Origin of the sequence: Streptococcus parasanguinis, from assembly GCF_047463195.1 — a bacterium.
Taxonomy (GTDB): Bacteria; Bacillota; Bacilli; order Lactobacillales; family Streptococcaceae; genus Streptococcus; species Streptococcus parasanguinis_R.
This window is the reverse complement of sequence record NZ_JASHEI010000001.1, coordinates 57,672-115,342: the sequence shown is the minus strand read 5'-3', so window position 1 is coordinate 115,342 and position 57,671 is coordinate 57,672. Positions and strand designations below refer to the sequence as shown.

The 57,671-nt window shown below is 42.1% G+C and carries 56 protein-coding genes, 3 pseudogenes and 1 other annotated feature (2 of these 60 cut by a window edge); of the genes and pseudogenes, 5 read left to right on the top strand and 54 right to left on the bottom strand.

Translation table 11 applies throughout. The features are described from left to right. From proB to QM870_RS00425, 22 genes are all read right to left on the bottom strand, one after another. Window positions 1-511, bottom strand: partial view of a glutamate 5-kinase gene (gene proB, locus QM870_RS00530; RefSeq protein ID WP_195529669.1) — the beginning only. 599 nt of this gene lie to the left of the window's left edge; the window shows 511 of its 1,110 coding nt (coding positions 1-511); it begins with the start codon at window positions 509-511; the stop codon falls past the left edge of the window. Window positions 512-585: 74 nt separating this feature from the next. Next, window positions 586-1,476 carry an RluA family pseudouridine synthase gene (locus QM870_RS00525; protein ID WP_023918361.1) on the bottom strand — a complete coding sequence of 297 codons (891 nt, stop codon included), beginning with the start codon at window positions 1,474-1,476 and terminating at the stop codon, window positions 586-588. Further along, window positions 1,466-1,927 (bottom strand): signal peptidase II, encoded by a 462-nt coding sequence (gene lspA, locus QM870_RS00520; protein WP_023918362.1) that lies wholly within the window; start codon window positions 1,925-1,927, stop codon window positions 1,466-1,468. The genes QM870_RS00525 and lspA overlap by 11 nt, the downstream gene beginning before the upstream one ends. A gap of 3 nt (window positions 1,928-1,930) precedes the next feature. Then, window positions 1,931-2,833, bottom strand: coding sequence for a LysR family transcriptional regulator (locus tag QM870_RS00515; protein WP_003001728.1), 903 nt, complete (start codon window positions 2,831-2,833; stop codon window positions 1,931-1,933). A 127-nt stretch (window positions 2,834-2,960) separates the two neighbouring features. Then, window positions 2,961-4,367 (bottom strand): 6-phospho-beta-galactosidase, encoded by a 1,407-nt coding sequence (gene lacG / locus QM870_RS00510; RefSeq protein WP_049474595.1) that lies wholly within the window; start codon window positions 4,365-4,367, stop codon window positions 2,961-2,963. An 87-nt stretch (window positions 4,368-4,454) separates the two neighbouring features. Continuing rightward, window positions 4,455-6,152, bottom strand: coding sequence for a lactose-specific PTS transporter subunit EIIC (locus tag QM870_RS00505; RefSeq protein WP_023918364.1), 1,698 nt, complete (start codon window positions 6,150-6,152; stop codon window positions 4,455-4,457). Next, window positions 6,152-6,469: a PTS lactose/cellobiose transporter subunit IIA gene (locus QM870_RS00500; protein WP_003007713.1), complete on the bottom strand. Its 318-nt coding sequence runs from the start codon at window positions 6,467-6,469 to the stop codon at window positions 6,152-6,154. The genes QM870_RS00505 and QM870_RS00500 overlap by 1 nt, the downstream gene beginning before the upstream one ends. A gap of 34 nt (window positions 6,470-6,503) precedes the next feature. Next, window positions 6,504-7,337, bottom strand: coding sequence for a PRD domain-containing protein (locus tag QM870_RS00495; RefSeq protein ID WP_023918365.1), 834 nt, complete (start codon window positions 7,335-7,337; stop codon window positions 6,504-6,506). Between the two features lie 450 nt (window positions 7,338-7,787). Beyond that, window positions 7,788-8,768, bottom strand: coding sequence for a tagatose-bisphosphate aldolase (gene lacD, locus QM870_RS00490; RefSeq protein ID WP_414368028.1), 981 nt, complete (start codon window positions 8,766-8,768; stop codon window positions 7,788-7,790). A 1-nt stretch (window position 8,769) separates the two neighbouring features. Continuing rightward, on the bottom strand, window positions 8,770-9,699 hold the full coding sequence (locus tag QM870_RS00485) for a tagatose-6-phosphate kinase (RefSeq protein WP_023918367.1): 930 nt from the start codon (window positions 9,697-9,699) through the stop codon (window positions 8,770-8,772). A 10-nt stretch (window positions 9,700-9,709) separates the two neighbouring features. Then, entirely contained in the window at window positions 9,710-10,225 is a 516-nt protein-coding gene (lacB, locus tag QM870_RS00480; protein WP_003002763.1) for a galactose-6-phosphate isomerase subunit LacB, read from the bottom strand. A 16-nt stretch (window positions 10,226-10,241) separates the two neighbouring features. Then, window positions 10,242-10,667: a galactose-6-phosphate isomerase subunit LacA gene (lacA, locus tag QM870_RS00475; RefSeq protein ID WP_003007724.1), complete on the bottom strand. Its 426-nt coding sequence runs from the start codon at window positions 10,665-10,667 to the stop codon at window positions 10,242-10,244. Window positions 10,668-10,868: 201 nt separating this feature from the next. Continuing rightward, a complete protein-coding gene (locus tag QM870_RS00470) occupies window positions 10,869-12,344 on the bottom strand; it encodes a PTS galactitol transporter subunit IIC (RefSeq protein ID WP_254726821.1) in 1,476 nt (491 codons plus the stop codon). Window positions 12,345-12,442: 98 nt separating this feature from the next. Beyond that, complete coding sequence (locus QM870_RS00465) at window positions 12,443-12,748, bottom strand: PTS sugar transporter subunit IIB (protein ID WP_003002828.1); 306 nt, start codon at window positions 12,746-12,748, stop codon at window positions 12,443-12,445. A 35-nt stretch (window positions 12,749-12,783) separates the two neighbouring features. Beyond that, entirely contained in the window at window positions 12,784-13,260 is a 477-nt protein-coding gene (locus QM870_RS00460; RefSeq protein WP_023918370.1) for a PTS sugar transporter subunit IIA, read from the bottom strand. A gap of 447 nt (window positions 13,261-13,707) precedes the next feature. Then, complete coding sequence (locus QM870_RS00455; protein ID WP_201037582.1) at window positions 13,708-14,454, bottom strand: DeoR/GlpR family DNA-binding transcription regulator; 747 nt, start codon at window positions 14,452-14,454, stop codon at window positions 13,708-13,710. Between the two features lie 212 nt (window positions 14,455-14,666). After that, the gene (gene rpmA / locus QM870_RS00450) at window positions 14,667-14,960 is read right to left on the bottom strand and encodes a 50S ribosomal protein L27 (protein WP_003002805.1); all 294 of its coding nucleotides are present in this window, start codon (window positions 14,958-14,960) and stop codon (window positions 14,667-14,669) included. A gap of 17 nt (window positions 14,961-14,977) precedes the next feature. Beyond that, window positions 14,978-15,322, bottom strand: coding sequence for a ribosomal-processing cysteine protease Prp (locus tag QM870_RS00445; protein WP_003002581.1), 345 nt, complete (start codon window positions 15,320-15,322; stop codon window positions 14,978-14,980). A 15-nt stretch (window positions 15,323-15,337) separates the two neighbouring features. Beyond that, window positions 15,338-15,652, bottom strand: a complete 315-nt coding sequence (gene rplU, locus QM870_RS00440) for a 50S ribosomal protein L21 (protein ID WP_003007734.1) — start codon at window positions 15,650-15,652, stop codon at window positions 15,338-15,340. A 34-nt stretch (window positions 15,653-15,686) separates the two neighbouring features. Further along, window positions 15,687-15,774: a sequence feature (ribosomal protein L21 leader region), on the bottom strand. 137 nt (window positions 15,775-15,911) lie between these two features. Then, window positions 15,912-16,454, bottom strand: coding sequence for a membrane lipoprotein lipid attachment site-containing protein (locus QM870_RS00435; RefSeq protein ID WP_024055387.1), 543 nt, complete (start codon window positions 16,452-16,454; stop codon window positions 15,912-15,914). A gap of 52 nt (window positions 16,455-16,506) precedes the next feature. Further along, window positions 16,507-17,727 (bottom strand): tRNA uracil 4-sulfurtransferase ThiI, encoded by a 1,221-nt coding sequence (thiI, locus tag QM870_RS00430; protein ID WP_414368025.1) that lies wholly within the window; start codon window positions 17,725-17,727, stop codon window positions 16,507-16,509. A gap of 18 nt (window positions 17,728-17,745) precedes the next feature. After that, entirely contained in the window at window positions 17,746-18,888 is a 1,143-nt protein-coding gene (locus QM870_RS00425; protein WP_414368024.1) for a cysteine desulfurase family protein, read from the bottom strand. A 192-nt stretch (window positions 18,889-19,080) separates the two neighbouring features. Between QM870_RS00425 and QM870_RS00420 the strand changes: the two genes are divergently transcribed. Beyond that, on the top strand, window positions 19,081-19,515 hold the full coding sequence (locus QM870_RS00420) for a DUF6556 family protein (RefSeq protein WP_049492012.1): 435 nt from the start codon (window positions 19,081-19,083) through the stop codon (window positions 19,513-19,515). 134 nt (window positions 19,516-19,649) lie between these two features. Here QM870_RS00420 and QM870_RS00415 read toward each other — a convergent pair whose 3' ends face one another. From QM870_RS00415 to QM870_RS00355, 13 genes are all read right to left on the bottom strand, one after another. Beyond that, on the bottom strand, window positions 19,650-20,093 hold the full coding sequence (locus QM870_RS00415; protein WP_049492014.1) for a hypothetical protein: 444 nt from the start codon (window positions 20,091-20,093) through the stop codon (window positions 19,650-19,652). Window positions 20,094-20,127: 34 nt separating this feature from the next. Beyond that, window positions 20,128-20,553 carry a lipoprotein BUG3 gene (locus QM870_RS00410; RefSeq protein ID WP_065426838.1) on the bottom strand — a complete coding sequence of 142 codons (426 nt, stop codon included), beginning with the start codon at window positions 20,551-20,553 and terminating at the stop codon, window positions 20,128-20,130. Window positions 20,554-20,596: 43 nt separating this feature from the next. Beyond that, window positions 20,597-21,058 (bottom strand): hypothetical protein, encoded by a 462-nt coding sequence (locus tag QM870_RS00405; protein ID WP_049492059.1) that lies wholly within the window; start codon window positions 21,056-21,058, stop codon window positions 20,597-20,599. Window positions 21,059-21,117: 59 nt separating this feature from the next. Then, complete coding sequence (locus tag QM870_RS00400; protein ID WP_049492021.1) at window positions 21,118-21,549, bottom strand: hypothetical protein; 432 nt, start codon at window positions 21,547-21,549, stop codon at window positions 21,118-21,120. A gap of 49 nt (window positions 21,550-21,598) precedes the next feature. Continuing rightward, entirely contained in the window at window positions 21,599-22,042 is a 444-nt protein-coding gene (locus QM870_RS00395; protein WP_193389742.1) for a hypothetical protein, read from the bottom strand. 423 nt (window positions 22,043-22,465) lie between these two features. Continuing rightward, a complete protein-coding gene (locus tag QM870_RS00390) occupies window positions 22,466-23,536 on the bottom strand; it encodes an ABC transporter substrate-binding protein (protein ID WP_070506233.1) in 1,071 nt (356 codons plus the stop codon). After that, on the bottom strand, window positions 23,533-24,306 hold the full coding sequence (locus QM870_RS00385) for an ABC transporter permease (RefSeq protein ID WP_003002847.1): 774 nt from the start codon (window positions 24,304-24,306) through the stop codon (window positions 23,533-23,535). The genes QM870_RS00390 and QM870_RS00385 overlap by 4 nt, the downstream gene beginning before the upstream one ends. Then, the gene (locus QM870_RS00380; RefSeq protein ID WP_003011144.1) at window positions 24,303-25,109 is read right to left on the bottom strand and encodes an ABC transporter permease; all 807 of its coding nucleotides are present in this window, start codon (window positions 25,107-25,109) and stop codon (window positions 24,303-24,305) included. Before QM870_RS00380 ends, QM870_RS00385 begins: the two co-directional genes overlap by 4 nt. Next, window positions 25,090-26,247, bottom strand: coding sequence for an ABC transporter ATP-binding protein (locus QM870_RS00375; protein WP_045759571.1), 1,158 nt, complete (start codon window positions 26,245-26,247; stop codon window positions 25,090-25,092). Before QM870_RS00375 ends, QM870_RS00380 begins: the two co-directional genes overlap by 20 nt. A gap of 208 nt (window positions 26,248-26,455) precedes the next feature. Beyond that, entirely contained in the window at window positions 26,456-27,352 is an 897-nt protein-coding gene (gene murB / locus QM870_RS00370; RefSeq protein WP_049492025.1) for a UDP-N-acetylmuramate dehydrogenase, read from the bottom strand. A 118-nt stretch (window positions 27,353-27,470) separates the two neighbouring features. Further along, window positions 27,471-28,451, bottom strand: coding sequence for a hypothetical protein (locus tag QM870_RS00365; protein WP_049492027.1), 981 nt, complete (start codon window positions 28,449-28,451; stop codon window positions 27,471-27,473). An 83-nt stretch (window positions 28,452-28,534) separates the two neighbouring features. Beyond that, complete coding sequence (gene thrB / locus QM870_RS00360) at window positions 28,535-29,401, bottom strand: homoserine kinase (RefSeq protein WP_414368018.1); 867 nt, start codon at window positions 29,399-29,401, stop codon at window positions 28,535-28,537. Window positions 29,402-29,403: 2 nt separating this feature from the next. Further along, window positions 29,404-30,690 carry a homoserine dehydrogenase gene (locus tag QM870_RS00355; RefSeq protein ID WP_414368015.1) on the bottom strand — a complete coding sequence of 429 codons (1,287 nt, stop codon included), beginning with the start codon at window positions 30,688-30,690 and terminating at the stop codon, window positions 29,404-29,406. Window positions 30,691-30,866: 176 nt separating this feature from the next. On the opposite strand from QM870_RS00355, the gene QM870_RS00350 reads away from it, so the two are divergent. Then, complete coding sequence (locus tag QM870_RS00350) at window positions 30,867-31,745, top strand: polysaccharide deacetylase family protein (protein WP_414368012.1); 879 nt, start codon at window positions 30,867-30,869, stop codon at window positions 31,743-31,745. A gap of 185 nt (window positions 31,746-31,930) precedes the next feature. Here QM870_RS00350 and QM870_RS00345 read toward each other — a convergent pair whose 3' ends face one another. Both QM870_RS00345 and QM870_RS00340 read right to left on the bottom strand, forming a co-directional pair. Beyond that, complete coding sequence (locus QM870_RS00345; RefSeq protein ID WP_414359652.1) at window positions 31,931-32,500, bottom strand: HD domain-containing protein; 570 nt, start codon at window positions 32,498-32,500, stop codon at window positions 31,931-31,933. A gap of 99 nt (window positions 32,501-32,599) precedes the next feature. Further along, entirely contained in the window at window positions 32,600-33,169 is a 570-nt protein-coding gene (locus QM870_RS00340; RefSeq protein WP_037599347.1) for a TetR/AcrR family transcriptional regulator, read from the bottom strand. 129 nt (window positions 33,170-33,298) lie between these two features. On the opposite strand from QM870_RS00340, the gene QM870_RS00335 reads away from it, so the two are divergent. Next, on the top strand, window positions 33,299-34,141 hold the full coding sequence (locus tag QM870_RS00335) for a DegV family protein (protein ID WP_023918400.1): 843 nt from the start codon (window positions 33,299-33,301) through the stop codon (window positions 34,139-34,141). Between the two features lie 193 nt (window positions 34,142-34,334). Here QM870_RS00335 and QM870_RS00330 read toward each other — a convergent pair whose 3' ends face one another. The 4 genes from QM870_RS00330 to QM870_RS00315 are packed head-to-tail and all read right to left on the bottom strand — an operon-like array spanning window position 34,335 to window position 41,519. Then, on the bottom strand, window positions 34,335-35,981 hold the full coding sequence (locus QM870_RS00330) for a hypothetical protein (protein ID WP_023918402.1): 1,647 nt from the start codon (window positions 35,979-35,981) through the stop codon (window positions 34,335-34,337). Then, entirely contained in the window at window positions 35,971-36,714 is a 744-nt protein-coding gene (locus QM870_RS00325) for an ABC transporter ATP-binding protein (RefSeq protein ID WP_014713507.1), read from the bottom strand. Before QM870_RS00325 ends, QM870_RS00330 begins: the two co-directional genes overlap by 11 nt. A gap of 39 nt (window positions 36,715-36,753) precedes the next feature. Further along, window positions 36,754-38,385, bottom strand: a complete 1,632-nt coding sequence (locus QM870_RS00320; RefSeq protein ID WP_414368010.1) for a M20/M25/M40 family metallo-hydrolase — start codon at window positions 38,383-38,385, stop codon at window positions 36,754-36,756. A 23-nt stretch (window positions 38,386-38,408) separates the two neighbouring features. Continuing rightward, window positions 38,409-41,519: a CocE/NonD family hydrolase gene (locus tag QM870_RS00315; protein ID WP_414368008.1), complete on the bottom strand. Its 3,111-nt coding sequence runs from the start codon at window positions 41,517-41,519 to the stop codon at window positions 38,409-38,411. 172 nt (window positions 41,520-41,691) lie between these two features. Here QM870_RS00315 and QM870_RS00310 point away from each other — a divergent pair, with 172 nt between their 5' ends. After that, entirely contained in the window at window positions 41,692-43,173 is a 1,482-nt protein-coding gene (locus QM870_RS00310) for an alpha-amylase (protein ID WP_414368006.1), read from the top strand. 188 nt (window positions 43,174-43,361) lie between these two features. Here the strand turns inward: QM870_RS00310 and trxA are convergent, their stop codons facing one another. The 5 genes and pseudogenes from trxA to QM870_RS00285 form a co-directional block, all read right to left on the bottom strand. Further along, window positions 43,362-43,676, bottom strand: a complete 315-nt coding sequence (gene trxA / locus QM870_RS00305) for a thioredoxin (protein WP_003002728.1) — start codon at window positions 43,674-43,676, stop codon at window positions 43,362-43,364. A 97-nt stretch (window positions 43,677-43,773) separates the two neighbouring features. Next, window positions 43,774-46,797, bottom strand: a complete 3,024-nt coding sequence (locus QM870_RS00300) for a CocE/NonD family hydrolase (protein WP_414368003.1) — start codon at window positions 46,795-46,797, stop codon at window positions 43,774-43,776. A gap of 119 nt (window positions 46,798-46,916) precedes the next feature. Beyond that, window positions 46,917-48,902, bottom strand: coding sequence for a peptide ABC transporter substrate-binding protein (locus QM870_RS00295; protein ID WP_023918412.1), 1,986 nt, complete (start codon window positions 48,900-48,902; stop codon window positions 46,917-46,919). Between the two features lie 410 nt (window positions 48,903-49,312). Continuing rightward, window positions 49,313-50,350 carry a M42 family metallopeptidase gene (locus QM870_RS00290; RefSeq protein WP_049506597.1) on the bottom strand — a complete coding sequence of 346 codons (1,038 nt, stop codon included), beginning with the start codon at window positions 50,348-50,350 and terminating at the stop codon, window positions 49,313-49,315. Between the two features lie 541 nt (window positions 50,351-50,891). After that, window positions 50,892-51,146 (bottom strand): annotated as a pseudogene (locus tag QM870_RS00285) (hypothetical protein); the annotation flags it as partial. Between the two features lie 334 nt (window positions 51,147-51,480). On the opposite strand from QM870_RS00285, the gene gshAB reads away from it, so the two are divergent. Continuing rightward, window positions 51,481-53,745, top strand: a complete 2,265-nt coding sequence (gene gshAB / locus QM870_RS00280; RefSeq protein WP_414368001.1) for a bifunctional glutamate--cysteine ligase GshA/glutathione synthetase GshB — start codon at window positions 51,481-51,483, stop codon at window positions 53,743-53,745. A gap of 120 nt (window positions 53,746-53,865) precedes the next feature. On the opposite strand, the pseudogene QM870_RS00275 reads toward gshAB, so the two are convergent. From QM870_RS00275 to QM870_RS00240, 8 genes and pseudogenes are all read right to left on the bottom strand, one after another. Beyond that, a pseudogene (locus tag QM870_RS00275) lies at window positions 53,866-54,249 on the bottom strand (transposase); the annotation flags it as partial. A 6-nt stretch (window positions 54,250-54,255) separates the two neighbouring features. Further along, window positions 54,256-54,465 (bottom strand): hypothetical protein, encoded by a 210-nt coding sequence (locus QM870_RS00270; RefSeq protein WP_031573799.1) that lies wholly within the window; start codon window positions 54,463-54,465, stop codon window positions 54,256-54,258. Then, window positions 54,462-54,635 (bottom strand): hypothetical protein, encoded by a 174-nt coding sequence (locus tag QM870_RS00265; RefSeq protein WP_158000719.1) that lies wholly within the window; start codon window positions 54,633-54,635, stop codon window positions 54,462-54,464. Before QM870_RS00265 ends, QM870_RS00270 begins: the two co-directional genes overlap by 4 nt. Window positions 54,636-54,638: 3 nt before the next feature. Further along, entirely contained in the window at window positions 54,639-54,944 is a 306-nt protein-coding gene (locus QM870_RS00260; protein WP_003007809.1) for a hypothetical protein, read from the bottom strand. 11 nt (window positions 54,945-54,955) lie between these two features. Then, on the bottom strand, window positions 54,956-55,690 hold the full coding sequence (locus tag QM870_RS00255; protein WP_070594971.1) for a hypothetical protein: 735 nt from the start codon (window positions 55,688-55,690) through the stop codon (window positions 54,956-54,958). An 87-nt stretch (window positions 55,691-55,777) separates the two neighbouring features. Next, window positions 55,778-56,125, bottom strand: a complete 348-nt coding sequence (locus QM870_RS00250) for a barstar family protein (protein WP_003007812.1) — start codon at window positions 56,123-56,125, stop codon at window positions 55,778-55,780. A gap of 302 nt (window positions 56,126-56,427) precedes the next feature. Further along, a complete protein-coding gene (locus tag QM870_RS00245; RefSeq protein ID WP_024056346.1) occupies window positions 56,428-56,661 on the bottom strand; it encodes an Imm74 family immunity protein in 234 nt (77 codons plus the stop codon). A 2-nt stretch (window positions 56,662-56,663) separates the two neighbouring features. Further along, window positions 56,664-57,671: pseudogene (locus QM870_RS00240) on the bottom strand (hypothetical protein) (its annotated part continues 249 nt past the right edge of the window); the annotation flags it as partial.

Genomic DNA, 57,671 nt, shown 5'->3' with positions numbered 1-57,671 from the left:
CGACATCCGTCAACAGCACCAAAAGATCCGCTTGGGCCATGGCCGCAACCTGCGCACTCAAGGTATCATTGTCACCAACTTTTAGCTCAGCGATAGAGACCGTATCATTTTCATTGATAATCGGAATCGCCCCACGGTTGAGTAAGACAGAAAGGGCCTGGTGGGCATTCTTATAGCGACGTTGATCCGCAAAGTCATCCTGGGTTAATAAAATCTGTGCAGAAACAATATTGCGTAAAAGAAGATTAGAGGTATATTCTTCCATCAATAAACCTTGACCAACTGCCGCAGAGGCTTGCTTGTCTGCCACCTTAATCGGCCGTTTCTTAAAACCAAGGGCACCAAACCCAGCAGCAACCGCCCCTGATGAGACCAAGATCAACTCATGGCCCGATTCGTGTAAGAGAGCCAACTGCTGGGTGATGACCTTGACCTTCTGTCTAGAGAGGCTCCCGTCTGGATTGGTCAAAGACGAGGTCCCTACTTTAAAGACGATTCGTTTTGCTTTCATCGCTGTGATTCTTTCTAATACTATTTATTTCGTAAGTAATGAAAGTGACTGAATCTCCATTCAGCCATTCTCCATTATCCTTTTCGAAGGTCTTCCAGCGTTTTCTCAAAGATCGCTGGCACTTCTGCTGTAAATTCCAAAGTCTCTCCTGTGCGAGGGTGGGTGAAACCAAGTGTCCGCGCATGAAGAAACTGTCCTTGTCCTTTGAGTGTTTTCTTAGGTCCATAAGCAGGATCTCCAGCTACTGGATGGCCAATATAGGCCATATGCACCCGAATTTGGTGGGTCCGACCAGTCTCCAGTTGCAACTCTACCAGCGTGTAATCCCCAAAGCGTTCCAAGACTTGAAAACGGGTCACTGCAGGTTTTCCTTTAGCCGTCACTGCTTGTTTTTTCCGGTCCTTTTCACTGCGACCAATTGGTGCTTCGATCATGCCCCGATCGTTAGGAAGATTGCCATGGACAATGGCCCAATACTTCCGGAGAGATTTTTTGTCTTTGAGTTCCTCTGCTAAGGCGACGTGGGCTTGGTCATTTTTTGCGACCATCAAGAGGCCTGACGTGTCTTTGTCGATCCGATGAACGATCCCTGGACGCAATTCTCCATTGATCCCTGAAAGGTCCTTGACATGGTATAACAGTGCATTGACCAAGGTCCCGCTGGTGTGGCCGGCACTCGGGTGAACAACCATGCCTTGGGGTTTATTGACGACGACGACATCCTGGTCCTCATAGACGATGTCTAAGGGCAGATCTTCTGCTTCATAGCTGACCTCTTCCACTTCTGGGACTTCATACTGGATGATGTCTCCTTCTTTGACCGTATACTTAGCTTTTTTCACAGTTCCATTGACCAGAACTTTTCCTTCTTTGATCTGCTCATTGGCTACAGCTCGTGACAAGGGAGTCAAATCCGCCAAAGCCTTATCCAGTCGCGCACCGGCTACTTCGATTTTAATTTCCATGCGTTTCCTCTTTCAACATCAGGATCAGGAGCAAGAAAACTCCAACTGTCAAATAACTATCTGCTACATTAAAAATGGCAAAATTCATAAAATCCAGGTGGAACATATCGACCACAAAGCCCTGACGCAGGCGATCGATAAAATTCCCCAAGCCACCTGCAATCACCAAGGTCAAGCCCATCACCATCCAAAGCGACCCCTTAAGGTGCTTATAAAGATAGTAAAAGGCCCCTACCATCACGACTAGAGTGATGAGGGTAAAGAACCATTGCTGATTTTCAAGAAGTGAAAAAGCTGCACCTGTGTTTTGAAGATAGGTCAGGCTGACCACATGGGGAATAAAAGACTTAACGACACCCAGTGGAATGTTCTTGACTACATACCATTTGACCAACTGATCCAGTAGGACCAATAGCACAATTGCTACTGGAACCATTATTTTTCTCTTCATTTCTTACCTCTTTTGATCAAAATACTCTACCATGACCTCGACAAACTTCTCTGCTACAGGGGAGAGATCCATCTCTTCGCGTTTGACATAGACCATTTTATTGTCCAAGTTGTCTTCTAAAGGAATCACGGTAATACCATTCACTGACTGGCTATCTAAAAAGCCTGATCCTGTCGCATAAGCATCTGTCCGCTCCAAGATCCCATTCAAGGTGGCCCGGTCGGTTACATTGAACATTTGGGAGCTCGAACTGGTATCGACAAAGTTCTCTGAATAATAGAGGTACTCATCTTTTTCTTGGGTAAAGCGAACAGTTGGCAATTGAGCTAGATCTTCCATGACCAGTTTTTTCTTCTTAGCCAGAGGGTGTCCCTTGCGAAGGTAAATATGAGTCTGAAAAGGAATCAAATCCACCACTTCAAGTCCTAATTTATCAACCCGTTGCATAATTCCCTTGGTATTTTGACGGTTGAGATAAATAATCCCCAACTCACTATGCCCTTGAGCCACTTCATCCAAAATTTGGACCGTCGTTGACTCAAAGATGCGGAAGTTTTTATTTTCCGGATAGCGGATCGAGAATTCCGTCATCAATGGTGGCAAGAAGTCATAGTGTTGACTAGAAATAGAGAATTCTTTCTTCTCTTCTTCAGGACTGGCATATTGATTTTGAAAAATATCAAACCCCTTAACCACGTCCTGCGCTTTTTCATAAAATTCCATTCCCCGACGGGTCAAAAATGTCCCCGAACTAGTTCGACGAAAAATTTTAAAGCCCAGTTCCTTTTCCAGATCGCGTACTGAAATAGACAAGCTCGGCTGACTCACATACATTTTTTCAGCAGCCTCACGAAAAGTACCACTATTGGCAATCGCCACTACATATCGTAATTGTTGTATATTCATTCTATTTTCCTTATTACAGTATCGATCTATTATACCATAAATTAGGGGCTGAAAGAAGAGATGCGTTTAAGAGACCTTCATCAAGTGAAAATAAAATAACTGGAACTAAAACAGTTCCAGTTGATACTTATTCAATCACTTGAGTTTCAGCTACTTTCTTGTACCAATGAGCCGATTTCTTCGGATAGCGCTCTTGGGTTTCAAAGTCTACATAGAAGAGACCATAGCGTTTTTCGTAACCATTAGACCAAGAGAAGACGTCCATAAGAGACCAGATGAAGTATCCTTTGACGTTTGCACCATCAGCAATCGCATCCGACAAGACTTCCAAGTGTTGTTTCACATAATCAATCCGGCCATCGTCATAAACCGTATTGTCCACAAACTCATCTTTGTATCCAAGTCCGTTTTCAGTGATGTAGATCTTCTTGTAATTTGGATAATCTTTCTTGACACGCATGATTTGATCATACAAACCTTGAGGGTAGATGATCCAGTCCCAGTCAGTACGAGGTACATAGTCAGGAGCTACACGACGTCCAACACCTTTGATTTGGTATTTAGAGCTTCCTTTTTCCCCTTTACCATTATGAATGATTTCTGTTTCGCCATCAAAGGCTTCCATCCAATCACTCATGTAGTAGTTAATTCCAAGGAAGTCGTTCAAATCTTTAGCTGCTTCAAGTGCTGCAAAGTCTTCGTCCCGAAGATCCAGACTACCACCATTAACTGAAAGAATGTGGTTTACCCCTTCCATGGTTGCATCTGAATAGTGTCCGAGGTAAGTCGCATCCAAGATAAACTTGTTGTGGATGATATCTTCCAACTCAGCAGCACGTACGTCTGCAGGATTTTTAGGATCCAATGGATACTTAGTTGGAAGTGCGTGAACAACCCCGATTTCACCTTTATAACCTTTGTCTTTGTACAATTTCACAGCACGTGCATGAGAAACCATCATATTGTGGTGAGATTGGAAGACTTTGGCAAGGTCATATTGAATACCTGGTGGGAATTTACCAACCAAGTATTGACCATCACCGATTGGGCCAATTTCATTGAAGGTTGTCCAGTAGTTGACTTCTGGGAATTCTTCAAAACAGAAAGCAGCATAATCTACAAAGTGTTCGATATTTTCACGATTCAAGAAGTCTCCATTTGAGTGAAGAGCTTCAGGAGTATCAAAGTGGTGAAGAGTTACGAATGGTTCTACATGACGTTTATGGCATTCTGCAAATAACTTATGATAGAATTCTACCCCTTTTGGATTGACTTCACCATAGCCAGTTGGGAAAATACGTGACCAAGCAATAGAAATACGAATTCCGTTTACGCCATATTCTTCCGCCAACTGTAAGTCTACTGGATATTTATGGTAGAAATCACTCGCTGGTTCAGCAGTATACCAATAGTTGTCTGCTAAATATTTATCCCATGCAACAGGTCCTTTACCGTCTGTATGAGTCGCACCTTCTGCCTGATAAGCTGCAGTTGCGCCACCAAAAATAAAATCTTTAGGAAGTGTTTTTGTCATATTTTCACCTATTTCTTGATTGGATAAAATGAAAAGCGAGGGGAGAGGAGTTAGTGAGCCATCCATCTCCATCTCACTTTTTAGTTCTTATTCTTCAAATTGAGCTTGAACAAAGGCTAGAGCACCTTTTCCATCACGGGTTAACTTGATGTACTGAGCACCTTCTGTCTTCGCCAATTTGATGCCTAGTTTATCTGTTTCAGCCTTCATATCTTCGAAGTTGGAAGCAACCTGAGGCGCCAAGATAACAAGGTCAAATTCTGGCAACATTTCACGGTGGGCTCCATAGCCACCTGCTGCAGCTTTAACTGGAACTTTATACTCTTCTGCGGCTTTATTCAAAGCATTGGCAAGAAGACCACTTGTTCCTCCACCAGCACAAAGAACGAGGACGTTTGTTTCTTCAGTAATTGTATTTTGTGCTGAATCTACTCCAGCTTTTTCAAGAATAGCATCTGCTTTTGCAGTGTTAAAGTTTGCAGCTACCTTTTCTTTTAATTCATCATTAGTTTTACCTGAACGTTCTTCTTCAAGAATTTGTTCATCATAAACCTTGAGGAATGGATAGTAGATAACAATATCTACTACAATTAACAATGCTGCAAGAGCGAATGATAAGAACTGGAAGTTTGTACCAAGAACAATACCAAGAGGTCCTGGTGTAGTCCATGGAAGGTTGGCAGTAAATGAGTTCATGCCAAGTGTTTCAATAAAGAACTTAAAGATCCATACGTTTGCAATTGGTGCAAAGATGAATGGGATAAAGAAGATTGGGTTCAAAACAAGTGGTGCACCAAACAAGATTGGTTCGTTTACACCAAAGAATGTAGGAACTACTGAAGCGCGTCCAATAGCACGATTTCGTTTCGATTTACATAACCACATAAACATGAACGGAACAACAAGAGTTGCACCAGTACCACCCATAGTGACGATGAACATTTGTGTACCAGATGTAAGGATCTTATCAGCGTGCATACCTTGTTGAAGGAGGTTCAAGTTGACTTCGGCATTTGCATAAGTGATCGCTGCAATCGCAGGCTCAACGATAGATGGGCCGTGAATACCAATAAACCAGAAGAATGCAAAGGCACCGAAAATAATCGTAATACCAACATAACCGTCTGCTGCTGAGAATAGTGGAGCAAGAAGGGTACCGATTGATTCAGCAACCGTTACATGAAGGCTTGCTTTCACAACTAATTCAAGTGCATACAAGAGTACAACTGACAATGTAAATGGAATCAGGTCTTTAAATACTTGTGAAATATTTGGTGGAACCTCGTCTGGCATGCGAATCGTCACATTATTTTTCACACAGACCTTATAAACATTAACGGTAACAAAGGCTGCAATGAAGGCTGTCAACAGACCTTTTGTACCCATGAAGGCTGTTAAGAATCCACCTTCTTTAGCAGGTTCGGCAGCCATGAGCAAGAAGCCAACCATAGAAGCCAACATTGTAGAAATGAAGTTGATTTGGTTAGTTGCTGGAAGGTCGCGGTTCATTGAATCAGTCAAAGCCTTAGCCGTTGTACCACCAACGAAGAAGGCCAAGATGCCCATAGAATAGCTATATGGAGTCATCAAGAAAGTTTCAATATCTTTAGACCAATGGAATCCCCAAGCGTTTGGTACATACGCAATTAGGATGAAGATAGATGAGAAAAGGATAACAGGCATCCCTGCAATAAAGCCATCCCGAATCGCTCGCAAATATTTGTTTCGAGAAATCTTTTCAAAGAAAGGTTTCCCTTTTTCAATCAGTTCAATCAGTTTATTCATTATTTCGCTCCTCTTTTATATAGTTCAATCAGATGGTGAATCACGTCTTTTAATAGGATTGTTGTCATGAGATGGTCTTGACCATGCATCATGGTAATGCTATAGGGGATTTCTTCTCCTGCTGCTTCATGCGCTAGCATGGTCGTTTGAGATTTGTGAGCCTCAGCGATACAAGACCCCGCTTCTTCTACTAAGGATTCTGCTTTAGCAAAATCACCATTTTCAGCAGCTTTTAAGGCTTCCACTAATTTTGATCGAGCGTCACCGGCATAAGCGACAATTTCAAAGCCAAGTAATTGGACTTCTTCTTTATTCATGTTGGTTCCTCCTTATGATACCTTTTGAAAATTTTTATAATAGACGTTGAATATGAAGGGCTAAATAGACTTTTTCATTAGGAGATATCTTGGCTCCTGTCTGTTCAGCGATGGTTTGGTAGATTTGATGACTAATCTCATAAGCCTTTGGATAACTTAGCTGAATCAGTTGTTCCATCTCGCTCAAACCTTCTGGATCTTCTCTTCCCTTATCTAGCGAATCTAGGAAATAATTGAGATGGATCATAAAGCGATCATAGAAATGACTGTTTTCTTCTTTCCGTTTCAATCCATTTTGAGCTAGTTTTTCTTCTACAGCTTTCAAAATAACTTGTCGGTCCTGAACATCTGGATCTTGCTCATGAATCATTTCCCCTTGTGCATTAATGAAATGATAAGCGATGCGATTCACTTCATCGTCAGGAAATTGATCCAAGAGCCGCTTTCGAAAGATCTCAATCGCTTCTTTTGCGATTTTATAGGGAATCGGATGCATAGCAGACACATCAGGAAGGTCACTGTATTTATATCTTCCCTGTTGAACTGCCTGGTAAGAACAAAAGATGTGATCTGTTAATGTCACATAGATATATTCTTGAACAGGATAGGCATATTTCTTAGACAAGGTATCAATCACTTCATAAGTGGTTGTAATGAAATCAAGAGGAACATTCTTTAGAAGGGCCATAAAGTTTTCTCTTGACTCATCCGTGTTTAAACGAAATACTTTTTCGACCTTATCATCAGCTACTAGATCATTTTTCTTTTTCCCAAATGCAATCCCACTCCCAATAACAATCAACTCTTGTTGTAGTTCATTTTGAACCAAAGCAACATTATTGTTCATTGGATGGATAATACGATACATGAGGCTCTCCTTTGTAAAATTTGTTAAAAGCAAATAAAAATGACCACGAAGCAACTGAAAAAACTAGCATACACTAATTGTTCAGTCTACTTGTGGTCACGCCTAATCTAACTTAGTAACGCTCACTGCTATTCAACTTATAAACTTATTCTATCATAAACTTTTTGTTTTGTAAACCCTTACAGCGAAAATTTTTAAACATTTTTTTATAAAAAATAAACAAGACCTTGAAATAATGAAGAGGCTGGGATAAAAGTCCTAGCCTCTCAATCATCTTTGGATTGTCGAGCAAGACGCAGTGGTTGAGTGGGCTCTACTACGCTGATTTCATCAGCTTTTACAGCCCTACTCAACTGTGCGGAGGTGGGACGACGAAATCGAATTCTACCGAATGACCGATTACTGTCCCACTCTCTAACTGTTGCTTTAGGAGGCAATCATCATTGAATCTTATACGCGTTCTGTCCAAGGTGTTGCTACTTTATCCAAGACTGCGTTCAATTCTTCAATATTTTGACGCCCTTCTGTACGAAGCCATTCACGAGCAGCTGCTTCTCCATCTTTGATGTAAGCTTCTACTGAACCTGCCCATGTCGCACGTCCACAAAGAACGCCGTTGAAGTTTGCACCAGATGCATGAGCAAATTCCAAGGTTTCTTGGAAGAGTTTTGCAGATACACCTGCACTGAGGTAGATGTATGGAAGGTTGGTTGCTTCTTCTTGTTCTTTGAAGAAAGCAGCTGCTTCTTCACGACTATAGACAACTTCTCCTTCTCCAAATCCTTTCACGAAGTTCACATTAACTGGAACCTCCACTTTCAAGACATCGATATTGAAACGAGGATCTGAGAAGACTTTCATAGCCTCAATCACCTTACGAGGTTTCAATTTCGCATATTCAGCAGAGGTTGCATCTGCAATTCCTTCATCATAAGCCAAGATTTCAAGGAAGAATGGAATGTCTTCTGCCACACATTCTGAACCGATGCGTTCGATATAAGCTTGTTTTTCTTGGTTGAGTTCATCTGCACTGTCTACATCATAGTAGAGCAAGAACTTCACAGCATCTGCGCCTTGTTCTTTGATGCGTTTTGCTGACCAAAGGTTCAAGCAGTCTGGCAAGCGCTTGGTGCTTGATGTATCGTAACCTGTTTTTTCATAGGCAAGTAAGAGACCAGCATCTTTGTCCAAGGCTTTTGTAGCAGGTAGACCATATTCTGGGTCCAATAACATAGATGAAGCATATTTTGTCAATTCATCAGCTACAAGGACTTTTAATTCTTCCATTTGTGCTACTGTTGGTTCTGTGTCTTGATATTTGGCCATCAAGCGTTTCAAAGCTCCACGTTGGTCGAAGGCCAAAGCTGAAATGACACCGTCTTTTGTGCTGAGACGTTCCAAATAGTTGCGTTTTTGTTCTGTTAATACCATTTTATACCTCTTTTACGATTAATTGTTGATACAAGGCATCATAGTGCCCCATGTTGACATGTCCTGTTTGTGCTTCTTGTGCATTTAACATTCCAAGAACATTTGCTTTCTTGAGCAAGTCTGCGTCACTCTCATGATGATAGAGACCAGATGCAATCCCTGCAACAGTCGAATCACCAGATCCAACTGGATTGACGACATCAATCTTAGGAATATCTACCTTATAGAAGACATCCCCATGTTTAGCGAAAGCGCCATTTGCACCAAGGGAGACAATCACCCATTCGATGCCATCAAAGAGAGAATCCTGAAGAACTTCTTTTAAGTCTTCCACATTCTTACTCACTTCTTTTCCTAACAACTGTGATAATTCTTCATTGTTTGGTTTAATGACCGTAGGCTTGACAGCTGCTTGAATGGCAGCTTCTAAAGAAGCTCCCGAGCAATCAAGTACGACTGGTTTCCCAGCTTCCCTTGCAATCTTGACAAGGATAGCATAGTAGTCCACTGGTAAACCAGCAGGAAGACTTCCAGAGATGGCAACAACCTCTACTTGTTCAACCAAGTGACGATAATGGTCGAGAAAGTCTTGGCCTTCTTTCTCAGAAATGGTTGGACCTTTTTCTAAGATTTCTGTTTGCTTGCCTTCGTGAAGGATGGCGATACAATTACGTGTATCTCCAGCAATTTCAAAGAAACGTTCCTCTATCCCTTCTCCTAAATGATCGAGAATGAATTGCCCCGTCCGACCACCAAGTAGGCCAGTCGTTGCCACTGGATCCTTTATCTCAGAAAGTACACGAGTAACGTTAAGACCTTTCCCACCAGCTGTCTTACTCACCTCAGCTACACGATTGACTGTATCCAACTGGAGTACATCCAAAGGATAAGAAATATCAATCGAAGGGTTCATCGTGACCGTTAATATCATACGTCACCTCTTAGTCGTGGTATTCACCACGGTCCCATTTTTCAAGGAATTCTGTAAAGAAATCAGCATCCGCTTGATGAGCATTATGGGTTTCCACATGTTGGATCTTAGCGATCAATTTTTTATTTTCTTCAGTTGGTTTGTATTCAGCGTGGATGAATGCTTCAATGATATCGCACATGAGCAATTCACCAGTAATTTTACCACCAAACCCGATGACATTCGCGTTCAATTCTTCTTTTGCATAAAGAGCAGTTGTCATATCGCGTACTAAGGCAGAACGGATACCAGGTACTTTGTTAACAGCATTGTTAATCCCAACACCAGTACCACAGATACAAACACCAAGATCTGCTTGGCCACTTGCTACGGCTTCACCGACTTTCTTACCAAAGATTGGATAGTGGGTACGTGTATGGTCATAAGTCCCAAAGTCGAGCACTTCGTATCCTTTTGATTTCAAAAAATCAGAAACAGCCATTTTTTCATTTGTCACAATGTGATCACAACCAATTGCAATTCTCATTTGAATTCTCCTCTCATTAGCACATCTTATTCAACATATCAACACGGATTTGGTGACGGCCGCCGTCGTATTTACCATTGACGAAGCCTTTGGCAATGTTTTTCGCCAATTCATCCCCAACAATTTCAGCTCCCATGGTAATCATTCGAGAATTGTTGTGTCCACGTGTCATATAAGCAGAACGTTCATCTGAAACTTCTGCTGCCACCATTCCTTTGATTTTAGTCGCAACCATAAATGGACCAGCTCCATAAGCATCAATCACGATTCCAAGATTTTGATCGTTTTTGTTCACTTCGCTCGCAACTGCAAGTGTCACATCTACAAAATCTTGACCTTCAGCAGTTACATCTACAACATCGAAGTTTTCCTTTACAAGAAACTCTTTCACGAGATCTTTTAATCTTAATCCTGCAGCATCTGCACCAATTACAATAGACATGTCCTGTCCTCCTTTTGTTTGTTTCAGCAAATATTCCTGTTGTTAATTTTTCACAAAGAAACATTTTCTTACTTTTGATATTATATTACACCTATTTCGAACGAAAGTCAACATTAAATTGTTTATTTTCGAACATTTTTTAAAATAAAAACACCATATCTAGAAAAGATATGGTGTCAGTTTTCAAACTACATGTGATGATTATTTAGCATTTGCTACATATTCTTCATTACGTTTGATCATTTGTTTTCTGTACCAAGCGAAGATTCCGATATAGAATGCCAAGAAGGCAACTACACCAAAGATAAATTTGATATCACCTGTTGTTGCGTTACCGATTGTCCAACCGAGCAATTTTTCAACTGGCCCTTCAAGAGTTGAGTGAGTGATTAATTGAGTAGATGCTACTCCTTTAGGGAAGGCATCAACACTCTTAGCCAATTGAGTTGCAAATGGTGCAATCAATGTACCTGAAAGAAGGAAGAGTGGCAAGAGAAGGCTTCCGAAGATGATCATACGGATCAATTTACCGCGTGTAACAACCAACAAGGCTGGAGTTACACCCATTGCGATGATACCAGCAAGTGGCAAGATACCATTTCCGACTTTAGAAAGAAGCACTGCTTCGATCAACATGATTGGTGCAAGTACGTTGGCACAAGCCCAGATTTCAGCACGACCAGCGATAAATGGCCAGTCCAAACCGATGTTGAATTTACGTCCTTGAAGACGTTTCGTAGCAACGTTTGTAATACCTTGTGACAATGGTTCTACCGCTGCGATGAACCAAGAACCGATCAATGAGAACAATTCCAAGCAGACACCGGCAGTCAAACCAAGGCTCAACCAACCTTTAATAACCAATTCCCATTTGTCAGCATCAGCAACATTAGCAACTGGATGTGGAGTACCCATGATACCGATGACGATACCAAGAAGGAAACCGATAAAGAATTTAGATCCCCAGAAACCGATCTTCTTGTTCAATTTAGCAGCATCGAAGTCGTATTTATCAAGACCTGGGAAGAATTTGTCAAAGATTTTATCCAAGACCATGATGATTGGGTTCATCATGTAGTTCATGTGAGTAGATGTCATAGGTGATGAACTTGGTGCATTCAACAAATCATCAAATGTTGGTTTCATCAAGTCTGAATTGATGATTTTCATAACCCCTACAAGGACAACGGCAAGAGTTGCAACAAAGAGGGATACCCCTGCACTAACACCATTCTTATCAGCATACCATTTGATCAAAAGACCAGTGATTGACAAGTGCCAAATATCGAAGATGTCGACATCAAGTGTGTCAGTTTTCTTAATTAGCAACATCACGATGTTGACAATCAGCATCACCAACAAGAAGTAGAGCGTCCAGGCAGAACCCCATGTGATGGTTGCAAGTGGAGCCCAACCAACGTCAGTAATAGTCAATTGGATACCTGTATTCTCAACAAATTTTGCAAGAGAAGCTGAGAAGGCTCCATTCAACATACCGATGATTGCACCGATACCAGTAAGGGCGATGGCAAGTTTAATACCACCTTCAAGGGCTTTAGAGAATTTCACTCCAAACAAGAGGGCCAAAACCGTCAAAATGATTAACATGATGATCGGACCACCCATGTCTAGGATGGGTTTGAAAAATTTATTGGCAAAATCTATAATTCCATTCATAATAAATCCTCCCGATTTATGAATTTTTTGTAATTTACAGCTTAAAGTGTTCCCAATTTTATAATTGGATAACGCTTACAATCGTGTTTAAAAAAATATTAACTTAATCCATGTTCTTTAATAGCAGCTTCGATGTTATCAAAGACTGGCGCACTCATCGCTGGAATACGGAACAAGATTGGTCCTGCTTCTACCACTGGAATACCAGGATCGAATCCCAAATCAGTTGCAGCAATTGGAGTAAAGATGTCATAACCAGAAATCAAATCTTCATTGACGTCTTTGACCATGACAGCGTCACAACGCACATCATAACCACGGTTTGACAACTCTTCTTCCAACGCATTCTTAATTTGGTGGCTAGAGTTAACGCCTGCACCACAGGCAGCTAAAATTTTAATCATTTGGATGTCCTCCATTATAAATATTTACGAATGTTTTAGGAAATAGTTTCCGTAATGTATTGATAAAGCTTATCTTCACTATCTAATTTTGATAGAGCTTCGAGATTTCCATTGGATGTAAAGAAATCCATCAGCTGGGCCAAAATATTGGTTTGGCTTGAGCTCGTATTATTGATAATGAAGAATAAGAGTGAAACTTGAACTTCCTTATCTGGAGCAATCATATTATGGAAGGTTACAGGTTGATCCAAACGAACCACAACCACATTCTCAGTGAGATTATGGACAATGTCTGTGTGCGGGATCGCCACATTTGGTAAGTCCTTACCAAGAAATTCCATGTCTAATCCAGTCGGGAAAGACTTTTCACGCTCAATCAAAGCGGAACGATAGGTTGGTGTCACAATCTGTCGCTCTTCCAATAAGCTTGCTACCTGCTCAAAGAGATCTGTTTGATCCTTGGCATGTAGGCAAAACACAAGATCTTTGTTAAAGAGTTGATTTAATCCCATTGTTGCCACCTCCTTATCTAACTATTTATTTATAGCTTCAGTATATCACTATATTGATTGATTGTCAATCATTTTTTGTCTAAATTTGTTTAATTTTGTTTGTATATTACTCTAAAGCGCTTTCTATCCGTCATTTTCCAACATCATTAAATCAGTAAAAAGAGAGTGGGACAGAAATCGGTCATTCGTTAGAATTCGATTTCGTCGTCCCACCTCCGCACAGCTTCAACAGTCTGGGAGACTGTTGAAGGTTGCAGATAAAGGAAACATAGTTTCCGTCAACATAGGGCATCTTTGAAGCTTTAAAAGCGAACAAAGACTTAGGATACTTGCTTCGCAAGTTCTATCCGCCACCTCAAAGCAGTGCTTTGAGCACTCAACCACTGCGTCTTGCTCGACAATCCAAAGACAATTGAGAGGCTAGGACTTTTGTCCCAGCCTCTGATTTTATATGATTTTCGTATACAAGCCGTATTTGTCTTTGATCTTCTTTGGAATACTATCATCAGTAATAATGGCATTCAGGTCTTCCACTCGATAGAAACTATAGAAAGAATAGCTATCAAACTTACTGTTATCGGCAACCACATATTTCTCAATTGCATTGTTAAGAATAATAGCATTACCATTTCCTTCTTCTTCATTGGCTGTGGAAACATGATGCCCATCGATGCCATTGACCCCAATGAAAGCTTTAGAAACCTTGATTTCTTTCAAGAGTTTATTGGCAAATTGACCGACAAAAGTTTGTGTCTTCACCCGGTAGCGACCACCAACTAAGATCAGGTCATAATTTGGAAAATCCTTTAGCTTTTCAAAAATGGGGAGGGAATTGGTGACAATACTGATTTCCTTTCCTTCTAAATAGTCGCCGATAAAATCTGTTGTCGTACCAGACCCAATAAAGACGGTATCCCCATTTTCGATCAACTCTGCACATTTTTTTGCAATGGTTCGTTTCTCATCAATATTGATGAGATTTTTCTCACTGTGAGAAGCCTCTAACAAACTATCTTTTACCTTTTTGTGGGCTCCACCATGGACACGAACTAAAAGACCTTGTTTTTCAAGATCGATTAGATCGCGACGAATGGTCATGTCTGTCACCCCAAAGAGTTCCTTGAGTTCTTTGACTGATACCACACTTTTTCGATCCAGTTCCTGAAGAATTTCAACATGTCTGCTATCTTTCATGGTACTACTTCCATTCCTACTATATTTGTCTCTATTATACTACATTTTTCAAAAAACACAAATTCAAACATTATATTAACAGGAGTAAACATGGTATTTTTAAATAAATAAAAGAAAAAAGCCTTCTGACAAATCAGAAAGCTTTAATTTTGCTATTTCTAGCTTCCTTACCTTTAGATCAGGCTCGGGACAAAAAGGTTTAGAAAACCTTTTTATTTTGCGATTGGGTAAACAGAAACTTGTTTTTTATCGCGACCTTTACGTTCGAAGCGTACTACGCCTTCAACTTTTGCGAACAAAGTATCGTCTCCACCACGTCCAACGTTCACACCTGGGTAGATGTGTGTACCGCGTTGACGGTAAAGGATAGATCCACCTGTTACAGTTTGTCCATCAGCTGCTTTAGCTCCAAGACGTTTTGCTTGTGAATCACGTCCGTTTGATGTAGAACCTCCACCTTTTTTGTGGGCGAAAAGTTGCAAGTTAGCAAGATTCAATTTCAACATAATTGTTTTCCTCCATGTTAGTTTTCTGTGATAACTCTTGTTTGGACGAACTCTGAAGAGTTCTCCGATAAGTTTGCCATCCCTAAGAAAAATGATTCAAAGAATAGTTGGGTCATTTCTCTTTGATGTGGTGGAATATCTGTCGGGATTGTGACCCGAAGGAAGCCACCTTCTTCTTCGTTTAATTCTAGATCCGGTTCGTAGCCTGCAAATTTCTCAACAGAGTTGACAAAGTTAATGGCTAGAGTCGAAACCGATGCACACACGACATCAAAGCCATATTCACCGCTTCCAGCGTGCCCAGTGATTTCTGCACTCCTCAGCTCGCCATCTTCGGCTCGTTCAAAGACTGCTTGTATCATGTGTTCTCCTAAAAATTAAGCGTTGATAGCGTTGATGACAACTTTAGTGTAAGGTTGACGGTGACCTTGTTTACGGTGGCTACCTTTTTTAGGTTTGTACTTGTAAGTAACAACTTTCTTTTGTTTTCCTTGTTTTTCAACAGTTCCAACAACAGTAGCTCCTGAAACAAGTGGAGTTCCGACAACAGTGTTTTCACCACCAACAAGAACAACTTCGTTAAATGTAACTTCTTGACCAGCTTCAACGTTCAATTTTTCAACGTAGACTGCTTGACCAACTTCAACTTTAACTTGTTTTCCGCCAGTTTTAATGATTGCGTATGTGCTCATTATGCACCTCCTATGTATTTTTGGGTTTCCCCGTATTTTTGTGAAGACTCGCCTAGCATCGTGGGACGAACCACTTACTCTCATGGAAATGAGCGACGATGTTCGAGCGGTTGCACAGGCATGTGCATAGTCAACTCTCTAAGTATATCACTTCTATCAGACAAAGACAAGTATTTTTGCGCTTTGAAAGCGAATTTTCTTTGAAAAATCTATTTTTTTTATCTTGTAGTTTAAGATCGCATTCAAAACCGGCTTTCATCTACTTATCCTTAAATTTAAAGTCATTAAAGCTCATTTTGGCTTTAGACGAATCGTTCATCCCCTTCATTTTTTCTTCTTGTTCCTTAGTAATTTTTATCGGAATCGCTGCAGCAGTATTGGGTTTTAACACACCCGATTCGCTCACTTCATAGTCAACTGTGACATCTTTAAAAAGTGGCTCTCCATCATATTCCAAATTCAGGACAAAGGATCCATCACGATCGATGGTTGTGGTGGTACGATTCACAATAAAGAATAAGGCGAAGCGATTTTCCTCATTTCCAAAGGTATATCCTGGAAAAAAGACAAATAATTTTCCAGCTTCTCCAAGCGTTGGATGTTCCTTGATAAATTTCTCAGACGCTTCCAAAACTTCGTTGTCCTGGTCTTTATACTGCTCGGCCCTGACAAATGTGAGGGGTTCTTTTTTTCTATTGCTTGATTGGCTAGTCTTCTCTTCTTTTTTCGGGCCAGTAAACGATACTTTGACACAGCCTGTCAACAGAAGCAAACTTGTCATTAATACGATAATTTTTTTCATCTTGTCTCCTTTAAGTTGGTTAGAAAAAGAGGCTGGATACGCCCAGTCTCTCCTATAGCAAATCCTCAATCAGGTCATCAACCTCGTCTTTTTCTACTTTTGGTGTGACCTCTGTTACGATGATGCCTGCTACAGCTCGCTCAACTAAGGCTTCCACATCCAACCGTTGCTCATACTGCTCTGCATTTTTGAGTTTCGGATTAGTCTTTGGACGATCTGGTGCAAAGATGGTACAACAGTCTTCAAACGGTTGGATAGAGATTTCAAAGGTATCAATCTCTTGGGCAATATCTATGATTTCCAACTTGTCCATGGTCACCACCGGACGGATAACTGGTGTATTGGTTACCGCATTGATGGCCTGCATACTCTCTAAGGTTTGACTAGCCACTTGTCCTAAGCTTTCACCATTGATAATCACCAAACCACCGCGAACCTCGCGAATACGATCTGTGATGCGCATCATAAAGCGGCGGGTCAAGGTCATGAGATAAGCTTCCGGTGCTTTTGCCTTGATTTCCTCTTGGATCTCTGTGAAGGGCACTTCGATAAATTGGATATTGCCCCCAAACTTGGTCAACTTCCGTGTTAAGTCATGGGCTTTTTTCAAGGCACCTGGGCTGGTATAAGGGGGGCTCGCAAAGTGAACCGCCTCGATATCCACCCCACGCTTCAAGGCTAAGTAGCCAGCTACTGGAGAGTCGATCCCACCAGATAGCATGAGCATCCCTTTCCCAGAAGTCCCAACCGGAAGACCTCCTGCTCCCTTGATGGTTTCATAAGAGATGTAGGCTGCTTCTTCTCGGATTTCGACTTGCAGATTGATATCTGGCTTTTTCATCTGAGCCTGAATCGTTGGGATGGCTTCAAAGACAGCTCCACCTAGGGTTTGATTGAGTTCACGGCTATCGAGCTCAAAGGTATGGTCACTCCGCTTACTTGAGATTTTAAAGGTCAAGCCTTCCTTGTATATCTCCTTCATAATCCCTTGCACTGCCGCTTTTAAGGCTGGTACTGATTTTTCAATCTTGTAAACAGGTGAAAAATTTTGGATTCCAAAAACTTGCTTGAGGGATTCTGCCACCGGCTCATAATCCGTCCCATGTAGATAAGCATGGGCCCGATCGCGGTCCGCTGTCACTTTGACAGCTGGATAAATAGATAAAACATCTTGGATATTATTGCGAAGTTTATTGATGAAGCGCATGCGGTTCTTTCCTTTAGTAGAAAGCTCTCCATAGCGAATCATAATTTCTGAATAGGTTAAGGTCATATTGATTTCCTTCTAAAATTAACGTACTTTTCGTGTTTGTTCGTAAATCAGTTTGAACTTGGTCAAGAATTGCTCGACTTGGCTCATGTCATTTTCAATATCGAGACTGAGGCGAACAGCTGTCTGTGCGATACTCTTATCCACTCCCATAGCAATCAAGGTTCCAGCTGGCTTACCAGCTTTGGACGAGCAAGCACTGGTTGTCGAGATGTAAATATCAAACTCTTCAAAGGCATGGACCACTACTTCTCCACGAACTCCCTTGATCCCGAAAGTCAAGATGTGAGGCGCAAAGTGATCCTCACCAGAAAAGATGGTGACATCTGGATAGTTGGCCAATTCTTTGCGGATGACTTCTTTCATCTGCTGGGTCTTGTTGGCAAAAGCTTCTTGGTTTTCCATAGCTAAGCGTAGGGCTTTTGCTGTTGCTGCGATGCCTGCCACGTTCTCGGTTGTCGAGCGCATTTCTTTTTCTTGACCACCTCCGGTTAAGAGAGGGGTGATCTTTTTGCCTTCTTTGATGTAGACAAAGCCGACTCCGCGAAGTCCATGGAATTTGTGACTAGAGAAGGTTGCGAAGTCCACGCGCTCTGGTAGATAAACTTCTGTTGCTACCTTTGCCAAAGCTTGAACCGCATCGACATGGAAACTAATAGTTGGGCGATCTTCCAGAAGAGCAGCGATGTCATGGATGGGCTGGATAGAACCAATCTCATTGTTGACGGCCATGACAGAGACCAAGGTCGTATCTGGACGGAGAAGACTAGCCAAGGCATCTACCTTGACAAAGCCACGCGCATCTACTGGAGCGTAATCCACTTCGAATCCCTGTGTTTTGAGCCAAGCAGCTGATTCCTTGATGGCGGGATGCTCGATGTCAGAGACAATGATATGCTTGCCATAAGGAGCTTTCTCAAATGCGACACCCTTGAGGACCCAGTTGTCCCCTTCTGTCCCACCAGACGTGAAGTAAATTTCCTCAGCTTTCTTGCCAATTAGCTCCGCAATTTGTTTCCGAGAAGCTTCTAAAATACGAGTAGCTTGACTACCTAGATTGTGCAAACTAGAAGGGTTGCCCCAGATCCGAGTCGCTACCTCTGTATAAGTCGCAAGGGCTTCTGGATAAGGTTTGGTCGTTGCTGAATTGTCAAAATAAATCATGTCCTACGCATCCATCACTTTCTTTTTACGTAACTTATATTTTATCATTTCTGACCGCTTGGGACAAGGATTTGATAAAGAGAGACACGGCAAAATCACTCTATAAAATTCAGTTCTTTTTAGACATTTTTCAGAAAATGACTTATAATAGGAAAGTGTTAAAAAACAATTTTTGATAGAAAGAGAATGAACATGTCACAATATTCAAGAAGTAACAAAAACCAAAAACCTGAGGAAAAAGTAGACTCAAGACCATCTCGCGGTGAGAAAGTCAAACAAGGTTTGTCCGTATTTCAAACGGTTGTAGCCACGATTGCCAGTCTCCTAGGGATTATCGTCACTTCCTTTACCATCATGAGCCTGCTCAATAAAGATAATCAAAAAACAGAAGACAAACCATCTAGTAGCACCAGCGTCGTCGTGGTTCATGATAAGGGATCTGACTCAAGCGCTACCAATACAGATACTAACACCAATACGCAAACCGATTCAAGCAATACAGAAACAAGTTCACAAAAAGAAACCGATAGCTCATCTGCTACTGAATCTAGCTCGTCTGCCGCACAAGACCAAGGTTCCACAGCAACAGACAGTGGCGCAGATACAGCATCATCTAGAACCAACTAAAAAATCAGTAAGGACAACCTTACTGATTTTTTTTTGGCTTTCGATGCCAGCTTTTTCTGATTTATATAGAAAGCATCTATCTCATTGTCGTACTCCCACTTGAGCTTTGAACGCTCTTCCTAGATTTGATCCAATTACTCAAGTAATCTCCCCCCTATATCAATGTCGGATCCTATATACATCTCATCTAGATTCAATGTATTGTCCTCATTAATTGGGATATCTACTCCCCAACCCGATTCTTCAATATGATTTATACGTCCATAAACATTCATATAATATTCGGGAGTTGTAAGCCCACCATCACTCCATTGTGTCTGATCCCAATCAATCTGAACGGATTCAACTTTTGAATTTTGTGCTTTGACTAAATCAATAACCTTCTGTTCGTGTTCTTTTAGGTAGTCCAGTTGTTCTTTTTTTATGTCTCCTTCTGGTTTTTGTACGACTTTCTTTGAAGATGGGGTCGTTATCTTCTGTTCAGGTCTTTTGGTCAGGGTCATGATTTTTCCTCCAAGAAAAACCAGTCCTAGGATCGGTAACAAAATGATCAAAAATAGTTCCATTTGTCTCTTCATAAATCCTCCTTACAGACTTTGAATCTTCCAGTTCTTACTCAATATAATCACCCTTAATACTAATATTATGGCCCATACTAAATGTCATCTTTTGATCAGAATCAAATACGACATCCACCCTCCATCCTGAATCTTCAAGTTGATTGACGGTACCAAAAATTTCTATGACCTCATCTCCACCTTGTGGGGTCCCATTTCCACCATCAATCCATTGCGTTTCGTCCCAATAAATCTGAACAGAATCAACCTTTGAACTCTTCGATTTCACAAAATTGACGATTTCTTGCTCGTGCTCTTTGAGATAAACAAGTTGTTTTTGTTTGATCACTTCTATATCTTCTTTTGTGGAGGAAGAGGTTGCAGTTTGTACTTGTTTTGTATGAGCTTTTTGTTTTACACTACAACCTCCAATGCTTGTGAAAATAAACATTAAAGCTAATAACTTAAGTGTACATTTCATTTTAATTTTCTTGTTTCCTCATAACACTTTTACTTCTATTTACTTAAGAAAAAATTTTCCAGCCACCATTTTCCTCGATATAGATATCATTAAGCATGCCCATTTTTTTGATAGTTGGTATGCTATTTTGATCTTCTAGGTAAAAATCAACGGAGAATTTTGTGTTTTTTAATTGATTAATCTGACCAGAAATAGATAAATTGTATCCACCACCCTGAGGCGTTCCGTTTCCAGACTCTTCAATTTGCATACTGTTCCAATCAATCTGAACGGATTCGACTTTTGGATTTTGAGCTTTCACAAAATCAACAATTTCTTTTTCATGTTCTTTCAAATAGGCTAGCTGCTTTTGTTTAATGGCTTCTTTATCTTCTTTTGTGGTTGAAGAGGTGACAGTCTGCGCTTGTCTGCTCTTTTCACGTTCTTTCTTCACACATCCTACTAGACATCCAAGTGTTGAAATGAAAGCAAGTGCGATTATCAAATTGTTTATTTGTTTTCTCATAATTTTATTTCGTTTAAAAGTGATTCCTCTATTGCATCTCTCATTGTCTAACGGACGGATCATTTCTTTTCTACCCGATACAAATTGTCTGAACCAATTGAATCTATTTTAGGCATTTTATTTTCGTCTAACGTAAAATTCAGGCTAAAATTTGTTAGATCACTTCCATTGGCATAACCATAAACTAATAGTATTTCGTCACCTCCCTGAGGCGTTCCATTACCTCCTACAACTGTTTTAATACTGTCCCAGTCATAAGACACCTGCGTAATGTTAGCATTATGAGCTTTAACATAGGCTGTCATCTCTTGCTCGTGTTCTTTCAGATATGTGAGCTGTTTTTGTTTAATGGTTTTTTTGTCTTCCTTGGTTGTCGAAGGGGTTGCAATGGGTGCTTGTTTTGTTTGCTCTTTTGATTTTATGGTACATCCTCCTATACTTGCAAGGAGAGCTAATGTAGTGATTAATTTAAATATCGTTCGTTTTTCCATGGGGTAACTTTCTCTAACACAGTTCATTTTCAAAACGTATTGTACTTGATTAGGAAATTGGCTTTCCGCCAATCGTAGGTTCATGGAGCATAAACATTTCTCGCATGTTAATTGACTGATCATCATTAATTGGAATATCCACTCCCCATCCTGAGTTCTCGATATTATTAATTCGCCCAAAAACATTCATATAATATTCGGGAGTTGTAAGTCCACCATCACTCTTCTGAGTTTCATCCCAATTAATCTGAACTGACTCAATTTTTGGATTTTGAGACTTTACAAAATCGACGATTTCTTGCTCATGCTCTTTGAGATATGCTTCTTGTTCTTTTTTTATTTCTTCTTCTGATTTTTGTACGACTTTCTTTGAAGAAGTGGTTGTTATCTTCTGTTCTGGTCTTTTGGTCAGATTCATGATTTTTCCGCCAAGAAAAACCAGTCCTAGGATCGGTAACAGAATAATCAAAAATAGTTCCAGTCGTCTCTTCATCTCTTCTTCTCCAATCCTTCCTTTCATGACTGAATGGGACAGTCACTTTCCTTACTATTATAGCATCTTTCATTTGAATCTCAATCTAACTCACTAGTTAGAGACTATATGCAGCAATCATAAAAGAACTTTCGGGGTTCTTCTAGAATATAGGTAATCCTTTTTTACAAATAACAACCTAAGTGATGCTAAGAATTCAAATGTTGCATTTTTGTAGAGTATCTAAATATATAATGAAACTTTCCGCTGTGAGAAAAGTGCTAGAAACACCATTGTTTCTAGCACTCGGGAGTTTTGAAACTTTAGGTTCAAAACTAAGTCATGGAACTTCGTAGAAGTTCGCTGACGTCCGTATTCACTTAAGGAAAGTTTCTAAGAGGAGTTTATCTTCAATCAAAAAGGAACCCGAAGGTTCCTTTTGTGTTATTTCCGATACATCTTGACCTGAAGGTAAAGATCGTTATAGACTCCAAGCAATTTCTTGCCTAATTGTTGATAGACTTCCAAATGGTCCAGCGTTTCATCGCTTGGATAGAAGGATTGGTCATCTTGGATTTCTTTTGGCAACATGGCTTTGGCTTTTTTATTTGGCGTTGAGTAGCCGACATAAAGAGCATTTTTCAAAGCATTTTTAGGACGAAGCATGAAGTTAATAAAGGCATATGCTGCTTCTTTATTTTTCACGGTTTTTGGAATGACAATGTTATCAAACCAAAGGTTGCTGGCTTCAGTTGGGACGACATAGCGAAGATCCTTATTGGCTTCGAGCATTTGGCTGGCTTCTCCTGAGAAGGTAACCCCAATAGCTGCATTGTTTTGGATCATATAGCCTTTCATCTCATCGGCCACCAAAGCTTTGATGTTGGGTGTCAAGGTGTAGAGTTTATCTACTGCCTCTTGCAATTTCTTTGGATCCTTTTCATTGAGGCTATAGCCCAAGGTATTGAGACCAATTCCCATGACCTCACGCGCACCATCGTACATCATGATGTCATTTCTGTACTCTTCACGCCAGAGATCTGACCAATGTTCCGGAGCATTTTTGACCATCTTGGTATTGTAGATAATCCCCAAGGTACCCCAGAAATAAGGTACTGAATATTGGTTACCCGGATCAAACGATTGGTTCAAGAGTTTTGGATCGATATTTTCCATCCCTTTGATCTTGGATTGGTCCAACTTTTCAACCAGATGTTCATCCATCATCTTGGCAATCATGTATTCACTAGGTATCGCAATATCGTAGGTAGTTCCACCTTGCTTGATCTTAGTGTACATGGCTTCGTTGGAATCAAAGGTATCATATTGCACCTGAATCCCTGTTTCTTTGGTGAATTCCTTGAGCAAGTCTGGATCGATATAATCTCCCCAGTTGTAGATGACCAGCTTGTCACTATTTTTGGTATTCATGCTCGCTTCGATCTGGTGGCTAATTCCCCAGAGGACCAGAATGACAAGGACAATCCCAGTTAGGAATGAATAAAGTTTTTTCATGCTGCTTCCTCCTTTTCACGAGTAATAAAGTAGTAACCGATGACCAAGAGCACACTAAAGAGAAAGACAAGGGCAGACAAGGCATTGATACTGAGGGAAATTCCTTGACGGGCACGTGAGTAGATCTCTACAGACAAGGTTGTAAAGCCATTTCCAGTTACAAAGAAGGTCACGGCGAAGTCATCAAGCGAATAGGTAAAGGCCATAAAGTAGCCCGCAATGATGGCTGGTGTCAGATACGGCAACATGATCTCTTTGAGCATTTGCACTTGAGTAGCTCCCAAGTCATAGGCAGCATTAACCATATCCCGGTTCATTTCCTTGAGACGTGGCAAGACCATCAAGACCACAATGGGAATCGAGAAGGCCACGTGGCTAGCCAGAACAGATAGGAAACCTAGCTGGTACTTCACCGTCGTAAAGAGAATCAAGAAGCTGGCCCCAATCATAACGTCTGGTGCTACCATGAGAATGTTATTGATGGAGAGCAAAGGTCCTTCTAACTTTTTCTTGGATTGGTAGATATAAATGGCTCCAAAGGTTCCGATCACCGTCGCAATCAAGGCTGACAAGAAGGCCAAGAGGAAGGTCTCTGATAAGATCAGCATCAGGCGACTATCTGCGAACAATTCATTGAAATGCTCAAGCGTGAAGCCTGTGAAGGCATTCATATCTCCCCCTTTATTGAAAGCATAAAAGATCAAATAGAAGATTGGAAGATAGAGGATCAGAAAGACGAAGCCTAGATAGAAATGAGATACTTTTTTCATCGTTCTCTCCTTTCTCTCGTTGCCCACATGGTAAAGAGCATAGCAAGGATCAGAACAACTCCGATGGTAGAACCCATTCCCCAGTTTTGTGTTGTTAGGAAGTGCTGTTCAATCGCAGTCCCTAAGGTAATGACGCGATTTCCACCGATCATCCGTGTCAACATGAAGAGACTCAGACTAGGAATAAAGACAGACTGCACACCTGAGCGGACTCCATTCATGGACAAGGGGAAGACCACATGACGGAAGGTATCCCAACGATTGGCTCCCAAATCATAGCTGGCATTGATCAAGTTTGGATCCAAGTCATCTAAGACATTAAAGATCGGCAAAATCATAAACGGCAACTCGATGTAGCTGGCTACAAAGATAAAGGAGAAATCGGTAAAGAGGATCTGCTGGGGAGCGACTCCGAGAAAGCTTAAAAAGCTATTGATGGAGCCGTTTTGCCCAAAGATTCCGATAAAGGCATAGGCCTTGAGCAAGAGATTGACCCAGGTTGGCAAGACGATCAACATCAACCACAACTGCCGGTGTTTGAGCAGCGTCAAAAAGTAAGCAGTCGGATAGGAGATCAAGAGCGTCACCAGGGTGACAATTCCGGCATAAAGGACCGAATTAAAACTCATCTTTAAATAGGTCAGATTTTGCGAAGTAAAGAACTCTTTGTAGTTTTCAAGTGAAAACTGCCCTTCAACGTTGAAAAACGATTGAAAGATGATCATGACTACAGGAGCCAAGACAAAGAGAAAAATCCACAAGAAATAGGGGAGGATAAATAGATTAGAGGTTGTTTTCTTCATCTCTTTCCTCCTCAATGGCATTAATCAAACCAGCTTCTTGCTCTTCCACTTCAACGTACTCTTCGATCCGCGCATCGAATTCTTCCTCGGTTTCATTGAGACGCATAACGTGGATATCTTCTGGTTCAAAGTCTAGCCCGATGACTTCTCCCACAATGGCCTTACGAGTGGAGTGAATCATCCACTCATTACCCAAATCATCATAGGCGATGATCTCGTAATGCACACCACGGAAGAGCTGGGTGTCCACCTTCACTTGGAGCTTGCCTTCTTCAGGAAGGGTGATTTGCAAGTCTTCTGGACGAATGACGACTTCAACTGGTTCATTTGGACGCATCCCTCCATCGACGGCTTCAAAGCGTTTGCCATTGAACTCAACCAAGTAGTCCTCGATCATGCGACCATCTAGGATGTTGGACTCCCCGATAAAAGTCGCTACAAAGTGGTTGATCGGTTCATCATAGATATCAACCGGTGTACCAGATTGGACGATCTCTCCTTCATTCATGACAAAGATCCAGTCACTCATGGCAAGGGCTTCTTCTTGGTCGTGGGTAACAAAGACAAAGGTAATGCCCAAGCGTTGTTGCAATTCCCGCAACTCATACTGCATGTCTGTCCGAAGTTTCAAGTCAAGTGCAGACAAAGGCTCATCTAAAAGGACTACTCGTGGTTCATTGATAATAGCCCGTGCAATAGCTACCCGCTGGCGTTGACCACCCGATAATTTTTGGATCGAGCGTTTTTCAAATCCTGCTAACTGGACCATTTTCAATACTTCTGAAACCCGACGTTCGATCTCAGCCTTGTCCAGCTTTTTCAAACGAAGGGGAAAAGCCACATTTTCAAAGACCGTCATATGCGGAAACAGGGCATAGGACTGAAAGACGGTGTGGACATCCCGCTTGTTGGTAGGGACATCATTGATCCGTTCCCCATCAAGGTAGACATCTCCAGAGCTAGCATCTAAAAGACCGGCAATGATATTAAGGATAGTTGATTTTCCTGATCCAGATGCACCGAGCAGGGTATAGAACTTCCCTTCTTCCAATTCAAAATTGATATCCTTTAGGACAACGGTTCCGCTATCTTCAAAGACCTTTGTAACATTTTTAAACTCAATAATTGGTTTTTTCAATTCACATAAATTCCTTCTTTACTACGATTACCAAACTGCTTTTCAAACGAAAACGCAGCGGCTGACAGGAAGACCTGTCAGGCCACCAATACCTCTCGGGGACTTACTAGACTGCCCCACCTATTTACGGTATCGATAGGCACTCACCCCCTTTCCGACTGATGCTATCGATGTTTACACTATCAATTATTCTTCAATACTAACGTTCTTAGGCTTGACCGATAATGCGAACTTCTGGTTCTAAACGAACGCCTGAGTGAGCCTCGACTGCTTCAATGACATGGGCGATCAGGTCTTCGTAGTCCTTAGCTGTTCCATTATCGACATTGACCATAAAGCCGGCATGTTTTTCAGACACTTCAACACCACCGATTCGATAGCCTTTCAAACCTGCTTCACTAATCAATTGACCTGCAAAATGACCGACAGGACGCTTAAAGACGGATCCACAAGAAGGGTATTCAAGGGGTTGTTTCAACTGACGAAGATGGGTCAACCGATCCATCTCCTGCTTGATTTGCTCGTGATTGCCAGGAGACAAAGCAAATTTGGCAGAGATGACGACAGCACCTGTCTCTTGAATCTTAGATTGACGGTAGCCAAAAGCTAGTTCACTCGCTGACAGAGTTTCGATCTCTCCGTCTTTGGTCAAGACCTTACAGGATACTAGGACATGCGCGATCTCTCCTCCATAGGCTCCCGCATTCATAAAGACTGCACCACCGACACTGCCTGGAATGCCACTAGCAAACTCAAAACCTTTCAAACTATGGTGCAAGGCCACATGGGTGGTGTCGATGAGTTTAGCACCTGCCTCTGCTTCGATCACATAACCATCCACACTGATGTCACGCAAGCGATCAAACATAATGACAAATCCCGGAATGCCCCCATCGCGGACAATGATATTGGATGCATTGCCCAGGACCATCCATGGAATTTGCTCTTGGTTGGCAAATTGAACGATGCGTTTTAATTCGTATTGGTTGCGGGGAAAGGCTAAAAATTCAGCATTCCCACCTACCTTTGTGAAGGTATAATGTTTTAAAGGTTCTTGAAAACGGATATCAATCCCTTCAAGAATTTGATTTATTTTTTCATTCATCTTTCTGTCTGTTCTCTCTCTATAAAAATACAAACTATTATACCAAATTTTTGACTATTTTTCGACCCTAAAAAACAAAAGAAGACCTATAATATTCAGGCCTTCCTTTTATCATTCATTATGCAATTTTACGAGCAATGGCACGATTCTTTTGTCCATCCAGAGCTGATTTGACCGAAATCCAAGCACCACCAAGAGTAAAGACAGCTAAGAGTGCTAGATTCAAGTAAAATTTATCAGGGACATCCCCTGAGAATGTCGCTTCATTGAGAAGCGTCCAGGACATATCAAATGGCAAATCCAGTTCACTCATAAGCGCCAAAGTATAATCTAATTGGTTGACCAAAAAGACGGTCAAGACCATCAAAATAGCTGAAACTACCACACCTTTTTTAGTCAATTTCTTACCAAGAATCTCATAACCTTTGATGGTACAATAACCGAGGGCAGCCCCTGCTAAAACAGATACATAGCCAAGACGCGCTACCAAGAGGGCAACTGCTCCACCGATGATTACACCGATCACAGCCCCTACAATCCCCAAAAGGAAGTTTTCTTCCCGCGCTTCATAAGCCTCAACTGTATCTTGCACTTCGGCTTGGTAGGCTCTAAAGGTTGCATCGTCGATTAAAAAGATCGCATCTCCAATTTGATACAGACCGATTGGTCCTTCCTCACCCGTTTCCGCATTCACTTGCACAAATTGGTGGTTGAGTAAGAAATCAACAATATCTTGGATAGCTGTCCATAAGGTTTCGACAGCCTTCCCTTTGATCATTCCACCTTTGACAACGATCGAGGTCAAGTAACCATCAGAAGAGATAGCATTAATGGCTTTTGATTGTTCTTTTAATTCATTCCAAAGAATTTCACTATCTTCGATCAAGTCTCCTTCGGAACCTTGTTTCACACTGAGTGAAATGGTAAATACATTCTTGGTTTGAGCGCCTTCAATGACCAACAAGAAGCCTTCACGCTCTCCATACATCACACGAGCTTCGCCATCAAATTGCAGACCAAGATCGGTAGCAATACTATATAAATATTCTGGTTTCATGTTTCCCCCTAGATTTTCAGGAAAGCTTGAGCTTTTCCCCATACTGTTCCCATTCTACCATAGGAGAAGCAAAAAGGACATATACAAAAGTATACATCCTTTTTTCAATTGTGTTACATTCAGTCTTATTTCTCAACACGAACGCCAAATGTGTCGATTTTAAGTTGGAAAATCTGACCATCTAGCCCGAGTTTTTCGAGAGCTGCAACAAAGGCTGCTGCATGCTCTGGCGCTAAGAGGTTCATGATCGTTGGGCCTGCTCCCGACAGATAGGTGGCGTAAGCCCCATGCGCATGGGCGACTTCTTTGACCTGAGGAAACTCTTTGACAAGAGATTGACGGTAGCGTTCGTGGAAATGATCAGACTCGATGGAGCGACCAGCCGTCAGCAAATCTCCCTTGAGGAGAGCTGCGATAGCGACATTGGCTACGCTACTGGCTGCAACAGCTTCCTTATAAGACCATTCTTTCGGTAGGACATTCCGACTATCACTGGTCTTCAATTGGTAGCTCGGTACAAAGGCCACAAGGTCACAGCTTGGGAAGTCAGCCGTGACATATTGGACATCTTCACCGATGTAGCTCGCAATGACCATATTCCCAAAGATAGCTGGAGCTACATTATCCGGATGACCTTCGATCTCGGTCGCGATGCGTAATTTCTCAGCGTCTGATAGCTGGAGGTTGGCTAATTGGTTGGCCAATTCAATCCCTGCGACAATGACCGAGCTAGAAGATCCAAGACCACGCGCCAAAGGCACTTCACTAGTCATCTTGATCCGATGGGGTTGCATATCAGTTGAGATAGAAAGAGCTGTTGAGAGCAAAAGGTTTTTCTCATCTGTCGGAATCCCTGCTCCAAGATCATGCTCAATAAACCAAGCATCTGCTGGTTCAAGGACTTCAATGGTCAAATAGCGAGTCACGGCAATCCCAACAGAATCAAATCCTGGCCCTACATTGGCACTGGTTGCTGGAACAATAATTTTCATGCTTATTCTCCCAAGACTTTAAAGGTATTCAAGAGTTCGAAATTCGCCTCTGAATCCAATTTTTCAACCAAGTTCTTGAATTGAGTTTGGTTAACTTGGTGAGTAATGATGACAACACTTGCATAGTGACCATCTGAGTCTTCTTGAAGGATTTGCTTGAAGGAAGCTCCTTCTGCATTAAAGATTTCCGCAAGACGCAAGATTTGACCAGTCGCATCTGGTGCCTTGATTGAGAAGTAATAATTGTTCTTCACGTCTTCTGGCTTAGCCAATTGAAGAGGGCGACTGTATTCATTGAAGGCTTTACCGATCGTTCCTTCTTTTAGACGACGGACAATGCGGACGAGGTCGGCTACGACACTTGTCGCAGTTGGTTTTTGACCAGCACCTGGTCCGTAGTACATAGACTCACCAATACCGATGGATTCCACATAGACCGCATTCATGACATCATTCACTCCTGCGAGTGGATGTTGTTTTGGAAGGAAGGTTGGTGTCACTTCTGCTGCGATCCCTGACTCTGTTTCAACGATAGATCCGACCAGCTTAATGACATATCCAAGGCTTTGAGCAACCGATACATCTTGAGGAGTGATCTGGCTGATCCCTTTGTGACCTACTTGGTCAAATTGGATGTTCATCCCAAAGGCAAATTGACTCAAGATCACCATCTTGTAGGCTGCATCAATCCCTTCGACGTCATTGGTTGGGTCACTTTCAGCGTAACCAAGGCGTTGCGCTTCTGCTAAAGCATCTTCATAAGTCCAGCCTTCTTCCACCATTTTGGTCATCATGAAGTTGGAGGTTCCATTGACTACACCGAGTACTTTGGTCACCTTGTCAGAAGCCAAAGAATTCACCAAGGTCCGAAGGATTGGGATCCCACCCGCTACAGCTGCTTCATAATAAAGAGCTACTTGGTGTTTTTGAGCAACCTCTAACAATTCACTTCCATGAACAGCTAGAAGGTCTTTGTTAGCAGAGACCACATGCTTACCCGCTTCAAGAGCACGGGTGATAAAGGTCTTCGCTGGCTCAATCCGGCCCATCAATTCAACCACGATGGCAATCTCTTTGTCTTCAATGATCTCATCGACATTGGTCACAAAGTTGTAGTCATGGCCAGCCGCTTGCAAGCTTTGCTTTTCCGCATCATCGCGAACCAAGACCTTGGCAATCTCGATTTCATCTTGAGCTGCCTGGGTAATTTTTTCATGGTTTTCTTTTAATAAAAATGGTACGCCACTGGCAACAGTACCAAATCCTAGTAAGGCAATCTTAACAGACATCCTATGGGTCTCCTTGAATTTTCTATAATAGGTCCATTATAACAAAAACTTGCGTTTTTTACAGCCAATTGCCTTAAAAAGTCTGAATCTTCATGACAATAGCAAGCTGTAGCAAGTTCTGGAAAAGAACATAGAATTTGTGGTACAATAAAGAAAATAATGAAAGCGGTGACACCATGAGTAAACGAAGACTACCTAAAAAAATCAAAATCCTACTTGGGATCAATGCCCTTCTTCTGGTTTCTATCTTTATTTGTAGCTTTCTTCTGATCAAACGGATCACTCAACCCAGTGATGGAAATACAAGTAACACTGCCATGACGCGCTCGCTAGATGAAGACAGCTCCTCTATCGAGTGGACCCGAGTGAAAAAGCCGGTCAAACTGCCCATCCTCATGTACCACTCTGTACATAATATGGCTGAGTCCGAAGCTGCCAATGCCAATCTGATAGTTGATCCAGAAACCTTTGAAAGCCAACTAAAGGCCCTGAAAAAAGCGGGTTACTACACACTGACCCCTGAGGAGGCCTATCGGATCCTCGCAAAGAACGAAGTTCCCAAAGGAAAGAAATATGTCTGGTTGACCTTTGATGATGGCGTCGAGGATTTCTATACCATCGTCTATCCGCTTCTTAAAAAATATAAGATGACGGCCACTAACAATATCATCACAGACTTTACTCAACAGGAAAAAGAAAATGTCCTGACCTTTGACCAAATCAAAGAGATGAAACATGCTGGCTTGACCTTTGAAAGCCATACGGTCAATCATCCAGACCTAGCCAATTCCAGCATTGAGACTCAAAAGAATGAGCTGGTTGCTTCTAAACGCCTGCTAGATAAGGTGCTGGATCAAAATACCAGCGTTATCGTCTACCCATCTGGTCGCTACAGCCAAATCACGATCGACCAAGCCAAGAAAGCTGACTACAAACTAGGCCTCACCACTAAAAATGGACTCGCCAGCTCCGCTGATGGCCTCTATTCCCTCAAACGAGTTCGGATCCTTCCAACCACTACAGGAGAGGACCTCCTAGCCATGATCCAAGAATAAAGAAAGAGAGTGGGACAGAAATCGGTAATTCGTTAGAATTCGATTTCGTCGTCCCACCTCCGCACAGTTGAGTAGGGCTGTAAAAGCTGATGAAATCAGCGTAGTAGAGCCCACTCAACCACTGCGTTTTGCTCGACAATACAAAAATAATTGAGAGGCTAGGACTTTTGTCCCAGCCTCTTTTGTTAGAGTTCCTTCTCTAGTTCATTTAGAAAGGTGATTAAAAATTGATGGCGACTTTCTGCCATTTGCTTGCCAGTCTCCGTGTTCATTTCATCTTTTAAGAGAAGCAATTTGTCATGGAAATGTTGGACGGTATCAGTGAGGGACCTCCCTTTGTGGCCACCATAGGAAAAAGTTCGCGCAATTCCTACAGCTCCTATCGCATCCAGGCGGTCTGCATCCTGGACAATCTTGCCTTCTAAGGTTTCTGGATGCTTACCGCGATTTTTGCTGAAAGAAACAGCATTGATTACCCGACAAATCTGCTCGATTTGGTTTTTAGGAGTACCGATCTCTTCTAGAAACTTACGAGCATTCGCATGATTCTCTGTTTGAAACAATTTATCATCATCAGCATCGTGAAGAAGAGCTGACAAGCCCACTATCTCCAGATCACATGGACCTTCTGCTTGTGCGATTCTCATAGCATTGGTATAGACGCGGAGGGTATGCTCTACATCATGGCCATCCGCTCGATCAGCAAATAAGGTTTTAACATACTGCTTAGCAACTTGGATTCGTTCTTCGATCATCGTTCTTGTCCTTTGTTTAATCTCTGCTCAGTTTTATCTATTCATTTGAACTAGTTATGGAGATGTGCAGTTTACTTTAAAACCACCTCTCGGTGGTGATTACTTCTTCTTTTGTGGGAAGAGAGGAAGGCCTAGGGTCGCGATTTTCTCAGCGGGAATCTTCATGCCATCCTTGATCCATTTGGAGATGACAGAGACAATGGCTGAGCTCCAGAAGGAATTGAGGTAGCTGCCAGCGCCATTTGATGAGCTGCCATTTCGTTTTTCTAAAAAGTCATAGACTGCCTTGGTCAAGAGCCGTTCAAAATTGTAATCAATGGCCAGGCTGATAATCTTAGCTTCTTTCTTAACTTCCTTAAAAAGATAGACCCAGACTTGGTAGAGATCTGTCTTGAGGTTGTAGCCATCTAAAGACTTGGTAATTTTTGCGATACTAGATTGAAAGATAGACTCAAGAATCTCTTCTTTTGATCCATAATTGCGGTAAAAGGCCGCGCGAGAGACCCCAGCACGCTGAACCAGCTCAGAGATGGTGATCTTTTTCAGATCTTTTTTCTCCAATAGTTGCAGGAGAGAGATTTCGATGGATTCTCGTGTAATCGCATTGTTTTCTTGGTTAAATCGTTTGAGATTTTCCAAGGATTTCTCGGATATTTTTCTTTCTGCCATAACATTTACTTTCTATCTGTCTCACCTGATGTTATCTGCTTGGATAGCATGGTACTTCATGATATAATTGTAAAAGAAGACAAACTACTTGTCAATGTACATTTTTATACAATTATGAGGTATGAACTGATGAAATGGAAAATTATTGCGGATTCAGGCTGTGACTACCGCTCTTTGGACAACCTGGCACCAGATACGGAGTTTGTCAGTGTCCCACTGACCATCCAAGTGGGAGAAACTATCTACACAGATGATGTCCAACTCAATATCGATCAGATGATGGAAGAGATGTATGCGACTACGACTGCTTCTAAGTCTGCCTGTCCGAGTCCCGATGATTATATGAAGTCCTTTGAAGGAGCTGAAAATATCGTCGTTGTGACCATCACTGGAACCCTTTCAGGTAGCTACAATAGTGCTGAGGTGGCCAAGAAGATTTATCTAGAAGAGCATCCGAATACCAATATCCACGTCATTAATAGCTTGTCAGCTGGGGGTGAGGTGGACCTGATCGTTCGCAAGCTCAATCAGTTGGTCGCTGAAGGCCTCGATTTTGATCAAGTAGTCGATGTGATCACGACCTACCAGTCTAAGACGAAGTTGCTCTTTGTTTTGGCCAAGGTTGATAATCTGGTCAAAAATGGGCGTCTCAGCAAATTGATCGGGACTGTTGTCGGACTCCTCAATATCCGTATGGTCGGGGAAGCTAGTAAGACCGGTACTCTTGAGTTGCTCCAAAAAGCTCGGGGCCAAAAGAAAGCGATCAAAGCTGCTTTTGATGAATTGATCAAGGCGGGTTATGCTGGCGGTCATATCACCATCGCCCACCGCAACAATGAAAAATTTATTGAGCAATTCTCTGCATTGGTTCGTGAAAAATTTGCCCATGCAATGATCGAAGTCCTTCCTACTTCTGGACTTTGTAGTTTCTACGCCGAAGAAGGCGGCCTCCTCATGGGGTATGAAATTTAAGTTACCACTAAAAAGAGGCTAGGACAAAAGTCCTAGCCTCTCATTTGTTTTTGGATTGTCGAGCAAGACGCAGTGGTTGAGTGGGCTCTACTACACTGATTTCATCAGCTTTACAGCCCTACTCAACTGTGCGGAGGTGGGACGACGAAATTGAATTCTAACGAATGACCGATTTCTGTCCCACTCTCTTTTTTTATTCTCCGATCTCTTGGTAGAGGGTACGGATTTTTTTGCGGTAAATGGTATAGCTGATCCCAGCTCCGATTAGCAGGATGACACTATAAAGGATCACAGCCAGCAGGGTGCTGACGGAATGATAGGTCCAAATGAAGCTGACAATGATCAGGAGAAACATCACAAAGAGAAAGACAATCAAGAGGATAGACTGAAGAACTGCATTCCCACGATGACGGGTCATCAACTCTGTGATATTGGTCCAATTGGTGCTAAAGTTCTGAAAATCTTTGACATAGTCTCGGATGCAGATCGGAATGGTCGTTACAACCCAGATCAGTAACATGGCAAGGATAGCTAAGGGATGGACGCCAAAATAGAGACAAACGCCAACTAGAAGAATGACAGGAAGGATGGATTGCACCAGATAGAGCAACCAAAACTTCATAAAGAGATAGCGTTTGAAATCAACAGGGAGGGATCTCAAGTATTCAAAGTTTTCGCGCTCTAGCGAAATACCGATACTGGTCAAGCCTCCAAAACTATTGAAAACACCGATCAAGATGGCAACAAGGGTCAGTGGTACCAGATACTGGGGTGTCAAGTAAGGACTGAGGCCTCCTATATTTTTTGATGCTCCTGCTGCTCCACTGAGGAGGAAAATATATGGCAGAATACTCATCATCAATAGGACTTGCACCATAAGGGTTCCATCGCTCAAGAGTCTGCGATGATACTGAATGACAAACTGTCTAAAGGAGTCTTTCTGGCCCACATGGATGGCTTTCACGCGCTCTTTGACGGTTTGGTTGGTCGCAACCGCAAGGGCTGCATCATAGAATTGTGGGATCACGATTTTGCGAACCAGGCCGATCAAGACCAAAAGCACCGCTATCCAGCCCAGAAGGCCAAGGATCGCTCCACCATCAAAAGGATGGAGGATAAACTGATGAAAGGCTGTAAAAGGTGGAAATAGAATGGGAATATCCGCTCCACCCGACACCTCTACCCGATGGGTTTGGACTAGATTCAGATAGAGATAAGCTCCTAGGCTCAGAAGAGAACCAATTCCGACCATGATGTTGGAGACCAGGGTCGTGTGTTTTTTGAAAAAAAGGGTCTTAGTGATCAAATGAGCTAGTAAAATCGTCGCTAAAAAGAGAACGCCTAAGAGAATCACGGCACAAAAGAGGCCTAGCAGGATCCCTAACGGATTGAAGCCGCCTGCTTGGACAGGCAGGATCAAAAAATAGCTGATCAATGGAAGGATAGCCATGAGAAGGGTCAGGATGACCGAGATACTTTTTCCAGCAATGACTTCCGCATCTGAGAAAGCATAGGGCCGGTAAAACTGGAGGTCCTTGCTTTCATAAAAGACATTGTAAAAACTCATAAAGCCTTGGGAAATGGTCATCAAGGAAAAGAGGGCCACCATATTGACAAAGAAGGCTGGCTGATGGACAAAATCATAGATACTAAAGAGCAAGCCAAATATGAGGAAATAGACCAATCCTAAAAAGAGGTAGTTGAGCACCGATCTGCGGGCAACATTGAGTTTGACGTCCGGTTTTTTAGCCTGTTTGGCGCGTAATTTTGCGATCTGGGCCGGCTGACTAGCATAGATGATATTGACATTGACCAGCTGTTGGATGATCTTAAGACGCATGATCGCCACCTTCTTCCTTCCGCCCCGCTAGGCTGAGATAGATACTTTCCAGACTTTGTTCGGGATGTTGGCCCTTCAATTCCTCGATCGTCCCATAGAAGATGAGATTACCTTTTTTGAGAATGGCGATCTTATCACAGAGTTGTTCGGCCACTTCTAATACGTGGGTAGAGAAAATAACCGTCTTGCCGCGATCCGCATGTTGGCGCATCATTTGTTTTAAATCGTAAGAAGCCTGTGGATCCAAACCGGTCATGGGTTCGTCCAAGACCCAGATATCTGGATCCGACAAGAGGGCTGCAATGACAAAGACCTTCTGGCGCATCCCATGTGAAAAGGATTCAATCACTTCATAGCGGTGGCTCTGAAAATCAAAGATCGTAAGAAGCTCTTCCAAGCGTTGATCACAGTCTTTCTGACTCATATCATAAGAGGTCGCAACCAACTCCCAGAATTCATTGGCTGTGAGGCGCAAGAAAAGATCTGGTGAATCCGCTACATAACCGATCTTCTTTTTGATCGCCAGCCGATGGCTATAGAGGTCCTGACCATCCACTTCAATGGATCCAGTAGTTGGGGTGATGACACTGACCAGGCTCTTAATCGTCGTTGACTTTCCAGCTCCGTTGTGGCCAATCAAGCCGACAATTTGTCCATCTTCGATGGTCAGATCCAAGTGGTTGAGGGCAATGTGCCCATCGTAATCTTTGGTAACTCCGTGAAATGTAATCATGTTAACTCCCTAATGGATCCTCATTGGGACCGTTTTTTCTTATTCTGTTGATAAGCGATCATCGAAATGGTAGAGCAATTCTAGCAGATAGTTTGGAATGGTCTCTAAGAAGTCTTCTTTGTAGACCCGCTCTCCTCGCTTATGCAATTCTTTGCCCCAAGGGCCTAGATTGACCGCTGGAACCTGAATTTGGGCAATTTTTTCCAGATCCAGATCATAGACCTGGGCTGGTGTGGCTAGGCTATCCAAGACGACTTGATAAGAGGCCACATCCTTTTCCAAGGCACAATAACTGGTGTCGTTAATCCCCATAAAGTATTCTTCGACTTTTAAGAGGTAACCTCTTGTGTCCAGATACTCGCGGTAATCAGTGATGAGGGACACGATATTGAGATCGGTATTGTCCAAAAAGCGGCAGTTCATGGAAGGATAATAGGGGGGCGCAAAACCAATAACCACCATGGGATCCTTATCTCCGAGAAACTCTAGGAGTCGCTGGATTTGCTGGATTGCAAGGCTCTGGTAGCTGGTCCCATTACGAAAATCGTATTCCGCTTTTTGGTTAGAAGCTTCCCTAAAGGCTTGGTAACCTTCTATGGCTTGGCATCGTTCCTCTAGTTCTTGATAGGTGATGACTCTTGGCCTTGCAATCATATGGTCTTGGCCAGCCTGATCCTGCAAGTGCTCATACTTCTTGTAAAAGGCATCCAAGGCCTCCTGACTAAGCTCATAAATCCGCTGTAGGAGCTCTTGGGGTGTTTTCTTCAAATGCAGAACACTGAAATAACCAGCCGCATAGAGCACGGTCGATACATCGTACTGGTCCTTCAAATCTCTGAGATAGGACCAAGAAGGAAGGGGAGACGTTTCTCCCAGCGCCTGATCTGCCAGATCGGGATGAAGATCTAGCTGGCTTGCGATGGCCACTAAGAGTGACAAGGCATTGATCCCTTTAAGGGGCTCCTTCATATGGGACAAGACACCTTGTGCCACAACGACCGGCATGAGTTTGCCGACTGTGCCAATGTGAAGGACCTTTTCTTTTCCTACCTCTGATTCAAAGGGTTCTGAATCCACTGCTAATACATAATTCAGATCAAACTTCTCCTGCAAATCTGTGAGGAGGCCCAAAGCTCCACGCATCCCACGTGAATAGGATTCCTCATCTCCAACAGAGAGATAGAGCAGATTGACCTGACCTTCCACGGGATCTGCCGCATAGGCTTCCAGAACCCCCAATTGAAGGGCCAATGCTGCTTTCATATCGCAAGACCCTCTGCCAAATTTCCATTCCCCAGAAGCTAAATCTTCCTGCATATCAGGTCGACTGTCCAGTCTTTTCAAAGCTTCTGCTACTTTATCAGAATCGAGCGCGATCTCCGACAAATTTCCATAGTCTTCTAGATCAACTGTATCATGGTGGTGGAAAAGGATAACTGTTTTTTTCTTTCCCTTATCAACCAGGGCCCAATTGACCGACCGATGCAAGTGATCCTGTGGCACCTGATAGCGCCCAAAATGGTCCGGGTGTTCCTTGAAATAGGGGATTTGTCCAATCCGTTGATCCAGGTAGGCTTCGATTCCTTGCTCGGTCTCAGTATTGGTGAAGCTTGGAATCGCCAAGGCTTCGGAAAAAATCGTTTCGATGCTCTCTCTATTGGTGGTTTTCACTTTCTCTCCATCCTTCTTTTCTACTATTCATCTTTGTGAGCTTTGCCAAGTGACAAAAGGCTGGTGAGCATGAGTCCTAGGAAGCCAAAGAGAGTCCAAGAGCTTGTTGCTTGACCTGTTTTTGGAAGGCTTGGTTGGCTTGTCACTTCTATCTTATCTTTATCAGCTCTTTGAGCCAATTCTTGTGCAGTTTCTTCTTTTTGTTCCTTACGGAAGTCCATCGGATCTCGACCGTGGCTTGGTTTTTGAGGAATTTCAGAAATAGCTGGATTGGTTGGCGTCATTGGATTACTTGGAACAATTGGTTTTTCCGCTTGATCTACTGGACTTGGGTCTTGTTCAGGATCTACTTTTGGTTGAATGGTTGCAATTGGCAAGATCCGATCTGCCAATGACGCATAGTCTGTATCTTTTTCACTTGGTTGATAACGGAACAAGAGAGATCGACTGTCTTCTACGATTGGAATCGTTGCAGAAATAGAATCTGTCTTGAAGGTCACTTCATAAGGATCTGCAAAATAGATGTAATCTGGATCATAGGTGTGCAAACTCAAAACCAGTCGATGGCCTTTTTTCACTGTATAGAGATTTGGTTGCAGATACATGGTGTAATCATGATATTCGTTTTCTTTCAGATCAATAGAATGACTAGAACTTGCTGAGTCATAGCGAGATGCTGGATTGGCCAGATTCATCCAACCACGCGCAATCACCACACTCTTAACCTTGTGGGTCTTGTAACGTTTGAGAGGCAAGGTTTCAAGGTTGCTACCATTCCAGTAGCCTGTCTCATCGATGGTTTCTTTTTCCAATGTGCGCGTGCTATAACCGTCTTTGTCATAGGTGATTTCTTCTTTGACCACATCAAAGTCTTCGTCTGAAACATCCATCAGGGTCGCACTGACATGAGCATGGTTTTTGTCTCCCTTGACAAAAGCAGCGCTAAAATGCACAGGAATATGGCCTTTGATGGTGACATCTTGGTCGACGGTGGCTGCATAGGAAGCTGCCACTTCGGAAGAATGGAAGGCTGCATCTTGGTTACGTGTAGTCCAGTTATTTCCTGTACCATAGTAATCGCCAGTTACTGTCACATCCTCCCGTTTAGAGTAGATTCGAGCGGAGATGGCATTGTTGGTATCCCATTTATCAAAACGACGCCATTTACTTGGATCTAGATTGTCCTGAGCTGTTACTTGTGGAAGGTTTTCAATCCCATTTTCAATACCGTAGAGGTAATGGCTATACCAGAGATTCATCAGGTCATTAAAGGCTTGGCCTGCGACTTCTGTCCCTGACCAACGAGTAGATGGATAGATGTGATTGCCCTGGTGGAGCAAGACCTTGGCATCGATCCCCGCCTTTTTATAGGCTTCTAACATGAGTTCAAAATGTTTGGGTTTGACATTGTCATCATTGAGCCCTTGGATAATGAGAGGGGCCGCTTTCAGATTGGCTGCATTGAGCGTGTAGTCGCGTTTAGCATATTCTTCGTTGTAATTATGACCATCCTTGTGTTGGAGCTCATTGAGCTTGGTGATATAGGCTGCATAGTAATCCTTGACCTTGTCCCAATCTTCCTTGTCAAGGATACGACCAGAGGTATAGACAGATAACCAGGAAAGGTCATTGGAAGCTCCTGTATCAAGGGGAGAGCCTTGGCTGTTGAAATGGTCATACCAACTAGCAATCCCTGCGGCTGGCACAATGGTCTTGAGCCCTTCAACCCCAGTGGACGCTACACCAAATGTCGTCGTACCTGCCCAAGACAAGCCTGTCATAGCGACATTGCCGTTGGACCAGTCTGCCTTAACTTCCTGGTTGCTAGTCTTATCAGAGTAAGCTTTGCGTTTACCATTGAGCCATTCAACGATATTTTTATAAGCAGCGACTTCAAGGTCAGAGCCGGTCGTATTGATCCCGTCTGATCCTTTTGAGCCCAAACCACTGCTGGTCACCACTGCATAACCACGAACTAAGAAATAATTGTACCAGTTAAGATTTTCATAATCATAATGCGTATAATCTTCAGAGCTTTCACGCGGATTGACATAGTACCAATCCTTTGGATCGGTCGCTTTGGCTACTTCTTCTGTCGTAACAGTCTTGGTTGCTTGGCGTTTAGCAGGTTTTTCATAGAGCTTGGCCATATCGAAGTTTCCACCTTCTTTGAGACCAATTGCCTCTAAGGTACGCTCTTCTGTCGTTCCTGTTACATAAGGGCTGGCTTCAAAGATGCTGGCTGCCTTATAGTCCCCATTGACAGCAGCTTTTGGCACCTGCACAAAAGTCTTGACCAAGTCAGGCTTGCCGTCTCCATCCGTGTCATAATCGGTCTCAACATAGACAATATAGCGCACGATGTCACTCTTGTCATAGGAGTAATGCTCCGGATCGTCTCCTGGCGTAAATGGGAAAATAGGTTGTGCTTTGCCATTCAAAAAGAGAGGAGTCTTCTTATCCGCGCGGTAAGCGGCACGGAGCTGTTTGGCTACATCAACCATCGAAGTGAGATTAGTAACCGGAGCAGAACCTTCCACTCCTTCCTTGACCATCCCTAGGCTCTTAGCAAAAGCTAATCGGTCTTTATCAGTAGATCCGACTTGATTTTCCTTGGTTGAAGCCCAGTTCAATAGTTGATTGACTGCCTCCGTCACCGTAACTTCTTTTTCACGATCCTGGTCGGTTACAGTTGCACCAGTAATTTCAGCCAAGTCTCCTTGGGTTACTTTTGAAGTCGCGCGCTCCTCTTGACTGCCAACGGTAGGCGTCGCAGGCGCAGGGCTTGGCTGATTGGCCAGAGTGGACTCAACAGTTGGGGCGCTTACTACCGCTGGACTTGACGCAGGTTCTTCATGTAGCTCAGTCGTCGGAGTAGTTGTCGGAGCGGTTGGCGAAGTGGTTGGTCTGTTAGTTTCTGAAACCTCTTCCACTTTTTCAGGCTGTACGGTTCCTTTAGTGTCTCCTTGTGTTGAGGTCACTGTTTCAATAACTTCAGGACTTGCCGTAGAAGGAGTCACCGTCTCCTCAGTAGTTGTGCTACTTACTTGGTCTGCTTGCACATGCTGGGCGAGTACAGCAGGACTAATCAGTAAACCTGCAACGAGTAGAGAAACAAGAGTTGTTTTTTTCATAAAATGGTCTCCTTTCACCATTTTCAAAGTCAGTCCTAGCGGAGCCTGACTCTATTATGTTATATTCTCACTTCATTTCTTTCATGTATGCGATTTCTTTTCCAGAAAGGGCTTGATTCCAGCGCAAACGTTTGTCGCATCCAACTATTTTTGGTAAAATAGGGACATTCACATGAAAGAAGAAATAAAAATGGAAAATCAAACCTTAATGCAATATTTCGAGTGGTATTTGCCCTCTGATGGGAACCACTGGACGCGTCTTGCTGAAGATGCGCAACACTTAGCAGACTTGGGTATTCGTAAAGTCTGGATGCCGCCTGCTTTTAAAGCTACTTCTAACAATGACGTTGGGTACGGAGTCTATGACCTCTTTGATTTGGGCGAGTTCGACCAAAAAGGAACAGTTCGTACCAAATATGGCTTCAAAGACGATTATCTTCAAGCTATTCAAGCCCTCAAAGATGCTGGGATTCAACCAATGGCCGATGTCGTTCTCAACCATAAAGCTGCTGCTGATGGCTTAGAGGAATTCGAGGTCGTTGAGGTCGATCCTATGGATCGAAACAAGGTTCTCACTGAGCCCTTCACCATTCAAGGATGGACTAAATTCACCTTTGATGGCCGAAATGGCGCCTATAATGACTTCCACTGGCATTGGTACCACTTCACCGGTACGGACTACGATGCTTCACGTAATAAGAATGGGATCTACCAAATCCAAGGGGACAACAAAGGTTGGGCTCATGGAGATCTGGTAGACAATGAGAATGGAAACTACGATTACCTCATGTATGCCGATATCGATTTCAAACATCCCGAGGTTGTAGAGAATCTCGACCAATGGGCTGACTGGTTTATCGAAACGACTGGTGTAGAAGGTTTCCGTCTGGATGCGGTCAAACACATCGACTCCTTCTTTATGAAGAATTTCATCCACAATATTACCCAAAAGTATGGTGAAGATTTCTACGTCTTTGCTGAATTTTGGAATGGCGACACAGAAACTAACGATGAGTACTTGGAAAGCATTGATTACCTGTATGACCTGGTCGACGTAGCCCTCCACCAAAACCTCTTTAGAGCTAGTCAAGAGGGTGAAAATTTCGACCTTCGAACTATTTTTGATGGAACACTGGCGCTGAATCATCCTGAAGAGGCCGTAACCTTTGTGGACAACCATGATACCCAACGAGGGCAAGCCTTGGAATCTACCATCCAAGAATGGTTTAAGCCTGCAGCCTATGCCTTGATCTTACTTCGTGAAGCTGGTTTGCCTTGTGTCTTCTATGGAGACTACTACGGTATCGAGGGCCAATTTGCGCAAGAAAGTTTCCAAGGGGTCCTCGATCGACTCTTATGGGTTCGTAAAGATCTGGCTTATGGGGAAGAAACGGACTATTTCGATGATCCTAATTGCATCGGTTGGACACGTTCAGGTACAGAAGAATCAGCACCAATCGCCTGCTTGATTTCCAATAACCAAGCTGCTACAAAAGTCATGGAGATCGGCTCATCCTACGCAGGCCTCACCTACTATGATGTCCTAGAAAATTGTAGCGAAACTGTCCAAGTTCAAGAAGACGGTACTGCTGAATTCCCAGTAGCAGAACGCTCCGTCAGCGTCTGGGTAGCCCAAGATAAAGAGGGCCAATAACCTTTATATGTAATGTTCTCCTAGGATCTATAGCTTCCTAGGAGAATTTTTTCCTGTAAAAATTTTATAGGAAATACAGCTTCATTTTAGCACTATAAGAAAGCGCTGTCAATGGGTATCGCGTCTATTTGAAAGAAATAAAGAGCATCAAAAAACTCGTCTTCCAGTTTGGAAAACGAGTCTTCTTTTTAGCTCAATTCTGCAATGATTTCTTTCAATTGGGCTTTCGTATGAACTCCAGCCACTTGTTTGACAACTTGTCCATCTTTTTTAAATAGAAGAGTTGGGATCGACATGATACCGAATTGACGCGCTGTATTTGGATTTTCATCGACATCCATCTTACAGATTTTCAAATCATCTTCATGTACTTCTTCTGCCAACTGATCCAAGATTGGAGCTTGCATGCGGCATGGACCGCACCAAGTTGCCCAAAAGTCAATCAAGACAAGGCCTTGGCTGGTTTCTTGTTCAAAAGTTGCATCTGTGATTACGTGTGCCATATTTCCTCCTTTTTCAGTAGTGACTACTGATTCTGCATTTCTACTTTTATTTTACACTAAAAGATGTCATTTTAGAAATATTTGCTACGGGGACTCCTTAGGCATCTTCTCTCTTTTTGCGCCAAAAGATGAGACTAGAAGCTGTAAGGCTGATCACCCCTAAGAGACCCAGAGCATGGTCTTTGCTCCCTGTTTGAGGAAGCGTAGGATCTGCTTGCTCTCCTCCTGCAGGTGTCACTTCTTGAGGATCTTCTGCCAATCCTTGTGAAACAAATTGATGTCCATAGGATACAGCTAGTGTAATAACAGGGTTCTCTTGCCTAGATGATCCTGTTTGCATCTGTTCATCTTTTTCAGGAAGAGTTTGGCTTGGTTGGACAAGGTGTTCTGGAGTTGGAAGCGTATATTCTTCCTTGTAGTGCACTTCTGGAGCGACTAGAGCAGCTCCTTCTATTTCTGGCAATTTCGCATAGTCAGTATCTGTTGCACTTGGTACATAGGATGCCTTTTGAGCGCGGGTCTTTTCGACAATTGGAATCGCCGCCTGGATAGAGTCTGTCTTGAAGGTCACTTCATATGGGTGCTCCACCGTTAAATCTGATGGGTCATAGGTGTTAAAGACTAGAGCTAACTTGTGACCTTTCTTAACCGTATAGAGATTTGGTTGGAGAAAAACTGTGTAATCGTGGTATTCCCCAACTTTTGGCTCAATGCTAGCGCGAGAGCTTGCTGAATCGTAGCCAGACTCAGGGTTCGCAAGATTGATCCACCCTTTTGCGATCACCTTGTATTTGGTCTTGATGGTTTCGTATTCGGCAACAGATAGGTTGCTTAAATTGCTTCCCATCCAGAAACCGTCTGCTGTTTTATCTTGCTTGACGCTACCATTTCCTACCACGTCAAAATCCTCATCTGCCACATCTACCAAGAGAGCGTTGATTTGGAAATTCTTTCCTTGACCTTTGGCAAGAGCTGCCTTGAAATGAACGGGGATGTGGCCCTTGATCGTAGTGTCCTCAGTAACATCAGAAACGAAGGTCAGATTGGCCTTAGAGGAGGCTTTGCTGACTGTTTCATTACGGTTAGCGATCTCAACACCTGCAGCCGCATAATCGCTAGAAATGGTTTCTTCTAGCCGTTTCGAGCTTGCATTCAAGAAGAGACGTTGACTGCTCTTCCAGTTATCATAGCTGGTCCACTTGCTTGGATCATAGTTGTTTTGAGCTAGAACCGCTGGCAAGCTTTCGACGTGATTGTCCACTCCGTAGAGGTAATGGGTCAGCCAGGTATTGAGCAGGTCATAAAAGTCCTGACCATTGGCAGTGATGCCGTATCCCCGTGACATAGCCGCTGGGTAGACGTGATCTCCTTGGTGGAGATAGAGCTTAACATCTTGGCCTGCTTTCTTGAGGGCATCGTACATGAGTTCAAAGTGTTTGGTCTTAACATTGTCATCATTCAAGCCATGGACGATCAGGGCGCTGGTCTTGAGATTTTCCGGATGAAGGGTATAATCCCGCTCCTTCCAGACATCACTGTAGTTACGATCATGAGCGTACTGGTCCTTATTCAATTGGTTGATGTAGTTAGAATAGTTTTGCCAAATACCTGCCCAGTCGTCTTGGTCCAGCATTCGCGTGCTAACGTAGAGGGAGAGCCATGAAAGGTCACTATAAGGTGCATTGCCAAACTGGGTTCCTTGGCTATTGAAATAATCATACCAAGAGGCAATTCCTGCTGCCGGAACGATGGTCTTTAGGCCTTCTACGCCTGTCGCTGCCACACCAAAGGTCGTGGTTCCAGCCCAAGAGAGACCGGTCATTGCGACATTGCCTGTTGCCCAGTCTGCCTTAATTTCAACATTGCTAGTCTTATCGGTGTAGGCCTTGCGTTTTCCATTAACCCATTCGATAATATTCTTAAAGGCATTGATTTCGAGATCAGACCCTGTCGTGTTAAATCCTTCTGATCCCTTGGTACCAAGTCCAGCACTGGAGATAAAGGCATAGCCTCTGACCAAGAAATAGTCGTACCAGTTCAGATCTTCGTAGTCATAGATATACTCGTAGGGACTGTAGTAATACCAATCCGATGCCTTGGCTTTTTTCGCTGCTTCTACTGTTGTTTCACTGCTTACTGGCTGTCTCTTTGCAGGTTGACTGTGCAGTTTCTTCATATCGTAGCTACCGTCCATTGGAAGCCCCAAACTTTCAAGAGTCACATAGTTTTCATCGAGCGTCCCCGCTACGTAAGGACGCGCTTCGAGAATAGTTGCTGCCTTAAAATCACCTTGCGCTATGGCTTTTGGTAATTGAACAATGGCTTTGACTAAGTCTGGTTTGCCATCTGCATCGGTATCGTAGTCCGTTTCGACATAGACTGGGAAGCGCACAATTTGGCTGTCCTCATATTTGTAGTCTTGGTCTGCTTTTTCTCCCGTCGTATAAGGGAAAATAGGCTGGGCACGACCATTTAAAAAGAGCGGGCTTTTCTTTTCAGCACGATAGGCATCGTAGAGTTTCTTAGCTGTTTCATACATCTTGGCCAATTCTGGCTGACTAACCTTACGAGTCAGATCATCAGATTTTTCAATCAAGCCTAAACTCTTGGCAAAGCGTTCGCGATCTGCTTGACTTTTGCCCAATTGGCTAGGATCTGTTGCTGCCCATTGAAGCAAGCCATTAACAGCATCTTGGACCGTCAACTCTTTAGAGGCCTGATCCGCTGCAAGGGTGCTACCTGTAACCTTTGCTAAATCATTACTTGTTGCCGGAGCTTCTGAACTGGGAGCAGATTGAGGTGCAGCTTCCCTGTTGGTTGTTGCTGGACTTGCTACTGGGACCGTAGGCTCACTTTGTCTTGTGTGTTCTTCTGTAGCAGGGGCTACTTGATTTGCAACTGCCGTCCGATCCAGCGATGCCTCACTCAAGCTCGCTCCTTCTTCACTAGTGGCAGTACTTGTGTCACTTGTTGTCGGTCTTGCTTCGGAAGCTGGAGCATGGACCACTTCTGTCGATGGGGCTAGCTCTTCTGTCTGCTCATCTGCTGCTACTTGATGCAAGACCATCGGTGCGATCAATAAACTTGATGCGACAATGGAAACCATTGTTTTCTTTTTCATGTCAGTCTCCTTACTTTTTTGTAATAAACACTTCTATTATACTATGTAAGCGTTTTTATATCAAATAGATATTCAAATGATCCAAAAAAAACCGAGGCATCAGCCCCGGTTATCGATCCTTATTTGACGTGTTTCTTAAGATCTTCTTGTGCTTTTTTGTTTGACTCTGCTTGTTCTTTTTGCCATTTTTCAAGGGCTTTGTTGTAGTCAGCAGTTGTCACAGCTTTATCTTGGAGTTTCATTCCTTTGTAGATCACGTGGTCTTTTCCTTTACCACCAGTCCATGCAAATGGAGCTGAGAATGGTTCGATACGTGTCAAGAATGGACGTCCTGTTGATGAAGAAGTTGGCATCACAAGGGCACTATCAGTCAACCAAGCTTGTGCAGCCGCATATTTTTCATAGCGTTTGTTGACGTCTTGTGTTTCTGCACCAGCATCTTTGATCATCTTTTCAAAGTCGTACAGACCAACTTTTTTAGCTGCTTCATTGTTTTCACTTGGGTCAAATCCAAGGAAAGTCTTAGTATTTTCACCAGATGAAGCTTTCAAGATATCCATGTAAGTTGATGGGTCTTGGTAGTCAGGGCTCCATCCAACATTATCAGAGAGATCCCAGTCTTCGCCGGCCGCATTTGGCGCAAAGAGGGTCACATTTTGAAGATCTTCTTTCGAAAGCATTTGGATATCGATGACGATATTTTCTTTACCAAGTGCTTCTTCAACTGATTGTTTGAATGATTGTACCCGTTGAACTCTTGATGGTGTGGTTTGGTCTACAGGCATATCGATGTGAATTGGGAATTTCACACCTTCTGCTTCCAAGGCAGTCTTCGCTTTTGCAAACTCTTCCTTCGCTTTCTTAGCATCGAAGAGACCATTTTGACCATCGTCTAGTTTAGTAGATTTCCACTCATCTCCGTAGGTATCCAATTGAGTTTTCACCATTTCACCAAAGGTCTTACCATTAGCTTGGACAAATGTTGGTGGAATGTAGAGGTTACGGATGATCTTGCTTGCTCCGTCTTTTCCGTTTAATTGAGCAGCATACGCTTCACGGTTGAAGGCAAAGCTGATCGCTTGACGGAAGTCCTTGTTCAAGAGAGCTTTCTTAGTAGATTGTTTTTCTTCATCGGTCTTCTTAGCTGTGTGTTTGTAGGATTGACGGTCGATGTTGGTACCAATAACATAAGAAGCAGCATCTTGAGGAGTGTAGGTGATTTCGTCTTTGAATTCTTTGGCTTGCTCTGAGTAACCAGATCCAGTTGGGAAGAGTTTTGCCAAGCTAAGAGCATTTTCACCGAATGATTTGGCCAATTTACTTTGGTCTTGTCCATCGTAGAATTCCAATTTCACATCTGAGATGTAGACCTTGTCTTTATCCCAGTAGTTTTCATTCTTGGTCATTTCGATAGAAGATTTTGAAGTAAAGCTCTTCAAGATGTAAGGACCATTGTAAAGAAGGGAGCTGGTGTCACTTGCTTGAGCGAATTTATCCCCTTTTGATTTCACGAATTTTTCGTTGACAGGGAAAGTGATCCCAAGAGTCAATTTAGAGTTCCAGTAAGATTCTGGTTGGTTCAAAGTGATTTGAAGGGTATGATCATCAACTGCTTTTACTCCTACAGCTGAGAAATCTTTATTTTTACCACTGACGTAGTCATTCAAGCCTTTGATAGAATCTTGGATGATGTAGAGCATTTCTGATTTGTTATCAGCCGCATATTTAATCCCTGTGACGAAATCTTTAGCTGTTACATCCGCATACTCTTCGCCTTCTGAATCATACCATTTAGCATCGTCACGAAGTTTATAAGTATAAGTCAAGCCATCTTGCGAAACTGTCCAATCTTTTGCAAGAGATGGAATCAAGTTCCCGTATTTATCATTTTCAAACAAACCATCAATCAAGTTTCCAGTGATATCGTGGGTTGCTGCTTTACCAGATGTGATATAGTTTAGGTTTTCTGGCTCAGTCTCATAGACATATGAGAATTTTTGACCGTTGCTTGAGCTAGATGATTTAGAACCACCCGAACAAGCTGCTAGGATACCTGCTGAAAGGAGGGCAACTCCCGCAAGTGCAATGACATTTCTTTTTTTCATGTAAAACTCCTTAAGAAATTTTAAGATTATACCACAAAGGTTTTCAGAAGAAAAGGAATTTTCAGAAAATTTTAGTTTATAAAAAAACTACTCCGGAGAGTAGTTATCAATTTAACTTTAAGACTTATTTGAGACTTTCCTTAGGTGAGTACGGACGTTAGGTGAAATTATCCAGTGGATGATTTCAGCAATCCAGGAAGTTCCATGACTTAGTTTTGAACCTAAAGTTTCAAAACTCCCGAGTGCTTGAAATGATTCTATTTCAAGCACTTTTCTCACAGCAGAAAGTCTCAGTTTTGATTTGAAAAACTATGAGGACTAGATATTTTATAAAAAAACTTCTTATGTTATTTTCTAAGAAAAAACATTGTTTTCTTTCTAAAAATAGTTCACAAAAGTAGATCCAATCTTTAATCTACTAAGTCGCTCTTGAGGTAGGCATCGACCATGCGCTCTGTTGCGACTACAGAATCCAAGTGGGTCCGCTCATATGAGTGGCTAGATTCGATCCCTGCCCCGAGAAGAGCGTGTTTCACTTCTGCTCCTGCGCTCATGGCTGCAGAGGCATCTGATCCATAGAAAGGATAGATATCCAACTTATAAGGGATTTCTTGGGCTTTTGCCAAGGCTACCAAATGCTGACGGAATTCGTAGTGATAGGGTCCTGAAGCGTCTTTGACACAGATGGATACCGTGTATTCATCCGTCGCTTGGTCATCTCCCATAGCTCCCATGTCCACTGCCAAGTATTCGACCACTTCAGCCGGAATACTAGAATTAGCCCCATGCCCTACTTCTTCAAAGACTGAAAAGGCAAAGGTGGTCGTTACTGGCAATTGGATCTGTTCTTCCTTGTACACGCGCAGAAGATTCAAGAGAATCGCCGCACTTACCTTGTCATCTAAGTGACGAGATTTAATAAAGCCAGTATCTGTCACAATGGTCCGGGGATCAAAGCTGACAAAATCACCCACTTCAATGCCAAGGGCACGGGTTTCTTTTTCATTGGTCACTTTTTCATCTAGACGGACTTCCATATTGTCCTGGGTCCGCTCTACAGTTCCCGCATCCTTGTAGACATGGCAAGAAGTCTGATGGACCAAAATAGTCCCAGAATGGGTCTTTCCTGTATTGGCTACATGGACTGTACAATTTTCCCCTTCAATCATATTCCAAGGGAAACCACCGATACGGTCTAGCTTGAGACGGCCATCTGCTTTCACCGCTCGGACAATAGCCCCCAAGGTATCCACATGGGCTGTGACGTAGCGTTGCTTGTCTGTGATCACACCAGGCACGGTCACATTCACGCCGCCCTTAGCAGTCCGAGTTACTTCATAGCCAAAGCCTTCAATGGTTTTGACCAAATAGTCCGCGATTTCACGTGTAAATCCGGTCGGTGAAGGAATAGCTGTCAATTCCTGCAAATAAGTCACTGTCTGATTCATAATGCCTCCAAATGTGTTTTTCTTTATTCTAGCATGAAATAGGTGGAATAGCTAGAGGAGAGATTACAGGTTAGCGTTTTTCAACTCTTCCCGTACTTGCATTAGGAGAAAGCCAGAGTTCTATTTATATTTTCAACACATTTTGGGAGAGATTCATCTAGTGCACCTAAAGAAACTTGTCCACAACTAACGGTGTCTAAACAAGTTCCACGCAGGCTATTTCAATGGTGAAACATAATTATCAGGATAAAATATGATGTAATTTTTGACAATATCTGTTAGACTATCTTCAGTTATGTTTCTCCACTTATGGAGATAGAAGGTTTCAGACTTGAGAACAGAGTGAAAACATTCGATACAGCCATTATCTGCTATTTCGCCTCTTTTCTGAGAATTCTTACACTCCTGTTTCCAGCGATAAAGGTGGAGCGTTTGACGCCGAAACATTCTAAAATAATAGATACAGCGCACGTTTTCTTATACTCTTCTACTAGCTTGATAAGACTTACTTTGTCGATTCTCTTATCAAGCTCTGATACTTTTTTAGTAATTCTACCTGCAAACGTAACTGTTCCACTTCAGATAACTGTTTCATCCCATTACCATAAGTATATTGTTTCCCCACGGGTTGGTGGAAACGGTACAATTCATCATTCTGATACCATCGCAACCAGTTCTTGGCCTGACTAGCATTTTTGATACTGAGGGTATCCATGATAACTTTATTTGATTTGCCTGCCTTCTTCATTTCGATACAGGCTAACTTAGTTTCTACCGAATATGCTTTTTTGACCATAACAAAACACTCCTGTTTCTAGTTTACCAGATTTCAACAGGAGTGTTTTCTTGTGTCTCATTTTATGGGTGCAGTGCCGACCCTAGGGATTCTTTCGTTCTCATATATACGTCATTAGTATAGGCTAATTTGATTTAAATTCCAAGAGAAATAACATTTTACATAAAAATCAGTGGGTATTTTACAATTTTTCCATATAATATAGCTAAAAAACAACTGGTTTTAAGAATTCTTATCTGAAACATTCGGAAATTTCCCTTAACCGTAGCGGAAAGTTGTTTTCTTCTCCTATTTATAATAGACTATCACTAACATTAGATGAAAAGGTGACTCTATGACTATAAATCAACTGCTTCAAAAGCTGGAGCCTACTAGCCCTATCCTTCAAGCTAACTTTGGAATTGAACGCGAAAGTCTTCGTGTCGATAGACAGGGAAAATTAGCACATACGCCTCACCCTTCCTGCCTAGGAGCTCGAAGTTTCCACCCTTATATTCAAACAGATTTTTGTGAGTTTCAGATGGAACTCATCACACCAGTTGCTAAATCTACCACTGAGGCTCGTCGATTTCTTGGAGCCATTACCGATGTAGCTGGACGTTCCATCAGTAAAGATGAACTTCTCTGGCCCTTGTCCATGCCTCCTCGTATCAACGCCCAAGAAATCCAAGTTGCCCAACTGGAAAATGAATTTGAACGCCATTATCGTAACTACCTGGCCGAAAAATACGGAACTAAACTACAAGCTATCTCAGGTATCCACTATAATATGGAACTAGGGAAAGATTTGGTTGAAGCCCTATTCCAAGAAAGTGACCAGATTGATATAATTGCTTTCAAAAACGCCCTCTATCTTAAGCTGGCTCAAAACTACTTGCGCTACCGTTGGGTGATTACCTATCTTTTTGGGGCTGCACCTATTGCTGAGCAAGGATTCTTCGACCAAGAAGTTCCAGAACCTGTGCGTTCCTTCCGTAACAGTGACCACGGCTATGTCAATAAGGAAGAAATACAAGTATCTTTTGCAAGCCTAGAAGACTATGTCTCTGCCATCGAAAACTATATCGAACAAGGTGATTTGATTGCGGAAAAGGAATTTTACTCGGCTGTTCGTTTCCGTGGACAAAAGGTTAATCGCTCCTTCCTTGACAAGGGAATCACCTACCTAGAATTCCGTAACTTCGACCTCAACCCCTTTGAGCGTATCGGTATTAGCCAAACTACCATGGATACCGTACACATACTCCTTCTAGCCTTCCTCTGGCTGGATGCCCCTGAAAATGTTGATCAGGCTCTGGCTCAAGGTCACGCGCTGAATGAAAAAATTGCCCTCTCTCATCCTTTAGAACCTCTACCTTCTGAAGCTGAAACTCAGAACATTACGACAGCTCTAGACCAACTGGTGCAACATTTTGGGCTTGGTGACTATCATCAAGGGCTGGTCAAACAAGTTAAAGATGCCTTTGCAGATTCCAGTCAGACACTAGCTGCTCAACTTCTTCCTCATATCAAAGACAAGTCCCTTTCTGACTTTGCCCTTGACAAGGCGCTTGCCTATCATGATTACGACTGGACTGCCCACTATGCCCTTAAGGGTTATGAGGAGATGGAACTTTCTACCCAGATGCTGCTCTTTGATGCCATTCAAAAAGGGCTTCATTTTGAAATCCTAGATGAGCAGGATCAATTCCTTAAACTCTGGCATAAAGATCATGTTGAGTACGTCAAAAATGGTAACATGACCTCAAAAGACAACTATGTAGTTCCTCTTGCCATGGCTAATAAAACCGTGACCAAAAAAATCCTGGCTGATGCTGGCTTCCCTGTCCCTGCCGGCGACGAATTTACCAGTCTAGAACAAGGTCTAGCCTACTATCCTCTTATCAAGGGCAAGCAAATTGTGGTTAAACCAAAATCAACCAACTTCGGTCTGGGCATTTCCATTTTCCAAGAGCCTGCCAGCCTTGATAACTATAAGAAAGCTCTCGAGATTGCCTTTGAAGAAGATACAGCTGTTCTTGTTGAAGAATTTATCCCAGGAACCGAATACCGTTTCTTCATTCTGGACGGGCGTTGTGAGTCTGTCCTCCTTCGTGTCGCTGCTAATGTTGTCGGTGATGGCAAACACACCATTCGTGAATTAGTCGCTCAGAAAAATGCCAATCCATTGCGAGGCCGTGACCACCGCTCACCTCTGGAAATCATTAAGCTAGGAGACATCGAACAATTGATGTTGACTCAGCAAGGTTATGCACCTGATGATATTCTCCCAGAAGGGAAAAAGGTCAATCTCCGCCGTAACTCCAACATTTCTACGGGTGGTGACTCTATTGATGTCACTGAGACAATAGATTCCTCTTACCAAGAATTGGCAGCAGCTATGGCAACTAGCATGGGGGCCTGGGCTTGCGGGGTTGACCTCATCATTCCAGATAAAACTCAGCCTGCTAGCAAGGAAAAACCTCATTTCACTTGTATCGAGCTCAACTTCAATCCCGCTATGTATATTCACACCTATTGTGCTGAAGGTCCTGGACAAGCTATCACTCCAAAAATTCTAGACAAGCTTTTTCCAGAAGTTGCCACAAGTCAAACCTAAAACCTAATTCTTAGGAACAAACAAATCACCTTTATCTCGATGATATGATACCTCTTAAGTAGACAAGGTAAATACCTAAAATCTACGGCTTTTTGTCAACTTTAGTGGGTTGAAGAAAAGCTAAGCTCGAGAAAGGACAAATTTCGTCCTTTCTTTTTTGATATTCAGAGCGATGAAAATTCGCTTCTTGAAGTTTTCAAAGTTCCGAAAACCAAAGGCATTGCGTTTGATAAGTTTGATGAGATTATTAGTCACTTCCAATTTTGCGTTGGAATAGGATAACTGAAGGTCATTGATGATTTTCCCTTTGTCCTTTAGAAATGTTTTAAAGACAGTCTGAAAAAGAGAATGAACCTTCTTTATATTGTCTTCAATGAGTCCAAAAAATTTCTCTGGTTCCTTATTCTGAAGGTGAAAAAGCAAGAGCTGATAGAGATTATAGTGGTATTTCAAGTCTTCTGAATAGCTCAAAAGCTTGTCTAGGATTTCTTTATTGCCTAAATTGTCAAATTAAGTTAGACTTTTCAAGTAACTCAGAAAAACTTGGTAGGGTGATTGAAATAGTTCTAATGGTAATTCATAGACTACCCTCTGTTCAGCTATTCCTCCTTCATCAGTAACAAAAAAATATTTCTCATGATGTCGCCAAATATGTTGTCCATAACCTTTTATTTCCTCAAACTTACTAACTTCTTCCCAGCCTAGTTTACTATATTTCATGTATGTTCTCCTCTTTGGGTACTAATATCTTTCATGATGCCTTCTGGCATATTTCCTGGGAAGGTTTGTCCTCCTGGTTTCCAAAAATCTTCAAAAGCAGATGCTTCATTTTCGCTTGGAATTCTTGTATGAGATTGATGAAATGCTTCTAATTTTAAAATTTGATGCATTTACTATGATTCCAAGTTTTCTATTTGATTTAAAAGCTCCCATAATCTATTATTGTAGGCTTCAATTTCTTCATTAATTTTTAGTCGTTCCAAATAATCATTCTTCCAAACAAAAAAGTCTGATAGACCTCCTCTTGGAGGATAAAGGATATCTTTAATTTCTCTTATTGTAGGGAGTGAGTCACCATTTTCCAATGCACATTCTAATCCTTGTAAAAATGAAATTTGTACATGAATTGTCCCATCATTGTATTGATTTAATAGTGGTAATATTAATTTGATATTATCTAATAATTCTTTTCGTTTCATTTCTTTCCTCACTAATTTAATGGTTTTGAGCTAATAACCTCTACACCTTCTATTTTCCACGGAGTTTCAATAAAAATTTGTTCATATTCCAAACCACCTTGATAGATGCCTCCTTGACTCGCAACAGGTCCTCTGTATATTGTTGTGCCAGCTGGTATTTTTATTTCGTAAACTGTATTTAAAGGAGAGCTGCCAGTGTAGTTTCCTGAACGATCTGTCCAAATTGGTTTTACTGCCGTATTTATTCTAACTTCTATCTCAGAATGTGGGGCTGATTCTGTAAACCATTGCCCTAGCGGATTGCTTTGGTCGCCAGCTCGATATAATATTTTGGGAGACTTCAAAACTTCAACATCATACCGTCCCCCATAAAAATTAACATTAGGCTGACCTCTTAAATCATTTAGTGGACCAGGATTTGTATATGAATTATATTCATAAGTTTGCAAATCGGGATATTTAGATTGAATATTATTTACTACTGGTCCCTCAACATCTAAATTCTTAGGTGCAGGCTGAGGCTTGACTACCGGCTGAAGCCTCGTGGTTGAAAAGTCTTTAAACCCTGAATTCTCCCTCGCAAGCCTGCTTTCTTCTATATTTCGTAAAATATGTTCGCGATCATAAGGTTTTGTGGTTTCTGTTATAGTTTTACCATTGATATCTACCTTAAGGTTAACCTCAGGAATTACTGGATTCCTATTGAAGAATGGAATCTTCCCTTTTACCTTACTATATACATCCAAGAACGTTGTATAGGGTTTATTGTAGTACTGATTATATCCAACATAAGTGGTTACCTTAAGGTAGCTCCTTAAAACTTTGTCCTATTTTTAATTTTCTACTATGTAAACTTGAAAACTCTTGACCTTACTGCCAACAACATGCTTTTCAACATCGCATTCCCACCAAGGAAGAATATCTTCTTCCAAAATTTCTAAAAATAAGTCTTTAGATGATAAGTCATCTTTTAAGAAGCTATCATAATTTTCAAGAATAAAGTTGTATTCTTCAGCTTTTATCCATGATAAGTCTGTCAGCCAATCTGTAATAGATGACCAATTATTGGCATCAGGAAGTCCGACATTTTTTTCAAGAAAACGAAATAGTTCTTCTTTGTTTTGGATCTGCTTCCCATCAAAATTTGCTACAAAGCCACTGAAAGGCAATCGATCTTGCATTTCAAGTTTCGTAATGTAATGAATTCTATTTTTCAGGATTTCAAACCTCTATTCTATTTTTTTAAAATGTTTTATAATGGTCTTCTGTTTTGAGTAAAATCTATTTTTGAATATCGATTTGAAAAAATAGGTTGATTCAAACTAAACTTGCTGGTTGCTGAGGAGGCCACATAACCTCCTACGATGTTCCCGATAAAGTTTGCAGTTTGAGCATCTTCTTCACTTCCACCTAGGAGTTTGGTCCCATGATAGACAACCTGACCACTTGTATAGAGATTTATTTCTCTTAGAATACAATATAATTATACAAAGTCTAATTGAATAGTTTGATTGCTCTCCATTTTTTTAGCTGTATTAATAATATTTTCTATTTCTCTTTGAGTTATCGGAAGATTCTCATGAGGAGGCTCCCATTGTGTCATACTATCTTTATAAACAACAAATTTTTTATTGATCAGCAATTCTCCTTGTGCTTTTATGAGGAAACCATTCTCTAAATCAAAAGTAATTGTTGATCTTGTTCCTGTAATTTTCATTTCTACCTCTCGAATATAATTTTTTCTACCCCTGTTTTAGGATCTATTGTTGTAACCTTAGTAACATTTGGATTGGCCTTCAATCTTGGTAGTTCGATGTTTTCCCAAATATTTCCTGGTCGTAGTTCGCTACCAACTACAGCTCTTATTTCACCAGATACTTGCTCTGCGTAAACATTCGAAGCTTCCTCCCAAGCTGTTACACTTGAAGGAGTATTAAAATCCCATTCAGGCATTACAATGTTCGTATCATCAATCGTAGATTCTAATGTAACTCCTCCTTTATTTTTTGCTATTTTTTTCGCAACATCCATTCCTCCAATGCCATCTGTTCGTCCTGACCAGAAAAAAGCCGTATCTGGATCAGTTTTCAATCTACCTCTTATTAACTCAACATCAAAGTCAGTTTGAGTAAAATCTATTTTTGAATATCTATTTGAAAAGACAGGAATTACTGGTTTCCTATTGAAGACAGGAATTTTCCCTTTTACCTTACTATATACATCCGAGAAAGATGTGTAGGGTTTATTGTAGTACTGATTATATCCAACATAAGATGTATACAAGGTACTTGCTAGTTGGAGGCTATCAGTAAAACCTCTCACCTTCTTGATATTTTTTGCACTATTGATTTCTTCCTGTGTAGCAGGTTTACCTGTAAAAGGATCAATACCTTCTTCAATTATATAATAATCATATTTAGTTTGAAAAGCAGGATCTCGCCAACTGAGCATTTTTTGACTATCTAAAAAGAAATAACGGTCTAGTAGGTAATGATAATTAGCTCGCTCTGTTTCAGATTTAAATAGTTGTGCATATGGATTCACATGAGCCATGGAGATCAATGTTTTAAGTTCTGGGTAGGCCTCTTCTAACGCTTCTTGATCCATTGCATCGATACGTTTCTTAAATTTTGGGTCCACCTTGGCTAATTCTGAAGGTAATAATCCTAAATGATCATTCTTAACTTCATTATATCTCTTCCATAACAATTTGAGATCATTCATATC

Coding starts and splice junctions, on each gene's coding strand:
- QM870_RS00525 (WP_023918361.1), bottom strand. CDS start 1,476: ATGGAAATTAAAATCGAAGTAGCCGGTGCGCGACTGGATAAGGCTTTG.
- lspA (WP_023918362.1), bottom strand. CDS start 1,927: ATGAAGAGAAAAATAATGGTTCCAGTAGCAATTGTGCTATTGGTCCTA.
- QM870_RS00515 (WP_003001728.1), bottom strand. CDS start 2,833: ATGAATATACAACAATTACGATATGTAGTGGCGATTGCCAATAGTGGT.
- lacG (WP_049474595.1), bottom strand. CDS start 4,367: ATGACAAAAACACTTCCTAAAGATTTTATTTTTGGTGGCGCAACTGCA.
- QM870_RS00505 (WP_023918364.1), bottom strand. CDS start 6,152: ATGAATAAACTGATTGAACTGATTGAAAAAGGGAAACCTTTCTTTGAA.
- QM870_RS00500 (WP_003007713.1), bottom strand. CDS start 6,469: ATGAATAAAGAAGAAGTCCAATTACTTGGCTTTGAAATTGTCGCTTAT.
- QM870_RS00495 (WP_023918365.1), bottom strand. CDS start 7,337: ATGTATCGTATTATCCATCCAATGAACAATAATGTTGCTTTGGTTCAA.
- lacD (WP_414368028.1), bottom strand. CDS start 8,768: ATGGTATTAACAGAACAAAAACGCAACTATTTGGAACGTCTCAGCACA.
- QM870_RS00485 (WP_023918367.1), bottom strand. CDS start 9,699: ATGATATTAACGGTCACGATGAACCCTTCGATTGATATTTCTTATCCT.
- lacB (WP_003002763.1), bottom strand. CDS start 10,225: ATGAGAATTGCAATTGGTTGTGATCACATTGTGACAAATGAAAAAATG.
- lacA (WP_003007724.1), bottom strand. CDS start 10,667: ATGTCTATTGTAATTGGTGCAGATGCTGCAGGATTAAGATTAAAAGAT.
- QM870_RS00470 (WP_254726821.1), bottom strand. CDS start 12,344: ATGAATGGAATTATAGATTTTGCCAATAAATTTTTCAAACCCATCCTA.
- QM870_RS00465 (WP_003002828.1), bottom strand. CDS start 12,748: ATGATTAAAATTTTAGCTGCCTGTGGTGCAGGCGTTAACTCTAGCCAC.
- QM870_RS00460 (WP_023918370.1), bottom strand. CDS start 13,260: ATGGGATTAAATCAACTCTTTAACAAAGATCTTGTGTTTTGCCTACAT.
- QM870_RS00455 (WP_201037582.1), bottom strand. CDS start 14,454: ATGAAAGATAGCAGACATGTTGAAATTCTTCAGGAACTGGATCGAAAA.
- rpmA (WP_003002805.1), bottom strand. CDS start 14,960: ATGTTGAAATTGAATCTTGCTAACTTGCAACTTTTCGCCCACAAAAAA.
- QM870_RS00445 (WP_003002581.1), bottom strand. CDS start 15,322: ATGATACAAGCAGTCTTTGAACGAGCCGAAGATGGCGAGCTGAGGAGT.
- rplU (WP_003007734.1), bottom strand. CDS start 15,652: ATGAGCACATACGCAATCATTAAAACTGGCGGAAAACAAGTTAAAGTT.
- QM870_RS00435 (WP_024055387.1), bottom strand. CDS start 16,454: ATGAAAAAAATTATCGTATTAATGACAAGTTTGCTTCTGTTGACAGGC.
- thiI (WP_414368025.1), bottom strand. CDS start 17,727: ATGACCTTAACCTATTCAGAAATTATGATTCGCTATGGAGAGCTTTCT.
- QM870_RS00425 (WP_414368024.1), bottom strand. CDS start 18,888: ATGATTTATTTTGACAATTCAGCAACGACCAAACCTTATCCAGAAGCC.
- QM870_RS00420 (WP_049492012.1), top strand. CDS start 19,081: ATGTCACAATATTCAAGAAGTAACAAAAACCAAAAACCTGAGGAAAAA.
- QM870_RS00415 (WP_049492014.1), bottom strand. CDS start 20,093: ATGAAGAGACAAATGGAACTATTTTTGATCATTTTGTTACCGATCCTA.
- QM870_RS00410 (WP_065426838.1), bottom strand. CDS start 20,553: ATGAAATGTACACTTAAGTTATTAGCTTTAATGTTTATTTTCACAAGC.
- QM870_RS00405 (WP_049492059.1), bottom strand. CDS start 21,058: ATGAGAAAACAAATAAACAATTTGATAATCGCACTTGCTTTCATTTCA.
- QM870_RS00400 (WP_049492021.1), bottom strand. CDS start 21,549: ATGGAAAAACGAACGATATTTAAATTAATCACTACATTAGCTCTCCTT.
- QM870_RS00395 (WP_193389742.1), bottom strand. CDS start 22,042: ATGAAGAGACGACTGGAACTATTTTTGATTATTCTGTTACCGATCCTA.
- QM870_RS00390 (WP_070506233.1), bottom strand. CDS start 23,536: ATGAAAAAACTTTATTCATTCCTAACTGGGATTGTCCTTGTCATTCTG.
- QM870_RS00385 (WP_003002847.1), bottom strand. CDS start 24,306: ATGAAAAAAGTATCTCATTTCTATCTAGGCTTCGTCTTTCTGATCCTC.
- QM870_RS00380 (WP_003011144.1), bottom strand. CDS start 25,109: ATGAAGAAAACAACCTCTAATCTATTTATCCTCCCCTATTTCTTGTGG.
- murB (WP_049492025.1), bottom strand. CDS start 27,352: ATGAATGAAAAAATAAATCAAATTCTTGAAGGGATTGATATCCGTTTT.
- QM870_RS00365 (WP_049492027.1), bottom strand. CDS start 28,451: ATGGGGAAAAGCTCAAGCTTTCCTGAAAATCTAGGGGGAAACATGAAA.
- thrB (WP_414368018.1), bottom strand. CDS start 29,401: ATGAAAATTATTGTTCCAGCAACCAGTGCCAATGTAGGGCCAGGATTT.
- QM870_RS00355 (WP_414368015.1), bottom strand. CDS start 30,690: ATGTCTGTTAAGATTGCCTTACTAGGATTTGGTACTGTTGCCAGTGGC.
- QM870_RS00350 (WP_414368012.1), top strand. CDS start 30,867: ATGAGTAAACGAAGACTACCTAAAAAAATCAAAATCCTACTTGGGATC.
- QM870_RS00345 (WP_414359652.1), bottom strand. CDS start 32,500: ATGATCGAAGAACGAATCCAAGTTGCTAAGCAGTATGTTAAAACCTTA.
- QM870_RS00340 (WP_037599347.1), bottom strand. CDS start 33,169: ATGGCAGAAAGAAAAATATCCGAGAAATCCTTGGAAAATCTCAAACGA.
- QM870_RS00335 (WP_023918400.1), top strand. CDS start 33,299: ATGAAATGGAAAATTATTGCGGATTCAGGCTGTGACTACCGCTCTTTG.
- QM870_RS00330 (WP_023918402.1), bottom strand. CDS start 35,981: ATGCGTCTTAAGATCATCCAACAGCTGGTCAATGTCAATATCATCTAT.
- QM870_RS00325 (WP_014713507.1), bottom strand. CDS start 36,714: ATGATTACATTTCACGGAGTTACCAAAGATTACGATGGGCACATTGCC.
- QM870_RS00315 (WP_414368008.1), bottom strand. CDS start 41,519: ATGAAAAAAACAACTCTTGTTTCTCTACTCGTTGCAGGTTTACTGATT.
- QM870_RS00310 (WP_414368006.1), top strand. CDS start 41,692: ATGAAAGAAGAAATAAAAATGGAAAATCAAACCTTAATGCAATATTTC.
- trxA (WP_003002728.1), bottom strand. CDS start 43,676: ATGGCACACGTAATCACAGATGCAACTTTTGAACAAGAAACCAGCCAA.
- QM870_RS00300 (WP_414368003.1), bottom strand. CDS start 46,797: ATGAAAAAGAAAACAATGGTTTCCATTGTCGCATCAAGTTTATTGATC.
- QM870_RS00295 (WP_023918412.1), bottom strand. CDS start 48,902: ATGAAAAAAAGAAATGTCATTGCACTTGCGGGAGTTGCCCTCCTTTCA.
- QM870_RS00290 (WP_049506597.1), bottom strand. CDS start 50,350: ATGAATCAGACAGTGACTTATTTGCAGGAATTGACAGCTATTCCTTCA.
- gshAB (WP_414368001.1), top strand. CDS start 51,481: ATGACTATAAATCAACTGCTTCAAAAGCTGGAGCCTACTAGCCCTATC.
- QM870_RS00270 (WP_031573799.1), bottom strand. CDS start 54,465: ATGAAATATAGTAAACTAGGCTGGGAAGAAGTTAGTAAGTTTGAGGAA.
- QM870_RS00265 (WP_158000719.1), bottom strand. CDS start 54,635: ATGCATCAAATTTTAAAATTAGAAGCATTTCATCAATCTCATACAAGA.
- QM870_RS00260 (WP_003007809.1), bottom strand. CDS start 54,944: ATGAAACGAAAAGAATTATTAGATAATATCAAATTAATATTACCACTA.
- QM870_RS00250 (WP_003007812.1), bottom strand. CDS start 56,125: ATGCAAGATCGATTGCCTTTCAGTGGCTTTGTAGCAAATTTTGATGGG.
- QM870_RS00245 (WP_024056346.1), bottom strand. CDS start 56,661: ATGAAAATTACAGGAACAAGATCAACAATTACTTTTGATTTAGAGAAT.